The sequence below is a fragment of the Amycolatopsis sp. NPDC004079 genome (assembly GCF_040610415.1).
GTDB classification, from domain to species: Bacteria; Actinomycetota; Actinomycetes; order Mycobacteriales; family Pseudonocardiaceae; genus Amycolatopsis; species Amycolatopsis halotolerans.
Genome location: NZ_JBEXMH010000008.1, coordinates 170,261 through 227,931, shown reverse-complemented (window position 1 = coordinate 227,931; position 57,671 = coordinate 170,261). Strand labels below are relative to the sequence as shown.

Annotated in this window: 49 protein-coding genes (2 of these 49 running past the window's edge); 23 read left to right on the top strand and 26 right to left on the bottom strand. The window is 69.1% G+C overall.

Annotated features, from left to right (window positions below; genetic code table 11):
* From ABZX37_RS12110 to ABZX37_RS12055, 12 genes are all read left to right on the top strand, one after another.
* Window positions 1-759: the 3' portion of an LLM class F420-dependent oxidoreductase gene (locus ABZX37_RS12110; RefSeq protein ID WP_354738657.1), read on the top strand. 111 nt of this gene lie to the left of the window's left edge; only the last 759 of its 870 coding nucleotides appear in the window; the start codon falls outside the window, past its left edge; it ends in the stop codon at window positions 757-759.
* A complete protein-coding gene (locus ABZX37_RS12105) occupies window positions 756-1,628 on the top strand; it encodes an LLM class F420-dependent oxidoreductase (RefSeq protein WP_354738655.1) in 873 nt (290 codons plus the stop codon). The genes ABZX37_RS12110 and ABZX37_RS12105 overlap by 4 nt, the downstream gene beginning before the upstream one ends.
* Before the next feature lie 200 nt (window positions 1,629-1,828).
* Window positions 1,829-3,067, top strand: coding sequence for a class I SAM-dependent methyltransferase (locus ABZX37_RS12100; protein WP_354738653.1), 1,239 nt, complete (start codon window positions 1,829-1,831; stop codon window positions 3,065-3,067).
* Entirely contained in the window at window positions 3,064-3,852 is a 789-nt protein-coding gene (locus ABZX37_RS12095; RefSeq protein WP_354738651.1) for a glucose-1-phosphate cytidylyltransferase, read from the top strand. The genes ABZX37_RS12100 and ABZX37_RS12095 overlap by 4 nt, the downstream gene beginning before the upstream one ends.
* A complete protein-coding gene (locus ABZX37_RS12090; RefSeq protein ID WP_354738649.1) occupies window positions 3,849-4,493 on the top strand; it encodes a PIG-L deacetylase family protein in 645 nt (214 codons plus the stop codon). Before ABZX37_RS12095 ends, ABZX37_RS12090 begins: the two co-directional genes overlap by 4 nt.
* A gap of 4 nt (window positions 4,494-4,497) precedes the next feature.
* A complete protein-coding gene (locus ABZX37_RS12085) occupies window positions 4,498-5,520 on the top strand; it encodes an NAD(P)-dependent oxidoreductase (RefSeq protein ID WP_354738647.1) in 1,023 nt (340 codons plus the stop codon).
* The gene (locus tag ABZX37_RS12080) at window positions 5,520-6,785 is read left to right on the top strand and encodes a DUF4910 domain-containing protein (protein WP_354738645.1); all 1,266 of its coding nucleotides are present in this window, start codon (window positions 5,520-5,522) and stop codon (window positions 6,783-6,785) included. Before ABZX37_RS12085 ends, ABZX37_RS12080 begins: the two co-directional genes overlap by 1 nt.
* Window positions 6,786-6,825: 40 nt before the next feature.
* Complete coding sequence (locus ABZX37_RS12075) at window positions 6,826-8,118, top strand: hypothetical protein (protein ID WP_354738684.1); 1,293 nt, start codon at window positions 6,826-6,828, stop codon at window positions 8,116-8,118.
* Window positions 8,115-9,068, top strand: a complete 954-nt coding sequence (locus tag ABZX37_RS12070; RefSeq protein WP_354738643.1) for a glycosyltransferase — start codon at window positions 8,115-8,117, stop codon at window positions 9,066-9,068. The genes ABZX37_RS12075 and ABZX37_RS12070 overlap by 4 nt, the downstream gene beginning before the upstream one ends.
* Entirely contained in the window at window positions 9,065-10,246 is a 1,182-nt protein-coding gene (locus tag ABZX37_RS12065; protein ID WP_354738641.1) for a polysaccharide pyruvyl transferase family protein, read from the top strand. The genes ABZX37_RS12070 and ABZX37_RS12065 overlap by 4 nt, the downstream gene beginning before the upstream one ends.
* Window positions 10,243-10,782: a dTDP-4-dehydrorhamnose 3,5-epimerase family protein gene (locus ABZX37_RS12060; RefSeq protein ID WP_354738639.1), complete on the top strand. Its 540-nt coding sequence runs from the start codon at window positions 10,243-10,245 to the stop codon at window positions 10,780-10,782. The genes ABZX37_RS12065 and ABZX37_RS12060 overlap by 4 nt, the downstream gene beginning before the upstream one ends.
* A 6-nt stretch (window positions 10,783-10,788) precedes the next feature.
* The gene (locus ABZX37_RS12055) at window positions 10,789-12,099 is read left to right on the top strand and encodes a glutamate-1-semialdehyde 2,1-aminomutase (protein ID WP_354738637.1); all 1,311 of its coding nucleotides are present in this window, start codon (window positions 10,789-10,791) and stop codon (window positions 12,097-12,099) included.
* On the opposite strand, the gene ABZX37_RS12050 is transcribed toward ABZX37_RS12055, so the two are convergent.
* The gene (locus ABZX37_RS12050) at window positions 12,096-15,287 is read right to left on the bottom strand and encodes a BTAD domain-containing putative transcriptional regulator (protein WP_354738635.1); all 3,192 of its coding nucleotides are present in this window, start codon (window positions 15,285-15,287) and stop codon (window positions 12,096-12,098) included. The two genes, ABZX37_RS12055 and ABZX37_RS12050, sit on opposite strands and share 4 nt — an antisense overlap.
* A 117-nt stretch (window positions 15,288-15,404) precedes the next feature.
* On the opposite strand from ABZX37_RS12050, the gene ABZX37_RS12045 reads away from it, so the two are divergent.
* On the top strand, window positions 15,405-16,874 hold the full coding sequence (locus tag ABZX37_RS12045) for an FAD-dependent monooxygenase (protein WP_354738633.1): 1,470 nt from the start codon (window positions 15,405-15,407) through the stop codon (window positions 16,872-16,874).
* A gap of 28 nt (window positions 16,875-16,902) precedes the next feature.
* Complete coding sequence (locus tag ABZX37_RS12040) at window positions 16,903-18,069, top strand: SGNH/GDSL hydrolase family protein (RefSeq protein WP_354738631.1); 1,167 nt, start codon at window positions 16,903-16,905, stop codon at window positions 18,067-18,069.
* 346 nt (window positions 18,070-18,415) lie between these two features.
* On the opposite strand, the gene ABZX37_RS12035 is transcribed toward ABZX37_RS12040, so the two are convergent.
* From ABZX37_RS12035 to ABZX37_RS11970, 14 genes are all read right to left on the bottom strand, one after another.
* Window positions 18,416-19,057 carry a phosphatase PAP2 family protein gene (locus ABZX37_RS12035; RefSeq protein ID WP_354738629.1) on the bottom strand — a complete coding sequence of 214 codons (642 nt, stop codon included), beginning with the start codon at window positions 19,055-19,057 and terminating at the stop codon, window positions 18,416-18,418.
* A gap of 8 nt (window positions 19,058-19,065) precedes the next feature.
* Window positions 19,066-20,235 carry a glycosyltransferase family 4 protein gene (locus ABZX37_RS12030; RefSeq protein WP_354738627.1) on the bottom strand — a complete coding sequence of 390 codons (1,170 nt, stop codon included), beginning with the start codon at window positions 20,233-20,235 and terminating at the stop codon, window positions 19,066-19,068.
* The gene (locus ABZX37_RS12025) at window positions 20,232-21,431 is read right to left on the bottom strand and encodes an O-antigen ligase domain-containing protein (RefSeq protein ID WP_354738683.1); all 1,200 of its coding nucleotides are present in this window, start codon (window positions 21,429-21,431) and stop codon (window positions 20,232-20,234) included. Before ABZX37_RS12025 ends, ABZX37_RS12030 begins: the two co-directional genes overlap by 4 nt.
* 10 nt (window positions 21,432-21,441) lie before the next feature.
* On the bottom strand, window positions 21,442-22,950 hold the full coding sequence (locus tag ABZX37_RS12020; protein ID WP_354738625.1) for a right-handed parallel beta-helix repeat-containing protein: 1,509 nt from the start codon (window positions 22,948-22,950) through the stop codon (window positions 21,442-21,444).
* 17 nt (window positions 22,951-22,967) lie between these two features.
* Window positions 22,968-24,848, bottom strand: a complete 1,881-nt coding sequence (locus ABZX37_RS12015) for a heparinase II/III family protein (protein WP_354738623.1) — start codon at window positions 24,846-24,848, stop codon at window positions 22,968-22,970.
* Window positions 24,848-27,013: a bi-domain-containing oxidoreductase gene (locus tag ABZX37_RS12010; RefSeq protein ID WP_354738621.1), complete on the bottom strand. Its 2,166-nt coding sequence runs from the start codon at window positions 27,011-27,013 to the stop codon at window positions 24,848-24,850. Before ABZX37_RS12010 ends, ABZX37_RS12015 begins: the two co-directional genes overlap by 1 nt.
* Entirely contained in the window at window positions 27,010-28,914 is a 1,905-nt protein-coding gene (gene asnB, locus ABZX37_RS12005) for an asparagine synthase (glutamine-hydrolyzing) (RefSeq protein WP_354738619.1), read from the bottom strand. The genes ABZX37_RS12010 and asnB overlap by 4 nt, the downstream gene beginning before the upstream one ends.
* 13 nt (window positions 28,915-28,927) lie before the next feature.
* A complete protein-coding gene (locus tag ABZX37_RS12000; RefSeq protein WP_354738617.1) occupies window positions 28,928-30,520 on the bottom strand; it encodes a Wzz/FepE/Etk N-terminal domain-containing protein in 1,593 nt (530 codons plus the stop codon).
* Window positions 30,517-31,821, bottom strand: a complete 1,305-nt coding sequence (locus ABZX37_RS11995; RefSeq protein ID WP_354738615.1) for an exopolysaccharide biosynthesis protein — start codon at window positions 31,819-31,821, stop codon at window positions 30,517-30,519. Before ABZX37_RS11995 ends, ABZX37_RS12000 begins: the two co-directional genes overlap by 4 nt.
* A 146-nt stretch (window positions 31,822-31,967) precedes the next feature.
* The gene (locus ABZX37_RS11990) at window positions 31,968-33,089 is read right to left on the bottom strand and encodes a glycosyltransferase family 4 protein (RefSeq protein WP_354738681.1); all 1,122 of its coding nucleotides are present in this window, start codon (window positions 33,087-33,089) and stop codon (window positions 31,968-31,970) included.
* A gap of 82 nt (window positions 33,090-33,171) precedes the next feature.
* The gene (locus tag ABZX37_RS11985; RefSeq protein WP_354738613.1) at window positions 33,172-34,506 is read right to left on the bottom strand and encodes a nucleotide sugar dehydrogenase; all 1,335 of its coding nucleotides are present in this window, start codon (window positions 34,504-34,506) and stop codon (window positions 33,172-33,174) included.
* A gap of 221 nt (window positions 34,507-34,727) precedes the next feature.
* Window positions 34,728-35,426, bottom strand: coding sequence for a glycoside hydrolase family 75 protein (locus ABZX37_RS11980; RefSeq protein ID WP_354738611.1), 699 nt, complete (start codon window positions 35,424-35,426; stop codon window positions 34,728-34,730).
* Between the two features lie 413 nt (window positions 35,427-35,839).
* A complete protein-coding gene (locus ABZX37_RS11975; RefSeq protein ID WP_354738609.1) occupies window positions 35,840-36,472 on the bottom strand; it encodes a polysaccharide deacetylase family protein in 633 nt (210 codons plus the stop codon).
* Window positions 36,473-36,649: 177 nt separating this feature from the next.
* On the bottom strand, window positions 36,650-37,114 hold the full coding sequence (locus tag ABZX37_RS11970; RefSeq protein WP_354738607.1) for a CGNR zinc finger domain-containing protein: 465 nt from the start codon (window positions 37,112-37,114) through the stop codon (window positions 36,650-36,652).
* A 97-nt stretch (window positions 37,115-37,211) separates the two neighbouring features.
* Here ABZX37_RS11970 and ABZX37_RS11965 point away from each other — a divergent pair, with 97 nt between their 5' ends.
* Both ABZX37_RS11965 and ABZX37_RS11960 read left to right on the top strand, forming a co-directional pair.
* A complete protein-coding gene (locus ABZX37_RS11965; RefSeq protein WP_354738605.1) occupies window positions 37,212-38,072 on the top strand; it encodes an alpha/beta hydrolase in 861 nt (286 codons plus the stop codon).
* A gap of 58 nt (window positions 38,073-38,130) precedes the next feature.
* Window positions 38,131-39,150, top strand: coding sequence for a hypothetical protein (locus ABZX37_RS11960; protein WP_354738603.1), 1,020 nt, complete (start codon window positions 38,131-38,133; stop codon window positions 39,148-39,150).
* Between the two features lies 1 nt (window position 39,151).
* Here ABZX37_RS11960 and ddaH read toward each other — a convergent pair whose 3' ends face one another.
* Window positions 39,152-39,997, bottom strand: coding sequence for a dimethylargininase (ddaH, locus tag ABZX37_RS11955; protein WP_354738602.1), 846 nt, complete (start codon window positions 39,995-39,997; stop codon window positions 39,152-39,154).
* 74 nt (window positions 39,998-40,071) lie between these two features.
* On the opposite strand from ddaH, the gene ABZX37_RS11950 reads away from it, so the two are divergent.
* From ABZX37_RS11950 to ABZX37_RS11935, 4 genes are all read left to right on the top strand, one after another.
* Window positions 40,072-40,515: an Lrp/AsnC family transcriptional regulator gene (locus ABZX37_RS11950; protein WP_037712217.1), complete on the top strand. Its 444-nt coding sequence runs from the start codon at window positions 40,072-40,074 to the stop codon at window positions 40,513-40,515.
* A 51-nt stretch (window positions 40,516-40,566) separates the two neighbouring features.
* A complete protein-coding gene (locus ABZX37_RS11945; protein WP_354738600.1) occupies window positions 40,567-41,328 on the top strand; it encodes an enoyl-CoA hydratase in 762 nt (253 codons plus the stop codon).
* Between the two features lie 279 nt (window positions 41,329-41,607).
* A complete protein-coding gene (locus tag ABZX37_RS11940; RefSeq protein ID WP_354738596.1) occupies window positions 41,608-43,536 on the top strand; it encodes a 2-oxoacid:acceptor oxidoreductase subunit alpha in 1,929 nt (642 codons plus the stop codon).
* Window positions 43,533-44,597, top strand: coding sequence for a 2-oxoacid:ferredoxin oxidoreductase subunit beta (locus ABZX37_RS11935; RefSeq protein WP_354738595.1), 1,065 nt, complete (start codon window positions 43,533-43,535; stop codon window positions 44,595-44,597). The genes ABZX37_RS11940 and ABZX37_RS11935 overlap by 4 nt, the downstream gene beginning before the upstream one ends.
* 66 nt (window positions 44,598-44,663) lie before the next feature.
* On the opposite strand, the gene ABZX37_RS11930 is transcribed toward ABZX37_RS11935, so the two are convergent.
* Entirely contained in the window at window positions 44,664-46,055 is a 1,392-nt protein-coding gene (locus tag ABZX37_RS11930; protein ID WP_354738593.1) for a hypothetical protein, read from the bottom strand.
* A gap of 12 nt (window positions 46,056-46,067) precedes the next feature.
* Window positions 46,068-47,105: a polyprenyl synthetase family protein gene (locus ABZX37_RS11925; RefSeq protein ID WP_354738591.1), complete on the bottom strand. Its 1,038-nt coding sequence runs from the start codon at window positions 47,103-47,105 to the stop codon at window positions 46,068-46,070.
* 259 nt (window positions 47,106-47,364) lie between these two features.
* On the opposite strand from ABZX37_RS11925, the gene ABZX37_RS11920 reads away from it, so the two are divergent.
* A complete protein-coding gene (locus ABZX37_RS11920) occupies window positions 47,365-48,015 on the top strand; it encodes a hypothetical protein (RefSeq protein WP_354738589.1) in 651 nt (216 codons plus the stop codon).
* A 409-nt stretch (window positions 48,016-48,424) separates the two neighbouring features.
* Here ABZX37_RS11920 and ABZX37_RS11915 read toward each other — a convergent pair whose 3' ends face one another.
* Window positions 48,425-49,948, bottom strand: a complete 1,524-nt coding sequence (locus ABZX37_RS11915; RefSeq protein ID WP_354738587.1) for a PucR family transcriptional regulator — start codon at window positions 49,946-49,948, stop codon at window positions 48,425-48,427.
* Between the two features lie 181 nt (window positions 49,949-50,129).
* Between ABZX37_RS11915 and ABZX37_RS11910 the strand changes: the two genes are divergently transcribed.
* Both ABZX37_RS11910 and ABZX37_RS11905 read left to right on the top strand, forming a co-directional pair.
* Window positions 50,130-51,083, top strand: a complete 954-nt coding sequence (locus ABZX37_RS11910; protein WP_354738585.1) for a carboxyltransferase domain-containing protein — start codon at window positions 50,130-50,132, stop codon at window positions 51,081-51,083.
* Window positions 51,080-52,060: an allophanate hydrolase gene (locus ABZX37_RS11905; protein WP_354738583.1), complete on the top strand. Its 981-nt coding sequence runs from the start codon at window positions 51,080-51,082 to the stop codon at window positions 52,058-52,060. The genes ABZX37_RS11910 and ABZX37_RS11905 overlap by 4 nt, the downstream gene beginning before the upstream one ends.
* A gap of 11 nt (window positions 52,061-52,071) precedes the next feature.
* Here the strand turns inward: ABZX37_RS11905 and ABZX37_RS11900 are convergent, their stop codons facing one another.
* The 7 genes from ABZX37_RS11900 to ABZX37_RS11870 all read right to left on the bottom strand — a co-directional run.
* On the bottom strand, window positions 52,072-53,412 hold the full coding sequence (locus ABZX37_RS11900) for an MFS transporter (protein WP_354738581.1): 1,341 nt from the start codon (window positions 53,410-53,412) through the stop codon (window positions 52,072-52,074).
* Window positions 53,413-53,520: 108 nt separating this feature from the next.
* Window positions 53,521-54,051, bottom strand: a complete 531-nt coding sequence (locus ABZX37_RS11895; protein ID WP_354738579.1) for a flavin reductase family protein — start codon at window positions 54,049-54,051, stop codon at window positions 53,521-53,523.
* 74 nt (window positions 54,052-54,125) lie between these two features.
* Entirely contained in the window at window positions 54,126-54,470 is a 345-nt protein-coding gene (locus ABZX37_RS11890; protein ID WP_037814846.1) for a cupin domain-containing protein, read from the bottom strand.
* Window positions 54,467-55,927, bottom strand: coding sequence for a 4-hydroxyphenylacetate 3-hydroxylase N-terminal domain-containing protein (locus ABZX37_RS11885; RefSeq protein WP_354738577.1), 1,461 nt, complete (start codon window positions 55,925-55,927; stop codon window positions 54,467-54,469). The genes ABZX37_RS11890 and ABZX37_RS11885 overlap by 4 nt, the downstream gene beginning before the upstream one ends.
* Window positions 55,927-56,586, bottom strand: coding sequence for a DUF2848 family protein (locus ABZX37_RS11880; protein WP_354738575.1), 660 nt, complete (start codon window positions 56,584-56,586; stop codon window positions 55,927-55,929). Before ABZX37_RS11880 ends, ABZX37_RS11885 begins: the two co-directional genes overlap by 1 nt.
* The gene (locus ABZX37_RS11875; RefSeq protein WP_354738573.1) at window positions 56,583-57,395 is read right to left on the bottom strand and encodes a carbon-nitrogen family hydrolase; all 813 of its coding nucleotides are present in this window, start codon (window positions 57,393-57,395) and stop codon (window positions 56,583-56,585) included. The genes ABZX37_RS11880 and ABZX37_RS11875 overlap by 4 nt, the downstream gene beginning before the upstream one ends.
* Window positions 57,392-57,671: the 3' portion of a GntR family transcriptional regulator gene (locus ABZX37_RS11870; protein WP_354738571.1), read on the bottom strand. It continues 380 nt past the right edge of the window; only the last 280 of its 660 coding nucleotides appear in the window; its start codon lies off the right edge, out of view — the gene reads right to left on this strand; its stop codon occupies window positions 57,392-57,394. The genes ABZX37_RS11875 and ABZX37_RS11870 overlap by 4 nt, the downstream gene beginning before the upstream one ends.

Here is a 57,671-nt window from a genome sequence, read left to right as displayed (position 1 = left end):
CTCGCGGTGATGGACCACTTCTTCCAGATTCCCAGCGTCGGCCCGAGCGATCGCCCGATGCTTGAGGCCTACACCACGCTCGGCTATTTCGCCGCGCACACCCAGCGCGCGAAATTGTTCACCTACGTCACTGGCGCGATTTACCGGCATCCCGGCCTGCTCGCGAAGGCGGTCACCACGCTCGACGTGCTGTCCGGCGGACGGGCCATGCTCGGCATCGGGGCCGGGTGGAACGAGGAGGAAGCCCGCGGGCTCGGTTTTCCGTTTCCGTCCAGAACGGAGCGGTTCGAGCTGCTCGAGGAGAACCTGCGGTATGTCCGGCAGATGTGGGACGAGGAAGACAAACCGTTCTCCGGCAAGCACTTCACCGCCGAACGACTGCTCAACAGCCCGCAGCCGCTGCCGCCGCCGCCGATCATGGTCGGCGGCGGCGGCGAGAAGAAGACTCTTCGGCTCGTCGCGAAGTACGGCGACTTCTGCAATATCGGCAACGGCCCGGATCTCGGACACAAGCTCGACGTGCTCAAGCGGCACTGCGAAACCGAGGGCCGCGACTACGCCGAGATCACCAAGACGGTTTACCACTACCTGGACATCGGCCCGTCCGGGGAGAAAACCGGCGAATTTCTCGCCGAGGCACGACGGCTGTACCGACTCGGCATCCAGGCCGTGATCGGCCCGCTGCCTGGCGGACTCGACCGGAAAAAGATCGAGATTTTCGCGCAAGACATCATTCCGGCGGTTAAGGAGTTGGCATGAAACTCGGGTTGCATCTCGCTCAGCAGACCTGGCCGAACGGCCCGGCGGCGCTCGGCGCGGACCTGGCGCGGGTGGCCCGGACCGCGGACGAGGCCGGGTTCGAATACCTGTCGGTGATGGACCATTTCTTCCAGATTTCCAGCTACGGCCCGCCCGAGCACGAGATGCTGGAAGCCTGGACCACGCTCGGCTTCCTCGCCGCGCACACCGAACGGGTCAAACTGCTCACGCTCGTCACCGGCGTCATTTACCGGCACCCGGGCCTGCTCGCGAAAGCGGCGACGACGCTCGACGTGCTGTCCGGCGGGCGGGCGATCCTCGGCATCGGAGCGGGCTGGAACGAGGAGGAGTCCCGCGCGCTCGGGTTCCGGTTCCCGCCGATGAAGGAGCGCTTCGAACAGCTCGAGGACGCGCTCCGGTACGTCCACCAGATGTGGGCCGAAGGCGACGAACCCTTTACCGGCACGCACGTCAGCGCCGAACGGCTGCTGAACAGCCCGCAGCCGATCCAGCGGCCGCATCCGCCGATCTTGATCGGGGGCAGCGGCGAAAAGAAGACCCTGCGGTTCGTCGCGCAATACGGCGACATCTGCAATTTGATGCCCAACTCAGACCTTCCGCGCAAACTGGAGGTCCTGAAGCAGCACTGCGAAGACGTCGGCCGCGACTACGCCGAGATCACGAAAACCGCTTCGCTGCGCCTCGATACCGGTGAAAACGGTGAGAAAACCGGGCAACTGCTGGATGAACTGGGCCGGCTGTCGGAACTCGGGTTCAGCGTCGCGACCGGCTGGGCGCACGGCGTTCCGGACCCGGCGGTGCTCGAACGGTTCGCCACCGAAGTGATCCCGGCGGCGGAAAAGCTGTGACCCGCTGACGAACGGGTGACGGCTGCGCCATCCGGTGCCAGCCGGTCACCCGTTCGTCACAGCACCTAGCGGCATTTCGCCGCTGTCATTGTCTCGGTTCCGAATCGACTCCGGTGAGCTTCCCGGCGCGCTGTAACGACGGCCGGGCGCGGATCGACCTGCCCTACGCAGATCGCGTCGCTACCGGAGGAGCCTGGTACATGACCACATGTCGACTCTGCGGTTCGGAAAGAACCGCCAGCGTGGTCGACCTCGGCGCGACCCCGCCGTGCGAGCGGTTCCTGACCGCCGCGCAGCTGGCCGAACCCGAACCGACTTTCCCGCTGCATCTCGAAGTGTGCACGGAATGCTGGCTCGCGCAGCTCCCGCCGCTGCTCGACCCGGCCGACACTTTCACTGATTACGCGTATTTCTCGTCTTTTTCCACCTCGTGGGTCGAGCACGCGAAACGGTTCACCGACACCGCGGTCGAGCGGCTCGGGCTGACCGACCGGTCTTTCGTCGTCGAGGTCGCCAGCAACGACGGATACCTCCTGAGGCACGTCGTGGAACGCGGAATCCGTTGTCTCGGCGTGGAACCTTCGGTAAACGTCGGGCAGGCCGCGCGCGAGGCGGGGGTGCCGACGCACACCGCGTTCCTCTCCGAGGACACCGGCCGCGAGGTGCGCGCCGAACACGGCCCGGCCGACCTTGTCGTGGCGAACAACGTCTACGCCCACATTCCGGACATCCGCGGGTTCACCCACGGGCTGCGCGCGCTCGTCGCGAACGACGGCTGGGTGTCGATCGAGGTGCAGCATCTGCTCACGCTGATCGAGAAGAACCAGTACGACACGATCTACCACGAGCATTTCCAGTACTACACGGTCGAATCGGCGAGGCAGGCGCTGGCGACCGGCGGCCTGACCCTGGTCGACGTCGAACTCCTGCCGACGCACGGCGGGTCGATCCGGCTCTGGGCGCGCCCGGATGAAGCGGCCGGGGAGCCGAGCGCCCGGATGACCGACGTGCTGGCCCGGGAGAAGGCGGCCGGGCTGCACGAGCTGTCCGGGTACACCGAATTCGCCGACCGGGTCACGCGCGTCCGGCTCGAATTGCTCGAATTTCTTCTTGCCGCCCGGAAAGCCGGGAAGACGGTCGTCGGGTACGGCGCGCCGGGCAAGGGCAACACCCTGCTGAACCACTGCGGCATCCGGCCGGACCTGCTGGCCTACACGGTGGACCGCAATCCGTACAAGCACGGCCGGTTCACGCCGGGCACCCGGATCCCGGTCGTGGAACCGGACCGGATCGCGGCCGACCGGCCGGACTACGTGCTCGTCCTGCCCTGGAACCTGCGGAATGAGCTGACCGAGCAGCTGTCCCACGTCGGCGCGTGGGGCGGCAAGCTCGTCTTCCCGATTCCGCGCCTGGAAATCGTCGAGGTGGGAGTGAAGTGAAGGTCGTTCTGTTCTGCGGCGGTTACGGCATGCGGATGCGCAGCAGCGAGGCGTCCGACGTGCCCAAGCCGATGGCGATGGTCGGTCCCCGGCCGCTGATCTGGCACGTGATGCGCTACTACGCGCATTTCGGGCACACCGAGTTCGTGCTGTGCCTCGGCTACGGCGCGCACCACATCAAGGACTTCTTCCTGCACTACGAGGAAACGACGTCCAACGATTTCGTGCTGCGCGGCGGGAAGCCGGAACTGCTGTCCACCGACATCGCCGACTGGACGATCTCCTTCGTGCAGACCGGCATCGAATCGCCGATCGGCGAGCGCCTCCGCCGGGTGCGCGACCACCTCGACGGCGACGAGATGTTCCTCGCCAACTACGCCGACGTCCTCACCGACGCGCCGCTGGACAACATCGTCGAGCGCTTCCGGAACACCGACGCGGGCGCTTCGATGCTCGTCGTGCCGCCGCAGTCGTCGTTCCACTGCGTCGAGATGGACGAGGGCGGCCGGATCGGCGCGATCACGCCGGTCAGCGAACTCCCGCTGTGGGAGAACGGCGGCTATTTCGTTCTGCGGCAGGACATTTTCGACCACATCCCGGAGAACGGCGACCTGGTCGCCGACGGCTGCGGCGAACTCGCCAAGCGCGGCCGGCTGCTCGCCTACCCCTATCGCGGGTTCTGGAAGCCGACCGACACGGTCAAGGAACGCTACGCACTCGACGCCGCTTACACGCACGGCGACCGGCCGTGGGCGTTGTGGGAACGCGAAAAGGTGCACGCGTGATCCGCCTCGGCGCCGAGGTGAAGAGCATCGTCGTGCTCGGCGCGCATTGCGACGACATCGCCATCGGAGCGGGCGGCACGCTCCTCGAGATCTGCGAACAGCGTCCCGGTCTTCAGGTCGACGCGCTGGTGCTGTCCGGCGGCGGCACCGACCGGGAGACCGAGGAACGGGCCGCGCTGGCCGCGTTCTGCCCGGGCGCCGAGTTGAACGTCACGGTGCTCAAGCTGCCCGACGGTCGCCTCCCGTCGCATTGGGAGGAAGCCAAGAACGCGCTGGAAGACCTCCGCCGCCGCACCGATCCGGACGTCGTGTTCGCGCCCCGCACCATCGACGCGCACCAGGACCACCGCGGGCTCGCGCAGCTCGTGCCCACGGTGTTCCGCGGCCATCTGACGCTGGGCTACGAGATCGTCAAATGGGACGGGGACCTCGGACGGCTGCCCGCCTACGCGCCGTTGTCCGACGACGTGATGCAGCGCAAGATCGAACTGCTGCACGAGCATTACGGCTCCCAGCAGCACCGGCCGTGGTACGACCGCGAAGCCTTCCTTGGCCTCGCGCGGATCCGTGGAATCGAATGCCAAGAACGCTATGCCGAGGCGTTCGAGGCGAACAAACTCGTCATCGACCTAAGGGGCTGAAGGCATGCGCGTGCTGCTCACGGGGCACACGGGATATCTGGGCACGGTGATGGCGCCGGTGCTCGCCGCGGCGGGACACGAGGTCATCGGCCTCGACTCGGGCTTGTTCGCCGCTTGTGTGCTCGGCCCGGCCCCGAGCGACCCGGTGGGGCTGGCCGTCGACCTGCGGGACGTGAAAGCCCAGCACCTGCAGGGTTTCGACGCGGTGATCCACCTCGCCGCGCTGTCCAACGACCCGCTCGGCTCGCTCGCGCCCGAACTGACCTACGACATCAACCACCACGCGTCGGTCAAGCTCGCGAAACTCGCGAAGGAGGCCGGGGTTTCCCGGTTCCTCTACGCCTCGACCTGCTCCGTCTACGGCGCTTCCGGCGGCAGCGGTCTCGTCGACGAGGACGCGCCGCTGCGGCCGGTCACGCCGTACGCGGAGTCGAAGGTCCGCGTGGAGGCCGAGGTTTCCGAACTGGCCGACGACGACTTCACCCCGGTGTACATGCGCAATGCCACCGCGTTCGGCTTCTCGCCGCGGCTGCGCGCCGACATCGTGCTGAACAACCTGGTCGGCCACGCTTACCTGTCCGGCGAGGTCCTCGTGCTCTCCGACGGGACGCCGTGGCGGCCGCTGGTGCACGCCGACGACATCGCCCACGCCTTCACCGCCGCCCTCGAAGCGCCGCGCGAAGCCGTGCACAACAAGGCGTTCAACATCGGTACCGAGCGCAACAACGTGACGGTCGCCGAGATCGCCGAAGAGGTCGTCGCGGTGGTTCCCGGTTCGAAGCTGCGGATCACCGGCGAGGCCGGGGCCGACCCGCGTTCATACCGCGTCGATTTCTCCCGGTTCCGCGAGGCGGTCCCGTCCTTCGACTGCAAGTGGGGCGTGAAAGACGGTGCGCTGCAACTGTTCGACGCCTACCGCCGCAACAGCCTCACCCAGGAACAGTTCCAGCACCGCTTCACCCGGCTGAACTGGTTGAGCGACCGGCAGGCCGCCGGAGCGGTCGACGCCACCCTGCGGCACGCCTGATGCGCACGGGGCCCGAGATGCACGCTCTGGTGGAACGGTTGTACCCGTTCTGCCGGAGCATCACCGGCGACGGCGTACGGCAGACCCTTGCCGTCATCGGCGAGCACCTCCCGCTCGACCGGTACGAGGTGCCGAGCGGCACCGAGGTGCTGGACTGGACCGTGCCGGCGGAGTGGAACATCCGCGACGCGTTCGTCGCGGATTCCTCCGGGCGGCGGGTGATCGACTTCCGGAAGTCGAACCTGCACGTGGTCGGCTACAGCGTCCCGGTCGACCGGGTCGTCAGCCTGACCGAACTGCGCACGCACCTGCACACGCTGCCGGAGCAGCCGTCGTTGATCCCGTACCGCACCAGTTACTACTCCCCCACCTGGGGTTTCTGTCTCGCGCAGGACGTGCTCGACACGCTGCCGGACGGCGACTACCACGTCAAAATCGACTCGACGCTCGCCGACGGACACCTCACCTACGCCGAGCACGTCGTGCCGGGCGAGGTGTCCGACGAGGTGCTCGTCTCGTGCCACCTCTGCCATCCGTCGCTGGCCAACGACAACCTCGCCGGCATCGCGGTGGCCGTCGCGCTCGCGCAGGCGCTGGCCGGGGAAAAGCCGTACTACACCTACCGGTTCCTGTTCATGCCCGGCACGATCGGCGCGATCACCTGGCTGGCGCGCAATTCCGAGCGCATCGACCAGGTCAAGCACGGCGTCGTGCTGGCCTGCGCCGGGGACCGCGGTTCGCTGACGTACAAGCGCAGCCGACGCGGGGACGCCGACATCGACCGCGTCTTCGCGCACATCCTCAAGGACAAACCGCACGAGATCCGCGATTTCTCCCCGTACGGCTACGACGAGCGCCAGTTCTGCTCCCCCGGCTTCAACCTCGGCGTCGGCTCTCTCACGCGCACGCCGTACGCGGGATACCCGGAGTACCACACCTCGGCGGACAACCCGTCCTTCGTCGACCCGGACTCGATGGCCGACACCCTCGACACGCTGCGGACGGCGTTCTCCGTGCTGGACCGCAACCGGCGCTACGTGAACCTCAGCCCGTACGGCGAACCGCAACTCGGCAAGCGCGGGCTGTATGACTCGCTCGGCGGGCGCAGCGACGCGAAGCAAGCCCAGCTGGCCATGCTGTGGGTGCTCAGCCTCTCCGACGGCGACCACAGCCTCCTCGACATCGCCGAACGGGCGGACCTGCCGTTCGGCGCCGTAGCCGCGGCGGCTGATGCCCTTCAGGCCGCCGGACTGCTGAAGGAGTGAGGCCGTGCCGTCGATCCTGCGTTCGCGAGCCGTCCGCGCGATGGCGGGACGGCTCAGCTGGGGCCTTGGCGACCAGGCCGTTTCGAGCCTGACCAACTTCGTGGTCGGGCTGTACGTCGCGCGCTCGCTCGGCGCGACGGCGTTCGGCCTGTTCAGCATCGCGTGGGTGACGTACGGCGTCATGCTCAACATCTCGCGCGGGATCGCCACCGACCCGCTGATGGTGCGCTTCTCCGGGGTCGCCAGGGCGAGCTGGCGGACCGCGGTGGGCCAGGCGGTCGGGACGGCGCTGGTGGTCGGGGTCGCTTCCGGGCTGGTCAGTGTCCTTTTTGGACTCCTGGTCGGCGGTTCGCTCGGGGCCGCGTTCGTCGCGCTCGGGGTGGTGCTGCCGTTCCTGCTCGTGCAGGACGCCTGGCGGTTCGGGTTCTTCGCGCAGGGCACCGGGCACAAGGCGTTCCTCAACGACGGGATCCAGGCCGTCGCGTTGTTCCCGGCGCTGGTTCTCGCCGCGCGCTATGACACCGTGGTCGCGTTCCTGCTGGCCTGGGGCTGTTCCGCCGGGGTCGCGGCCGCGTTCGGCTGGGTCCAGACGAGCGTCCTGCCAAGGCTCGACGGGGTGCGCGCGTGGCTGCGGGACCATCGCGACCTGGGCGTGCGCTACCTCGTGGAGAACGTCAGCAACAGCGGTTCGTCGCAGCTGCGGGCGTACGGACTGGGCGCGATTTCCGGGCTGGCCGCGGTCGGCACGGTGCGCGGCGCGGAACAGCTGCTCGGGCCGTTTCTCGCGCTGCTCATGGGACTTTCCCTCGTCACTGTCGCCGAGGGAGCGCGGGTGCTCCGGCAGTCGCCGCATCGGTTGTGGCACTTCTGCGTGGTGCTCGGTGCGGCACAGGCGGCAGCTGCCCTGATCTGGGGACTCGGACTGTGGTTCTTCGTTCCCGAAGACGCCGGCCGGTTCGTGCTCGGTTCGCTGTGGGACAGCTCGTCGCTGCTGGTCCCGGCGGTCACGATGGCGGTCGTCGGCGCGAGCTTCACCACCGGCGCGACGGCCGGGCTCCGCGCGCTCGGGATGGCGCGGCGAAGCTTGCGGTCCCAGCTGATCGCGTCCGCGTGCTACGTCGTGTTCGGGCTGATCGGGGCCGCGCTCGGCGGTGCGGCCGGCTCGGAGTGGGGCGTCGCGGCCGCCACGCTCACCGGTTCGGCCGTGTGGTGGTGGCAGCTGCGCAGCGCGCTCCGCGACCACTTCGCGGCGGTGCCCGAGTTTCCCGTCGCGTCAGGTTCGTTCAGCCAAGCAGAACTCCATTCGGCTTCCGAGGAGATGAAACCGGCATGAGCACGGCGCCCCGGCTGACCATCGGTCTGCCCGTCTACAACGGAGAGGAATTCCTCGGCGAAGCACTCGACGCGCTGCTCGGGCAGACCTACGAGGACTTCGAACTGATCATCTCCGACAACGCGTCCGAAGACGGCACGGAAGAGATCGTCCGGAAGTACGCGCAGGAGGACTCGCGGATCCGGTATCTGCGCCAGCAGCGCAACATCGGCGCGACCCCGAACCACAACGTCCTGCTCGACCAGGCGCGCGGCGAGCTGTTCAAGTGGGCGTCGCACGACGACCTCTACGGCCGGGAACTGCTGGCGAAGTGCGTCGAAGCGCTCGACGCGCGGCCGGAGATGATCGTCGCGCACTCGCACCAGGCGATCATCGACGAGAACGGCGCGGTGACGGTGCCGCTGGACTACCGGCACAAGACGGATGCGCCGCGACCGTCGGTGCGGTTCAAGAGCCTGCTGTTCGAGCCCGGCGGCGACGATTTCTACGGCGTGATGCGCACGGAGGTGCTGCGTCGCGTCACCCCGATGGGCAGCTACCACCACGCCGACCGCACCTATGTGGCCGAACTTGCGCTGCACGGGCCGTTCTACCAAGTGCCTGAGCTGCTGTACTTCCGGCGCGATCACCCCGACCGAGCGGAGCGGGCGAACCCGAGCAAGCGCTCCCGGTGCGCGAACCTCGATCCGAAGCGCGGCAACGCGATCTTGAACCCGACCGCGCGGCTGCTCGCCGAGTACGTCTGGGGTTTCGTGCACGGGATCCGCTCCGCGCCGCTGTCGTCCGGCGAACGCCGCGCCTGCTACCTCGCGCTGGTGAAGTGGTTCACCAGCCGGGCCCGGCCCGGCGGAGGCGGGGAACGCGTCGAGGACCGGGCCCCGGTGCACGCGGCCGAGCTCAACCTCACTGTCGACCGCGTGGTCGCCGGGCGCGAACGGCGGGTGCCGTGACCGTTCGGGTCGGAGTCTTCGGACTGCTCGGTTCTGGCAACCTCGGCAATGACGGCTCGCTGGAGGCGGTACTGCGCTTCCTGCGGGCTGAACATCCGTACGCGAAGGTGTCCGCGTTCTGTGGTGGGGCGGACACCATTCGCGCGCGGTACGGGATCCCCGCGGCCCGGTTGAACTGGTACAGCGGCGAATACCGGCACGCGTCCGGGCCGCGGTCGATCGCGGCCAAAGCCCTCGGGAAGATCATCGACGTTTTCCGCACGGCCTGGTGGGTCCGGCGGCAGAACGTGGTGATCGTTCCCGGCATGGGCGTGCTGGAGGCGACGCTTCCGTTGCGGCCGTGGGGATTCCCGTACGCGCTGTTCCTGCTTTCGCTGTGCGGGCAGCTGGGACGGACGAAGGTCGCGCTGGTCAGCGTGGGCGCCGATCGGATTCGGGTGCCGGCCACGCGGTTTCTGGTGCGGTACGCGACGCAGCTCGCGACGTATCGGTCCTTCCGCGATGACCTGTCGCGCTCGGCGATGGCTGACATGGGCGTACCGGTCACGAATGATCGCGTCTATCCCGATCTCGCCTTCGCCTTGCCGACTCCCGCCGCGATCGAGAACCCGCGGGCAGTTGGCATCGGGGTGATGGCGTACTACGGCGGCAACGACGATCGTGCGCGCGGTGACGAGATTTACCGGGCATACGTGGACGCGATGACAGAGTTCGTGCGGTATCTGGTCCGCCAGGAGCGTCCGGTCCGGCTCTTCATCGGGGATCGGATGGACCTCGAAGTGGTGGACGAGATCGTCGAAACGGTCGACTCGCCGCTGCTCTCCGCGGCCGTCCCCGGCACCCTCGACGAGCTGATGTGCTCGATGGCCGAAGTGGGCACAGTCGTAGCCACTCGGTACCACAATGTGTTGTGCGCGTTGAAGGTCGGGCGGCCGACGGTCGCGATCGGATACGCGAAGAAGAACGACGTGCTGATGGCCGAAATGGGGCTCGGCGAGTTTTGCCAGGAGGCCCGCGCGGTCGACGTGCCGCGGCTGATCAAGCAGTTCGAGGAATTGCAGCGGCGGGCTCCGGAGCTCAAGGCGGAACTCGCCGCCCGCAACGAAGAATGCACCCAGCAGTTGAAGGACCAGTTCACCCTGTTGTCGAGGTCGCTCATTCCCGCGGAGGTGTCGTGAAAGCCGTTCCCGTGCCGTCGATTTCCGGCGTGTGGCTGTTCCGGCCGACGCCGCACCGAGACGACCGCGGCTTCTTCTCGCGGACCTTCGACGCGGAGGTCGCGCGGTCGGCCGGCATCGATCCGGACGGATTCGCTCAGGACAGCGTGTCCCGCTCGGTGCGCGGCGTGGTGCGCGGGATGCACCTGCGCTCCGGGGCGGGCGAGGCGAAACTGGTGCGCTGTTCGTTCGGCGAGGTGTTCGACGTCGTGGTCGACCTGCGACCGGGCTCGCCGACTTTCCGTTCCAGGGAAACGTTTCACCTCTCCGGCGACACCCAGGAGAGCATCTACATCCCGGCCGGATGCGCACACGGTTTCCAGGCGCTGAGCGACGTCGCCGACGTGTCGTACCGGATCGACCGCGCGCACGACCCGTCCGAGGACGTCGCCATCGCGCACGACGACCCGGAGCTCGCCATCCCGTGGCCGCTGCCCGCGGCTTTGCTGTCCGAACGCGACGCGTCGGCCCCTTCCCTGGCCGATGCCTTGAGGTGACCCGTCATGGACCTGCCACTCTCCCGAATCGCGAACGAACGCCTGCACCGCGCTATCCCCGGCGGTGCGCACACCTACGCCAAAGGCGAGGACCAATACCCCGAACATCTCGCGCCGGTCATCTCGCACGGGCGCGGCGCGTACGTCTGGGACGTCGACGGCAACCGCTATCTCGAGTACGGCTCCGGCCTGCGCGCGGTCAGCCTCGGCCACGCCCATCCACGCGTGACCGCGGCCGTGCGCGACGTGCTGGAACGGGGCAACAACTTCGTCCGGCCGTCCATTGTGGAGCTTGAAGCGGCGGAACAGTTCCTGGCGACGGTGCCGACCGCGGACATGGTCAAGTTCGCGAAAAACGGCTCCGACGCGACCACCGCCGCCGTCCGGCTCGCCCGCGCCGCCACCGGACGGCCGCTGGTCGCCCAATGCGCTGACCACGCGTTCTTCTCCACCGACGACTGGTTCATCGGCACCACCCCCATGTCGGCCGGGATTCCCGCCGCGACGATGGCGATGACCGTGGCCTTCCCGTACGGCGACCTCCCCGCGACCGAGCAGATGCTGCGCCAGTTCCGCGGGCAGGTGGCGTGCCTGATCCTGGAGCCCACCAAGGGCGTGGACCCGCCGGAGGGCTATCTCGCCGGGCTGCTCGACCTCGCGCATCAGCACGGCGCGCTGGTGATCTTCGACGAGATGATCACCGGATTCCGGTACTCCGAGCACGGTGCACAGGGCCTGTACGGCGTGACGCCGGATCTCTCGACGTTCGGCAAAGCGCTCGGCAACGGCTTCGCGGTCGCGGCGCTGGCGGGTCGACGGGATTTGATGGAGCTAGGCGGTCTGCGCGATTCGCGGGATCGGGTGTTCCTGCTGTCGACGACGCACGGCGCGGAGACCCCGTCGCTCGCCGCCGCGATGGCGGTGATGGAGGCCTACGCGGCGGAGGACGTGACGGCCCGGCTGCACACGCTCGGCGCTCGGCTGGCGGCTGGCGTGACTGACGTGGCGGCTGCGCACGGGGTCGGCGGGCAGGTAGTGGTGCGGGGGCGGGACAGCAACCTGGTGTTCGCGACTCTCGACGCGGACGGTCAGCCGTCGCAGGAGTACCGGACGCTGTTCATGCGGTGCCTGCTGGAGAACGGGGTGCTGGCTCCGTCCTTTGTGGTCAGTGCGGCGATGACGGAGGAGGACATCGACCGGACTGTGGAGGTGGTCGCTTCGGCGTGCGTGGTGTACCGGAAGGCGCTAGAGGCTGGGGATCCCACGCCGTGGCTGGGCGGGCGGTCGATCAAGCCGGTGTTTCGCCGGAAAGCCTAACCCTCCCGGTCCAAGTCCCGCAGCAGCGCTGGGTCGGCCGAGAGCAGGGCTGACGGGGCGGTCAGCTGCCAGCCGCGCTCGTACGCGGCAGCGAAACCTTCGTCGCCTAGTTCGGCGCGGCCGCGGGCGCTCAGCGCGCGGATCTGCAGATCGGTCCGGTCGTGCGCACCGCGCAGCCTGGCCGCCGCGCCGAGCAGGGCGGCGGCGTCCCGGTGGTGCCCGTACAGCGCGGCGACACCGGCTACCGCCACTGCCACCATCGCCAGGATCGGCATGTCCGAGCTGTCCACCGCGGCGACGTACGCCCGGCTCAGCGCCGCTTCGGCGCCCGGTCCGTCGCCGGTCTCGAGGCAGAGCGCACCGCGCGCCACGGAGATCAGGGCCTGATTGTGTCCGCTGGCCCCGAACCGCGGGTGTTCCGACAGTCCGGCCTCGGCCGAATCGATCAGCTCGCGGGCCCGGTCCAGATCGCCGATCAGCACCCACAGCCGGGCTTCCAGCGCGTCGGTCAGGATCGCCAGCTCGGGAGAGGACACGCGCTCCCGGTTGGCGGCGATCATCCCCGCCGCGCGCGCGGTCTCGCCGCGCCGCACGTGCAGGTCGATCGAGCGCAGGTTGAGGAAGACCTCGTCGCTGAGGCTGAGCGAGCCGAACTCGCGGGCCAGCGTCCTGGCCTGGGCCAGATCGGCCAGCCCGCCGCCGAGATCGCCGTCGTACTGCCGCAGCAGCGCGCGCAGCGGCAGCGCGGTGGCGAGGCCCCAGCGGTCGCCGGCCCGGCCGAAGATCTCCAGCGCGGCGGCGACGTCGCCGCGGACCTGGTCGAAGCGACCCGCGTTCTCGGCGAACTGGGCCCGGAACAGGTGCGCCAGCCCGGACAGCCATTCGTCCGGTCCGTCGATGAACCGCTGGACGGTCTCCGGCGACGCGCTCGTCTCCGGGATGGTGGCCAGTCGGAGCGCGACCAGCGCGCCGCCGAAGGACGGCAGCTCCGGCTGGCCGGCAAGCGCCCGCAGTTGCTCGCGCCAGTCGGCGGGCGGGGCATACGCGGCGAACCGGTTGACCAGCAGCACCTGCTCGGCGACGGCGCGCCGCACGCTCGCCCGCGCGCCCGGCGTCGAAACCGCCTCGCCGAGCCAATGAACCGCGTCGGTGTGGCCGCCGAGCATCTGCCAGTACCAGGTCAGGTTCACCGCGAGCCCGATCGCGCCGTCGGCGTCGCCGGTGTCGCAGAGGTGGCGCAGGGCGGCGAGCACGTTGTCGTACTCGGCGCGGAACACCCGCAGCGCGTCCAGCTGCCGAGAGCCGCGCAGCAGCGGGTCGTTCTCGGCGACCAGACCGGTGAAGTACTCGGCGGCGAGATCCCGCACGCTGGTCCGGAGTTCTTGTGCGGCAAGGCTTTCCAGCCCGTACTCGCGGATCGTCTCCAGCATCCGGTACCGGCCGGTGTCCGGGACGAGCCGCAGCAGCGACCGGTCGGCCAGGTCCGCGAGCAGGTACGGGATCTCGCCTGACGGCAGCGCGGCGTCCGCGCAGACCGCGGCGGCCGACTCCCGGGTGACTCCGCCGGGCAAGACCGAGATCCGTTCCGCGACCGTGCGCTCGTCCGGGCTGAGCAGCTCCCAGCTCCACGCGATGACCGCGCGCAGCGTGCGGTGCCGGGGGAAAGCGGTGCGGCTGCCGGTGGCGAGCAGCCGGAACCGGTCGGACAGACCGGCCGCCAGGTCAGGCAGGGCGAGCGTGCGCAGGCGGGCCGCGGCCAGTTCCAGCGCCAACGGCAAGCCGTCCAGGCCGCGGACCACCGTCGTGACGTCGGCGAGATTCGCTTCGTCAACGACGAAACCGGGACGCACGGCCGCGGCCCGCTCGGCGAACAGGCGCACCGCTGCGGTCCGCCGGGCGCGTTCGACCTCCGCGTCCGGCTCGGGCAGGGCGAGCGGGCCGAGCGGCACCAGCGCTTCGCCGTCGACGGCCAGCGGTTCCCGGCTGGTGGCCAGCACCCGAAGCCCGGCGCACCGGGACAGCAGCGCCTCCACCAGATGGGCCACGGCGTCGACGAGGTGCTCGCAATTGTCCATCAGCAGCAACCGTTCCCGGCCGCCGAGCTGGTCCGCGAGCACATCCAGCTCGGTACCCTCGACCCGCGTCCTCGCCTCGAACAGCGCACCGCCGCGCATCCTGATCCCGGCCAGCACGGCCGCGCCGACCTCGGCCGGTTCGGAGACCGAAGCGAGGTCGATCAGCCACGCGCCGCCCGGGTATTCGCGGCGGCGGGCGGCTTCCAGCGCGAGCCGGGTCTTGCCGGCTCCGCCGGGGCCGAGCACGGTGACCAGCCTGCCGGCGGCGAGCAGTTCGCCGATCCGGGCGAGGTCGTCGTCCCGTCCGACGAAGCTGGTCAGTGCCGCCGGGAGGTTGCCCGGGCTTTTCGCGGGAAGCGCCGCGACCGAGTTGCGCAGCAGGCGCAGATGCCGCTCGCGCAGCGCGGTGCCCGGGTCGGCGCCGAGGGTCTCGGCCAACGCCTCGCGGATCTGTTCGTAGCGAGCGAGCGCGTCGGCCTGGCGGCCCTGTGCGGCGAGCGCGTCCATCAGCAGCGCTGCCGCCCGCTCGTGGACCGGGTGCTCAGCGAGCAAGCGGGACAGCCGGGCGGCAGCCGCCTCGACGCGGCCCAGCGACAGTTCGGCGTCGGCGAGATCGGCCACGGCTTCGACGGAGACCTGCGCGAGCCGGGTCGCGGCGGCCACCGACACCGCGGCGACTGCTGCTGGCTCGGTGTGGGGCTGGTCGCCCCACACCGCCACGGCCTCGCCGAGCACCTCCGCGGCTGCGGACAGATCGCCGGACCGCAGGTGGTCCCGGCCAGCGGCGATCAAGTGTTCGAACCGCAACGCGTCCACGTCCGCCGGAGCCACGTCCAGCCGGTAGCCGCCAGCGGCCGGTACGACGACGTCCGCCGAACCGAGTACCCGACGCAGCCGCGAGACGAGAGCCTGCAGGGCATGCGCGGGATCAGCGGGCAGGTCGTCCGCCCAGATCGCGTCGACCAGGACGGCGGGCTCCACCGTGCGCCCGCCGGCGAGCGCCAGCCGCGTGGTCAAGGCCTGCAGACGCGCGCCGGGGACGGACAGGACGGCATCGCCGCGAGACACCTGCACGATGCCGAGCAGCGTCACGCGAAGCGGGACAGCAGCCACCCTTCGATCTTCGCGTGCCCGCCCGATGGCCGCCTGAACCGGGGTGTGCGCGCCGTGTGCGCCTCGTGTGAGCGGTGGCGGGCAATCTCGGGCTCACCACAGAAGAAGGGGGTTGTCATGCACGACGTAGTGATCGCGGGGGCCGGGCCGGTCGGCCTGTTCCTCGCCGGTGAACTGGCTCTCGCCGGCTGTTCGGTGCTGGTGCTCGAAAAGGAGGCGGACCCGCATTCCCCGTGGCGGAAGATGCCGCTCGGGATGCGGGGGCTGTCGGGCGGGTCGGCCGAGGCGTTCTACCGCCGCGGAATGCTGCGTTCGCTGCTGGCCGAGTCCGGCGCGGCCCCCGCCGAGGAAGAACAGGTGCGCCCGAGCTGGGTCGGCCATTTCGCCGGCACTTCCCTCGACCCGGCCGACGTAGACCTCTCCGCCCTGCCCTATCGGCTGCCCAGCCCCGCCCTCGACGGCATCATGACCAGCCTCGAAGCGGTCGAGACGGTGCTGGCCGAACGGGCGGTCAAGCACGGTGCCGAGATCCGCCGCGGCGTCCAGATCAGCGGTCTCGTCCAGGACGACGAGGGGGTGGTCGTCCAGGCCGGCGAGCACGAGTACCCAGCTCGCTGGCTCGTCGGCTGCGACGGTGGACGCAGCACGGTGCGCCGGCTCGCGGGCTTCGCCTTCGTCGGCACTGAACCGCAGCTCACCGGGTACGTCGCGCTGGCGACGTTCGCCGATCCCGACAAGCTGACTCCAGGCTTCAATCTGACCTCGGCGGGCATGTACCTCACGATGCCCACGCCCGGCCACTTCGGCGTGCTGGACTTCGACGGCGGCGCGTACGACCGTTCCCAGCCGCTGACCCGCGAGCACCTCCAAACGGTGCTGCGCCGGGTTTCCGGCACCGACGTCACACTCGACGAAGTGCACCGCGCCTCCAGCTTCACCGACCGGGCGCTGCAGACGACCGAATACCGGCGCGGCCGGGTCCTGCTCGCCGGCGACGCCGCGCACATCCACTCGCCGCTGGGCGGGCAGGGGCTCAACCTCGGCATCGGCGACGCCATGAACCTGGGCTGGAAGCTCGCGGCGACCGTGCGCGGGGACGCGGCCGACGGCCTGCTCGACACCTACGCCACAGAACGCCATCCGACCGGCGCGCGGGTGCTCGACTGGTCGCGAGCCCAGGTGGCGGTCATGCGCCCGGACCCGCACTCCCGGGCGATCCAGGCCGTGACGCGCGACCTGATGACAACCCGGGCCGGCACCACCTACGTCTTCGAGCGTGCCTCCGGACTGTCGCTCCGCTACGACCTCGGCGACGAGCATCCGCTGGTCGGCCACAACGCGCCGGACTTCCGCCTCGCCGACGGCAGCCGCCTCGGCGAACTGCTGCGGGACGGCCAAGGCGTCGCCCTCGACTTCAGCGCGGACGAACGACTGCGTGCCGTGGCAGCGCGGTACCGGGTCCGGTACCAGGCCGCCCCGGCCCGCGACGACCTCGGCTACGACGCCGTGCTCGTCCGGCCGGACGGCATCGTCGCCTGGGCGAGCGGCCACGGCTCGTTCGAAAACGCCCTCGCCCGCTGGTTCTGACCCACTGTCCATTGTGGAGGTTCACCTCATGGGAAACCACTGGATCGCTGCCTGGGGAACCGCGCAGCAACTGGCACCGGCGGCCGAGCTTGGCGGCGGGCCGGAAATGCCGGACGAAGCGCCGCCGGACTTCACCAGCACCCCGGAAACGCTGAGCGCCCAGACCGTGCGCATGGTGGCTCGTTCCACGGTCGGCGGCACCGCCGTGCGCGTCGCGCTTTCGAACTCCTTCAGCCACGCACCGGTCCGCGTCGGCTCCGCCTTCCTCGACGGCACCCGGCTGACCTTCGGCGACCGGCCCGAAGTGGTGCTGCCGACGGGCGCGCAGACCTACAGCGACCCGATCGAGTACACCGTCTCCGCACAGACCGACCTGACCGTCTCGCTGTATCTCCCCGACGAGAGGGTCACCCCGACAATCCACGACGTCGGCCTCCGCACGGCGTGGCTCGCCCCGGGCGATCAAACCGCCGAGCCGAACCTGCGGGACGCCACCGAGTTCCAGTCCTACCTGTGGCTCACCGGCATCGACGTGCTCGCGCCGGCCAACGCCGCCACTGTCGTCGCCTTCGGCGACTCCGTGGTGGACGGTATGGAGACCACGCCCGGAGCCGACGCGTCCTGGCCTTCAGTGCTCGCCCGCCGACTCGCTGCCGAGCCTGGCTTTCCGCCCCGTGCAGTGGTCAACATGGGTATCTCCGGCAACCGCGTCCTGCGCGAGACCGACGGCATGGGCGCCAGCGCGCTGGCTCGCTTCGACCGTGACGTGCTGGCCCGCCCCGGTGCCGGCTGGATCATCCTGGCCGAGGGCGTCAACGACCTGTTTTTCGGCTCCATGCCGGGAATGCCGGAGAGCGAACGGGCCACCGCGGCGGATCTCGTCGGCGGTTACCGCCTGCTGATCACCCGAGCCCACGCGCACGGCCTGCGCATCGTCGGCTGCACGCTGCCGCCGATCGGTGGCACTCCGGTGTTCACGCCGGAGTTCGAGGACGCCCGTCAGCAGGTGAACCGCTGGATCCGCGACAGCGGCGAGTTCGACGCGGTCACCGACCTGGACGCGGCGCTGCGCGACCCGGCCGAGCCGACGAGGACGCGCCCTGAACTGGTCTCCGCCGACGGCGTCCATCCGAACGACGCCGGGCAAGCGGTGCTCGCCGAGGCCTTCGACCTGGAGCTGTTCCGGCACGCCTGACTGTCCGTGAGGGGAACCCTGAGGGACTCTGATTCCCTCAGCCAGGAACTTAAGGCTGTGATACGGGCGCGCTGCTGGTGTGTTTCCGCAGCTCAGCCGTCTCGGTCCGGTTGGGCGCACGTCGCTGTGGGATGCGGGCCCGGGGGCGGAAGCCGGGTTGTGGTCCGTGAAGGGCTCCTTGAGGGAATCAGATTCCTTCAAGGAGCCCTTCATGGACTTCAAGACGCGGCCACATGCCGACAAATCGGGCATATAGGTGCTATTGGCGTCCTTTGTGGACGGTCAGCAGGCCGACGTCGCGCGGCTTAAGTTCCTGGCATTGAATCTGATTCCCTCAGGGTTCCCCTCACGGACGGTCGGCGATCCGGTCGATCCAGTACCCCGTGACCGGCACGATCGCCAGCGCGGCAGCGAAGCCGCCGATCGTGTCGGTTGGGTAGTGCGCGCCGAGGCCGACCTCGGCCCAGGCCATCAGGAAGCCAGCCACCAACGCGAGACCCAGCAGCCACGCCACCGCGGCGAACCGGCTTAAGCGACCCGCCAAGACGTAAGCGCCGGTCAGCGCCAAGGCCGTAGCGAAGGCGGTGTGGCCGCTGGGGAACGACAGGTAACTGCCATGAATAGTCCGGCCAGTCAGCGGTTTCAACACCGAAGTCACCCCGACAGTGAGACTGCAGCCGACAACCGCCAGCACAGCCGTACGCGGGCGGTGGGTCAGCAGGCAGCCGCCGATTATCAGGAGCAGGATCAGCACCGCCCCCAGTGGTTCGCCGCAGAAGTCGATCGCGGTCGCGAAGTACCACCACGGGTCGGGCACGAGGTCCGGGCCGGGCAGGAGCGGGGCGTCGAACGCGCTCGGCACCGAGTGTCCGGCGAAACGGACGCCCAGCGCGATCAACGCCACGAGCCCGAGCACGGCCAGGACCAGCGACGGCGTGCGCAGAACCAGCGGAAGCGCCAGGGGCGAGGTCTTCAGTCGGTCGCGCACACCGTCCTTCATACCGCTGAAATCGCTTCCTCGTAGCCTTCGAGCAGCCGTTTCAGCCCGACTTCCGGGGTGAAGTCCGCGTCGTACCGCTGCCGTGCCGCCTCGCCCATCTTCCGGTTCAGCTCCACGTCGGCCACCTCGCGCAAAGACGAGGCCAGCGCCGCCGCGTCGCCAGGAGTGTGCAGCAGGCCGGTGCCGCCGTCGGTGATCAACTCTTCGAAGGCGCCGTGCGCGGGCGCGATCGTCGGCACCCCGGCGGCCATCGCCTCCACCACCACGAGGCCGAACGCCTCAAGCCACGTCGAAGGCACCACAACCGCCGCCGCGCGGGCGATCAGTTCCTGGCACGAAGCCCGGTCCTGGAGCCCGACGTACGACACGTTGTCCCGCCCAGCAGCCCAAGCCGCGACGTCGTCGGACAGCGGCCCGGTCCCGGCGATCAGCAACGGCAGCTTGCCGGAGTACTGCTCCCAGGCCGCTTTGAGCAGCGGGATGCCTTTCTCCTCGGTGAGCCGTCCCAGGAACAGAAGATGCTCGCCTTCGCCGATGCGCCGTCGCCCCTGGTCGGGGACGAAGTTGTGCTTCACGGTCATCCGCGCGGCAGGCATCCCCGCGTTCACGAGAAGGCGGCGCTGGGCGTCGGAAATGCAGAAGAACCTCGTCACGCCGGTCCGCCAGCGATCACGGTTAACCAGCAGGTTCACCGCCATCGGCACGGTTGCCGCAGCTGAGTCGCGGTAACAGCCGTGCCGGACCGCAGGGACTGGCAGGCCGCCGACGCAGTCCGTGCAGATCCGGCCGTCGCGGTAGAGGGTGCCGGGCGGGCAGACGAGGCCGTAGTTGTGCAGCGTCGCGACCACCGGCACGCGCGCGTCGGCGCACGCGGCCAGCACCGACGGGGACAGCAGCGGGAACGTGTTGTGGACGTGCACGACGTCCGGCCGCTCGACCTCCAGGCGTGCCCGCAGCTCTGTCCGCGACGCGCGGTTCCACGGCACTTGCAACGGCACCAACGCCTTGCGCGCCAACGGCATCGAGGCGATGTCGTCGCTGTGCCGCTCGAACCGCCGCACGTCGATCCCGGCCGAGGACAGCAGCGCGACCTCGGCGTCGACCACGTTGTTCTCGCCGCTCGGCTGCTCCGACCGATAGCGGTTGTGCACCACCAGAACCTTCACGCCAGCCTCTCCCTCGCTGGAGCCTCGCCCGCGGCCAGCAACGACGCGGCCACCGCCAGATGCAGCAGATACGGCGACGCGTCGCCGAGCCCGGCTTCGGTGTAGGACGCGGAAATCACGTAAGCGATCAGGAAAATCGCTGACGCCCGAGCCACCGACGGCGGCCGCAGCACCGCGATCGCGACCAGCACGAGCAGCATCGCGGCGACGATCACGATCCCGACGAAGCCCTCCTCGTGGTAGATCGCGAGCCAACTGTTGTCGATCGGCAGGCCGTCGTAGGACTTGTCGGTGAGGCCGACGCCGAAGATGTACTCGAACCCGGTTCGCGGCGCGGAAAGCAGCGCGTCCCACACCTTCGCGCGGCCGGTCAGGCTGGAGAAATCGTCGGTGCTCTGGCCCCGCAGGAACCACGCCTGCAGCAGGCCGCCCAGCACCACCGCGGCGAAACCGGCCACGAGCACGATCCAGGCGAACACCTTCCGCGCCCGCGCGCTGACCAGCCCCAGCGACAGCAGCGCGACGATCAGCCCGGCGACGAGCCCGAGGGTCGCGGTGCGGGTGTGCGTGAGCAGCAGCAGCCCGAGCGACGGCACGACGACGAGCAACGCGCTCTTGGCGTCCGTCTTCTTGCCGAGCCACATCAGCACCGCGAGCCCGGCGATGACCGCCGCGTACTGCCCGACCTGCGGCGGCGTCAGCGGCCACACCGCGCCGGAAAGCCGGCCGCCGTAGATGTCCGGCATCGCCTTGCCCGGCGCGATCGCCAGGCCGAGCACGACCGAGGCCAGCACCGCGCCGAACATCCGGATGTGCGCCCGCACGAACGCGAACGACCCGTCCCACCAGCCGCTGAGCAGCCAGAGCGTCGCGACGAACACCGTGAACCGGAAGCACCGGAACAGCGAGCCGTAGCCGGATTCCAGGTGCACGCTGGCCACGATGCTCGTGAGCAGCAGGAAGGTCAGGAGCAGCAGGTACGCGCTCGGCCGGATCCTGATCCGCAGGTTCAGCATCAGCGCGAGCAGGAACGCGGTCATCAGCGCGCCCATGGTGACCAGCTGGATCACCGTGCGCGGCAACGGGATCACCGTCTGCGCGCCGGTCGAGCCGAGGGTGTTGAGGATGAGCAACGCCCAGGCCGCGCTCACCGCTTTCGGCACCGATTTCGTTTCGGCGGGCAGCGCGACGGTCAGTTCGGCCACGTCAGCCCCCGTTCGGCTTGTAGCTCGAATTCGCGTCCTGGTGATACGGCGCGCTCTGCCATTCGCCGATGCCGACGATGTTGCTCATTTCCCTGGCGACGAACGTCCACGGTCCGGCGTACGCGTTGTCGTGCCAGGAATTGTCCTGCTGGAACGTGATCGACTGCTGGATCACCGCGCCCTGGTACGGCGACCAATTCGGGTAGCTGCCGAAATTCGCGAACACCCCGGTCCGGGCGCACACTTCCTCGCAGCCGAGCGCCTTCGAGTTGAGGGTGAACTGGTTGTGCTGCACCACGACCCGCTGAGTCTTCCACCGGCAGTCGCTGTACAGCGGTTTCTTCGCGATCGCCGGTGCGGAACAGGTCGCGACGTTCGGCACGAGTTTCGTGCACGAGCCGCTGGAGGTGTTCGCCGGGCTGTTGCAGAACCGGTCGGCGTTCTCCCACAGGATGATGCCGTTCCAGTTGTCCTGCAGCACATTTCCGGAGATCTCGAGATTGCTCGTCCGGGCCTTCAACCGCGGTTCGCCGCCGGACTCGGAAATGTAGATCGTCGCGGCCGGGAACGGGTCGCCGCGGTCGGCGTGCGCGCGGCCGTCGAGCAGGTTGTTGCGGCGGATCGTGTTGTCGCGGATGATCGCGTTGTAGCTGGTTTCGTAAATGATCGCGGCGCTGTCGTTGTTCTCGATCAGGTTGCCCTCGATCAGGAAGTCGTTGTTGTTCGTGTCGGCCCACAGCCCGGTGCCGCGGTTGTCGTGCACCCAGTTGCCGACGACGTCCGCGCCGTCCACCTCCCAGAACTTCATGCCGCCGGTGCAGCCGCACTCCGGGACCTTGGACTCCCAGTTCCCGGTGTTGTTGCCGGTGATCTCGGTGCCCCGCAGCACGAGCCCGGTCACCACGGCGCTGCCGGAGTAGGCGTTCAGGCCGTACTGGCCGTTGCGCCGCAGGCAGCTGTCGAGGATCTGCTGCTTCGGCCCGGCCATCAGCCCGGCCCCGTCGTTGTCCTGCACGGTCAGGTGCTGGATGACCCACCCGGGAGCTGAATCGTGGTTGACCACGCCTTCGTCGCGCGGCGCGGTGAAGCCCCGCACGGTGAACGATTCGAGCCGGACGTCCTTGGCCGGGCCGGCGAAGGCGTACCGGTTCTTCTTGCGCCCGTCGAACACCGCGCCGGGAGCGCCGAGGTAGACGTCGCCGTCCTTGGGCTGCACCTGGGCGTACTCGTCATCGCTGAGCCGGTGCGTGCCGGGGGCGAGCCAGAACGTGGTGCCCGCCGGGGAGTTCTTCGTCTTGGTCGACAAGTCGTCCACCACGGCCGGATCCACCGGGACGGCCCCGGCGGGCGCGGTCGCCGGACCTGGCGGCGCGTGGTCGCAGACCGCGGCGACCGGGCCCTGCGGCGTGGTCGATCCGGCGACCGGAGCGGACGCGGCTCCGGACGAACTGCACGAAGCCAGCGCGAGCGGGAGCAGCGCTCCCAGCAGCGGCACCAAAATCCTTCGCACGGTGGATCCTCTCGGCATCAGGGCAGACGGAGCACGGTGGTCAGCGGCCCGGTGACAGGACCGGAGCCGATCAGCGTCGTGGCGGGTTCGCGGCGGCCGAAGCCGGGCGAGTACCAGCCCAGCGGCGGATTCGTCTCGCCTCGGTGCGCGGTCCAGGCGAGCTGCGACGGAAGCTCCAGCGTCGCGGTACGACCGGGCCAGGTGAGCTGCGCGGTGTTTCCGTCCAGCTCGACGGCCAGCAGCGGGCCGAGGTGGAAGGCGAGTTTGGCGGAACCGCCGCCGGTCACCTCGTCGACCACGGTCAGCGTCCGGCCGGACAGTTCGACGGTGCGGCGGTGCAGCGCCGGGGCGTAACCGTCGTGTTCGGCCTGCCATTGGGCGGGCGTCGCGGCGAGGGTGCGCGAGTTGGCGTGCCGCGTCCACAGGAACGGGCCGCCGGAAGTCGATTGGTCGAGACCGCCGAGCTGCAGCGTGTTGTGGCCGAGTGTGGAGCGGAAGTACGCGCGCCACTCGGGTTCGCCGTGGTAGCAGTACGTTCCCGGGTCGGCGAGGATGTCGACGCCGTCGTGCCGGACCTCGATGGACAACGCGTCGGCGTGCGCGTGCGCGGCGATGGCGAGGAAGCCGTGCGGGCCGCTGTCGCAACGGCACCAGATCTCCGGGCCGTTGTCGCTGCGCAGGATGGTCATGCCCGCGTCGGAGAAGACCGGGCGCTCGCGGGAGTTGTCGAGTTGCGGCACTCGGGAGCGCAGCGCTGCGAACAACGCGGTGCGCACGTCGTCGTCGGGCAGCTTCGGCCACCATTCCGCTCGGCCGAACAGTGCGTCGCCGGTGGCCAGCAGCGAATGCCAGCGGTCCGTCTCCAGTCCGTCCACGATCAGGCCGTATCCGTCGTCGGCGTCGCCTTGGCGCGGCGGACGCCCGGCACAGTCCACAATGGCCGCGAGGGCGTCGCACATCGCCCGCAGTTCCAGCCAGGTCGAGCGCGGCAGCCGCGGTCCGGCTTCCAGCGCGGCGGCGAGGCCCAGCTCCAGCACGAGACCGTGGTACTCCGTGGCCAGCTCTCGGTTCAGGCCGGAGGTGAAGGTGTTGGCTCGCAGGTGAAAGTCCAGCGAGCGGATCGCGTCCGACCGCCAGCTGGCGGACTCCGGGAACCAGTCGAACGCACACGACGCCGCCAGCTGTCCGGCCGCCTCCGCGAGGACGTGGTTGTTGGCTGACGTGCCCCGGCTCGGGAACGCCGCGAGCCACCGCTGGTGATGCCAGATCTGCCGCAGCGCCTCGGGATTGTCCTCGAACAGCCCGGGCACGCCGGGCCAGCCGTCCAGCAACCGCCGCACCCACACCCACGACAGCAGCCGGATCCCCAGCTCGATCCCGCTCAGCCAGTGCACGCCGCGCATCGGCGGGTTGGCCGCCCACCACGACTTCAGGTGGTCGGCGACACGGTGCGCGTAACGGTCGTCGCCGGTCACCCGGTACGCCGCGGCCAGCACGGTCAGGTGTTGATGCCGCGAGGGTTCCCAGATCTGCTTGATGTCGCCGATCGCGTTCTCGTCGCGGTACGGGATCTCGAAGGAGTACCGGTCCCCCGGTGCGCGACGGCCGGTCTTCGGGTCGAACGCCCAATCCGGCGCGACGAGGTCGTCCCGTGCAACGCCGAAATACTCGGCGTGCCCGTCGATCAGCCGATCCGCCGCCGCGACCAGCCTTTCCCGGCCAGTCGCGGGCACCTCCGGCTCGGCAGGCCAGGCCGCGAACGTCCGGGTCGGTGACCAGGTCGGCTGCCGCTGGGATTCGCCGCGCCACCGCTGCTTGCGCACGACGTCGCCGACCCGGCCGACGATCTCCGCCGGTCCCATCGCGGACAGCCGGCGCAGGTACCAGGACGGGTCCATCACTGCTCCAACCGCACCGGCGCGCCGGTTTCGAGGCTGCGGTGCACGGCCAGCGTCGCCAGGGTCGTGGACACGAGCGAGTCGAGGCTGATCGGCATGGCGACGCCGGTCTTCAACGCGGTGATGAACGCGTCGAGTTCGGCCTGCTGGCCCTTGTCGCGTGCCTTCGGCAGCCGCGAACTGGTCCAGCGCTTGCGCCCGAACACCGAGGCGCGGACGAAATCGTCGAATTTCAGCACTTTCCCGTCGGCGAGCACCTCAAGCGTTTCCTTGGGAAACGCGGTGCTGCCGCTGGTGATGTAGCTGATCGTCGCGGTCGAACCGTCGGCGTAGCGCAGCAACACCTGCAGGTCGTGGTTGCCGGGAGTGCCGGTGGCGTAGACCGAAACCGGGTCGCTGCCGAGGAACCAGCTGACCGTGTCGATGAAGTGCCCGCCCTCGCCGACGAACCGGCTGCCCTCGGAACCAGCCTGGTTGTACCAGCTGTTCGCGTCGAGGCGGCCCGCGTTGACCAGGTACCGCACCGAAGCCGGGCCGACGCGCGGGCCGAACTGGTTCTTCGCCTCGACCAGCAGCGGCGCGAACCGCCGGTTGAACCCGACCTGCAGCCGGTTGTTGCCCGATTCCGCCACCGCGTCCACGACGCCGCGCAATTCCTTCTCCGACAACGCGAGCGGCTTCTCCACGAAGACCGCCTTGCCCGCCAGGAGCGCCCGCCGCGTCAGCTCGGCGTGCGAGCTGTGCCGGGTCACCACGAAGACCGTGCTGACCTGGTCGTCCTCCAGCAGTGCGTCCACGTCGGTGCTGGCTGCGACGAAACCGAACTTGCGCTTCGCGTTGGCCCCGGAAAGCGCCGACGTGGTGACGACGTCGGTGAGCAGCACGCGTTCGTCCCCGGCGAGGTGCGGCAGGATCATCGACGACGCGTAGTTGCCCGCGCCGATGAACCCGATCCGCAGCCACTGCAACGGATCCGTCCGTTTATCGACGATCGGAGCCGCCGGAACTGCGGACACCACGCTCTCGTCCTCGGCGGGCGGCGCGTCCGGGTAGCGGAACAGCACCGCGACGGCCTTCAGCTCGCCCTCGTTGAGCGCCCGGTAGGTCTCGACCGCTTTCGCGAAGTCCGCGGTGTGGCTGATCAGCGGCGTCACGTCGAGCTTGCCCCGCGCGGCCAGGTCGAGGAAGCACTCAAGGTTGCGTCGTTCCGTCCAGCGCACGTAGCCGATCGGGTAGTCGCGGCCCTCCAGCTCGTAGGACGGGTCGTACCGGCCGGGCCCGTACGACCGGGAGAACCGGACGTCGAGTTCCTTTTCGTAGTAAGCGTTCCACGGCAGGTTCAGCGAGATCTTGCCGATGTCCACCACCCGGCCGCGGTCGCGCGCGAGTCGCGCGGCCAGCTCCACCGGATCGTTCGACGCCCCGCCCGCGGCGAGATACACCTGGTCCACGCCGTGCCCGCCGGACAGCTCGGCCACCGCCTGGTCGATCTCGCCGGACGCCGGGTGCCCGCAGGCGAGCGCGCCCAGTTCCCGCGCGAGTTCGCAGCGCTGCGCGTCCGGGTCCACGCCGACGACGCGCGCACCGCTCGCTACCAGCAGTTGCACGACCAGCTGGCCAATCAGTCCGAGCCCGACCACCAGCGTGAGGTCGCCGAGCTGCGGTTCGCCCCGCCGGACGCCCTGCATCGCGATCGCGCCGACGGTCGCGAACGCCGCCTGCCGCGGCGAAAGTCCGGCCGGCACCTTCGCGTACAGGTTCTTCGGCACCCAGTTCAGCTCGCTGTGCAGCGCGTGCTCGTTCCCTGCGCATGCCACGACATCGCCGACCACCACGTCGTCGATGCCCTCGCCGACCTGCTCGACCACGCCGCACAGCGAATAGCCCAGCGGCGTATAGGAATCGAGCTTCCCGGACACCTTCCTATACGTCGCGGCGAGCCCATTCGTCGCGACGCTCTGCATGACCTTCGCGACCTGGTCCGGTCGCGACCGGGCCTTGCCCAGCAGCGACATCCCCGCCTCGGACACCTTCATCATCTCGGTGCCGGTCGAGATCAGCGAGTACTGGCTGCGGACCAGCACGCCGCCCGGTTTGCACGCCGGCACCGGGACGTCGAGCAGGGCCAGCTCGCCGCTCTTGTAGTTCTGCACTACCTGTTTCACTGGACTCCTAGCCGCTCGCCGCGGAGGGCCCCGCGGTACCAGTACTCGAGGGTCAGCACGTGCCAAAGATGTTTCGCGCGGTCCTCGCGCCCGGCGGCGTCCTCGGCCACCAGCTTGCGGAGGGCATCGCGCTGCAGGAAACCGGACTCGACGAGGACGCCGTCCTCGATGACCTCCCGCACCAGCGGCGCGAGGTCCCGGCTCATCCACGCCCGCAGCGGCGCGCTGAACAAGCCCTTCGGCCGGTACACGATTTCGTCGGGCAGGATCGCCGTGGCCGCTTTCTTCAACGCCACCTTGCCTTGGCGTCCGACGATCTTCTCCCGGCCGGGCACCCGGAACGCGGCCCGGACCACTTCAACGTCCACAAAGGGCGTTCGCACCTCGGTGGAAGCGGCCATGGTGGACCGGTCGGTGTAGGTGAGGTTCAAGCCGGGCAAGAACATCCGCGCGTCGGCCAGGCACATCCGGTTGACCTGGTCGGTCAGCTTCGTGTCGTAGTAGATGTCGGCGTGCTCGGTGAGCACATCGTCCACTTCGGACTGGAGATCCGGCGAGACCAGGTCGAGCAGCTCGGCCCGGTCGTACATGGTGTAGCTGCGCCGGAACGCCGTTTCCTCCGGAAGGTCCGCAAAGGACAGAAAGCGCTTCGCGAACCGCACCGACCGGTAGCCGCGCGTGGACGACGCGACCGGCAGCCGGTCGACCGCCGCCCCGATCGCCCGGCGCGCCACGCCCGGCACCCGCCGGTACCGCAACGCCAGCAGGTTCGCCAAATGCTTGCGGTACCCGGCGAACAGCTCGTCCGCGCCCATCCCGGACAGCAGCACCTTCACCCCGGCCTCGCGCGCGGCCGAGCAGATCAGGTACGAGTTGATCGCCGCCGGGTCGCCGATCGGTTCGTCCAGGTGGTGCGTCATCCGCGGCAGCAGGTCCTGGACGTCCGGCGCGATCTCGATCTCGTGCAGGTCCACGCCGAACTGCCGGGCGACGATCCGGGCGTAACGCAGGTCGTCCGGCATCGCCTCGAATTTCGCGTCCTCGGGACGGAAACCGATCGTGTAAGCCGAAATCCCCGGCTGCTCGCGCGCGGCCAGCGCGGTGAGGTAGCTGGAGTCGAGACCGCCGGAGAGGAAAGTCGCCACCGGGACGTCGGACAGCAGGTGCTTGCGAGTGGAATCCTCGACGACCGCGTGCAGGTCGACCTCGCCGCGATACGCCGCGCCTTCCTCGGCGACCTCACGCAGCGACCAGTAAGCGCCCGTGTCCGTACTGCCGTCCGGCCGGAACCGCAGCCAGGTACCCGGCGACAATTTCTCTGCTTCTCGGTATGCGCACCGACTGTCCGGGACCCAGTAGTACAGCAGCGACGCGATCATCGCGGCCTGGTCCACGTTCAAGGTGTCGCCGAGTTCGCGAGCCAGCGCCTTCAGCTCCGACGCGAACACAACCCCGCCTCCGCGACGCACGAAGAACAGCGGCTTGATCCCCAGCTGGTCTCGCACCAGCACCAGCTCACCGGTGCGTTCGTCGTACACCGCGAAGGCGAACATCCCGCGCAGCCGCGGCAGGCAGTCCGTTCCCCACTCCCGCCAGGCCCGGAGCAGTACCTCGGTGTCGGAGGTGCCGCGGAACCGGACCCCGGCGGCTTCGAGTTCGGCCCGCAGCTCCGGCGCGTTGTACAGCTCGCCGTTGTAGGTCAGGGCGAGGCCCTCGGCCGTCATCGGCTGCGCGCCGGTTTCCGAAAGGTCCACGATGGACAACCGACGGTGTCCTAAGTGGACCTCCCGGTGGTCGTAGCGGCCGTCGCCGTCCGGCCCCCGGTGTGCGAGGCACTGGGTGAGCCGGTCGGTGAGCGGGCCGCCGTCCGGCCAGCTGTACACGCCCGCGATGCCGCACATGCGCTTCGTCCCCCTAGCTTTCCTGTACGGGTTTGAGCCGCCTCGTAGGTGCGTCCGGGTCCACCGGCAACGCTGGCCGGGTCCGGTCGATCGGCCGGAGCCTGCGCTCGGTGTCCCGCTTTGTCGGCCATTCGATCGGCTTGGTCTCCTCGCGCAATGCCAGCTCGACCGCGTCTTCCTGTTTCTTCGCGACCACCGCCGCCCGCCCGCGCAATGCCGTGTGCAGCCCGTCCCAGAGCGTGCCGTCGGTGCGGTCCTTCGGATCCGGATCGACCAGCACCACGCCGAGGATCGGCACGCCGCAGTCGGCGAGCTGCCGCGCGACGGTGTGCAGCCACTGCGTGTTCGCGAACCCGGCGCGCACCACCAGCACCGCCTCCGCGCCGAGCGCCGACAGGTCGGTCCACGCCGTGCCCGGAGCGGCCGTGCCGACCCCGACCCGACGCACCGCGCGCGCCACCGCCGGGTCGCCAGCCTCGACGACCTGGACGTTTCCCTCCACCGGCAGCCGCGACACTTCCTTGCCCGGCAGGTCGTCCACGAGCACCACCGGCCCGTCCTCGGCCAGCGAGCGGCCGAGTTCCACTGCCAGCTCCGCCGCGGTCGAAGCCGCGCCGATCTCCAGCAGCGACAACGAAGCCCGGTCCTCCCGCGCAGCCCGCGCCAGCGTGAGCGCGACCCGACTGGACTCGGTGACCGCCTTCGAGCGTCGCCACAGCTTCGCCGGGCCGATCGGCTTCACGCCGACCTGCGCGATCACCGACGCCCCGAGGTGCTGAGAAATTTCGCGACGCAAGACCGGCCGGTCCCGGACCAATGCGGACACCGCGGCGAAAGCGAGCCCGAGCGCGAGACCCAAGGCCAGCCCGACGCCGCCGTCCGTGCCATAGGTCTTCAGCTTCGACACCGGCTGGACCGCCGGCGCGTCCACGATCTGCGTCCCGGCGATGACCTCCGGCGACCCGATCCCGGCCTGCTGCGCCTGGTTCTGCAGATCGGCGATCTTCGACACCAGGCTCGCCCGCTGCGTATAGAGCTGCTCCAGCGCACCCGCGTTGGAGTTACGCCCTCTCGCGACCTCGGTCGCGGCCTGATTGTCGATGTCGGCCAATTGCGCCTGCGCCTGATCCCGCTGCTGCAGCAACGCTTTCGAGCGGCCGGTCGCGGCGGCTTGGGTGCGGGCCGTGTGGTCCGCGATGAACGCGTCCGCGAGCGCCTTCGCCTTCGCGACCGCGTCGTCCTTGCTCTTGCCCTTGACCGTCACCTGCATGACGTTGTTGGTGAGGCCGAGCCCGGCGTAGTCCTTCAGGAAATCCGAGGGCGATTCGGGGTTGTTGATCCGTTTCAGCGCGGCTGCCGCCATGTTCGCCGTCGAGAGCACGGCGACGTCGGTGCGCATGAGGGTGCCGCTGTCGGTCGGCGAGTCGCTGGGGTGGATCACGATGATTTTCGTGACCGCGGTGGGCGGCGCGGGCAGCAGGATCGCCACCGCACAGCCGAGAATCAGTCCGGCCAGCGCGGTCGTCAGCCAGAACCGCCGCTTGCGCCGCAGCGCGACCACCAGCCGCTGGAGATCCACCAGCGGCTGGGCCTGCCCGGCGCTCATCGCGCACCAGCCAGTTCATCGGTCCGCGGCTTGGCGACCGGCTTCTGCTTCGGTCCGCCCGCGACGTGCACTTCCCGTGCCAGCACGGCACCGAGAACCTCGTGCCCCGAGTCCGCGCAGGCCTCCGCGATCGAAACCAATTCCCACGCGTTGCGCGAGCCGAGCGAGAGCACCACGAGCACCCCTGCCGTTCCGTCCGGCACGATCGGCTGTGCCCCGGGCACCACCTCGATTTCGGTCACCGTCGCCTCGACGCGGATGCGGTCGCCGCGAGCCGTGCCGACGAACTGCTCCGCGACGTTCCGCGCCGAGGCGTCCCCGCGCGGAACAAGAATCAGCAGCCGCAACACTCCGTCGCGATCCGCACCCAGCCGCGCGAGCACGCGGCGGTACCGCACCTCCCGTGCCGTGTCGTCGGCCGACGACGGCACCTCGGGCAGATTCCACGGCCGTTCGTTCCCGACCGCCTTCCGCCACCACTTCGCCGGTGCGTCCGAAACCGCCGGGGTGTCGATGCTCGCCAGCACCGGAGCGCCCAGCGCCGCGCCGATTTCGCCTTCGCCGCGCGGCCTCCGGTCGGTCCTCGCCCCGAACAGGTAGGCCAGGATCCCGAGCACGAAGAACAACACCGCACCGCCGACCGTCAACTGCGGGAACGTCGGCGCGGACGGCGAGGACGGCCGTTCGGACGGGCCGAGCACGACCATGTTGCCCGCGCCGGTCGCCGCGTCCGCCGCGTTCAGGTTGTTGACCGCCTGCTCCAGCGCCGTCCGCAACCCCTGCAGCGTCGTGCGTGCTTGCACACCCTCGACGGTGTCGCCGTTCGCCACCGACTTCGACAGGTCGAGGATCCGCTGGTTGGTCTGCGCGACCTGCTGCCGCAGCGATTCCTTCTGCTGTTGCGCGAGTTGCGCGGCCTGATCCGCGGAATTTCCGAGCAATTGCGTCGAATACTTCACGAACTCTTTGGCGACCTGGTCGGCCAGTTGCTGTGCGTGCTCCGGGCTGTCGCCTTTCGCGGTGAGCGTCACGACATTGCCCTGCGCGACCGACGGCGTGACCGATTTTTGCAAGTCAGTCCCGCGAGTCCCGAGCCCCAGCGCCGCGGACGCCCGGTCGAGCACCACCGAACTGGTCGCCACCTGTGCCTGGGTCAGCAGTTCGTCCGGCTGCCGCGGTCCCTGCAGCAACACGCTGGCCTGCGCCTCGTACCCCGGCGAAAGCACCGCGGAAGCCCCGGCCCCGACACCCGCGCCGATGACCGCGAGCAGAAGCAACGCTCGCCACCGTCGGCGCACCACCTTCCCCACAACAGAAAGGCGTACTGTTTCGTCACTCAAAACCAGGTCTCCCCTCACGGGCCGACGCACGGGTCATTGACCCCGTCGCGGCACCGCGCCGGTTGGTTACACCATCCGGCCGAACCTTGTTCGAAACGCGACCCGGCTCAACCCAGCGCACGCTCGTACGCCTTGATCAACGCTGCCTGGGAATTGCCCCAGGCGAGCGGTCCGCGCACGCGCTGCTTGCCGAGTTGTCCCATCCGTTCCCGCTGCTCCGGGTCGTCCAAGAGCACAGCGACGAGCTTCGCGAACTCCGCGATGTCGTTGGCCGGGGCGTAAAGCGCCGCCTCGCCCGCCGACACCCGCGCCTCGCGCAACTCGAACGACACCATCGGTTTGCCCATGGCCATGTACTCCATGACCTTGTTCATCGTCGACACGTCGTTGAGCGGGTTGAGCGGATCCGGCGAAAGGCACACGTCGGCCGCGGACAAATACCGCAGCAGATCCTCGTCGGACACCCGGCCGGTGAATTCCACCTGTCCGGACAATCCGAGCTGATGCGACAACGCGACCATCTCGTCGAACGTGTCGCCCGCGCCGACGAACACCGCGTGCCAGTCGTCGCGGCCCACCTCGTCGCGCAGCGACGCGAGCGCGCGCAGGGCGTAGTCCACGCCGTCCTGCGGGCCCATCACACCGAGGTAGCAGAGCAGATTCGGCTTGCCGCGCTTGAGTTCCGGCTCCACCGGCACCTCGTGGAACCGCTCCACGACCGGCGCGCTGCGGACCACGAACACGTCCTCGGGCGCCTTGCCGCCGCGGATCCGCGCGACCTGCCGGTAGCTCTCGTTGGTGGACAGCACGACGTCCGCCGCGCGATAGGTGGAACGTTCCAACGCACAAACGCCGCGGTAAAGGAAATCCTGCCCGCGGTCGAATCGGGACAAATACAGTTCCGGCACCAGGTCGTGCTGATCGAAAATGAACTTCGCGCCGCGTCTTCGCAGCATCCGGGCGACGAGGAACAGCAGATCCGGCGGGTTGCAGGCGTGCACGACGTCGACCCGGCCGATCTTGCGCGCGAGCCGGAACGTGTGCCACAGCGCGGATCCGTACTCGCGCGCGTACCCGGCGGGCCCGCCGGTCGCCGCCTGCAGCGGATACCGGTGGATGTGCACGCCGTCGAGCACGACTTCGGCCTCAGTGTCCCGTTTCGTGCCCTGCGGGCAGATCACGTGCACCGTCATCCCGGCGTCGCGCAGCGTCTGGCATTCCTGCCACACGCGCCGGTCAAACGGCACCGACAGATTCTCGACGAGAATCAGCGCGACCCGGTTCCGCAGGATTTCGTTCTCGGAAAAGCCTTCACCAGGCAAGGCCGACGTACCCCTCTTCCGCCCGGCGCGCGGCGGCGTCCGGGACGCGGACCAGATCGACCAGCACCGGCCCGCTGCCGTGCGGCAGCGCGGCCAGCACCTCCGGGTCCGAGGTGCCGATCAAGCACACCTCGGCGTGGTCGAGCACCTCCTGCACCGACCCGGCGAGCAGCTGCCCGAGGTGCGGCAGCCTGCTTTCGATGTACTCGCGGTTGGCCCCCATCAGCCGCGAGAGGCTGACGTTGGCGTCGTGGATCTTGAGGTCGTATCCCTTGCCGAGCAAGCGTTCCGCGAGTTCGACCAGCGGGCTCTCGCGCAGGTCGTCGGTGCCCGGTTTGAAGGAAAGCCCGAACAGCCCGATCTTGCGTTTCCCGGTCCGCGCGACCAACTCGAACGCCCGGTGGAGATGTTCGGCGTTCGACGGCAGCACGTGCGCGAGCAACGGCACCGAGACGTCCGCCTGCCGCGCGGCGTAGACCAGCCCGCGCAGATCCTTCGGCAGGCAGGAGCCGCCGAAGGCGAAGCCGGGCCGCAGGTACGCCGGGCTGATGTTGAGCTTGCGGTCGGCCAGGAACACGTCCATCACCTGATGCGAATCGAGCCCGAGCGCACGGCAGATCGCGCCGAGTTCGTTCGCGAAACCGATCTTCACGCCGTGGAAAGCGTTGTCCGCGTACTTCGTCATCTCCGCGACCGGGATCGGCACGCGGAACACGTCGCCGGGCAGCCCCTCGTACAGCTTCGCCACGACGTCGCCGCTGCCCGGATCGAACTCGCCGATCACCGTTTTCGGCGGCTGGAAGAAGTCGCGGACACTGGTGCCCTCGCGCAGGAATTCCGGGTTCACCGCGACGCCGAAGTCGACCCCCGCGGTACCGCCGCTGCGCTTTTCCAGGATCGGCACGAGCAACCCGAGACAGGTGCCCGGCAGCATCGTGCTCCGGAACACCACCGTGTGCCGATTCTCGTTGTTCCCTAAGGCTTTTCGTTCTTTCAACGCATCGCCGATCTGCTCGGCGACGCGTTGCAGGTACTCCGTGGAAAGACTCCCGTTGGGCGCGGACGGCGTGCCGACGCACACCAGGGAAACGTCCGTCGCGAGGATCGCCTCGGCCACCTCGGTCGTCGCCCGCAATGCCCCGGAGGCGACCACTTCCGCGGTCAATTCCCCGATCCGTTCCTCGACCACCGGCGCCTTGCCGGCCGTCACCAAGTCCACCTTCGCCGGATTGACGTCCACTCCGACGACCTCGTGCCCTTGTCCCGCCAGGCAAGCCGCGGACACGCACCCGACGTATCCCAGCCCGAAGACGCTGATCTTCACAACGAAACCTCCGCCCGACCGCATCGCTGCTCATTGGTCGGAGCGCGGACGGGCTTCGTTACCGGTTCCGCATAACAAGGCGGGAACCCGTGTCCTCGCACGGATTCCCGCCTTGCGCCGCCCACCGGACCGGCGGTTACCCCATCCGGCCGCATCGCCCGGGGAATTTGCCCACCGTTGTCCGGAAAGGGCAGTGAATGCCTTCCGAAGCTTCGGAAAATTCAGTTTCCGCCCACGAACGCCGACGCCAGCTTTTCCCCGGTGCTCGTGGCCGCACCGTGATCCTCGATCGGGTTCACCGCCGAGTTCTTGAAGCAGACATAGGTCACGCCGGAGTCGACACCGCCGTTCTTCGGGTCCGGATTGATGCCGAGATCCTTGGCCGTCGCATACGACGCCTCGCCGATGATCTTGTTCGGCCCGGTGTCGCCGATGACCGCGTACTCGACCTTGCCGTTGTAAATCACCGCACAGGAACCACCGCCGCGGAGGCCGGAGTTTTCGTAGTTCCAGATGCTGCTCGAAGACGGGACCACGATGTAGGGCAGTTTGGCGGCGTTGAGCGGCTTGCCGTCGGATTGCGGGAAGGCGGTGTCGGGGAGGAAGCAGCAGTCGGTGTTCTCGTTGCACTCGGTGGTGCGCTGGCCGTCGCAGTCGATGTCCATGTCGGCTTTCCAGAAGACCGCTTTGCCCGCGTCGCACACCGGGACGGTCGCACTGCCGGAGTCTTCGTCGGTTTTGTACTTGCCGTTGGAGATCTGCTTGCAGGAGGCGACCTTGGCGAGGATCTGGTCCGCAGTCGGGCCCGCCTGAACTCTTTCCGCGGCGGGGTTCGAAGCCGGGGTCGCCGCGGAGGCGAGCGCGGCGGGCAGGACAGCGGCGGCTATCGCCAGAATCGCGAGCAGGACGAGTTTCCGCATCGACGCTCCCTGTTTATTAGGAAACTTTCCTTACGGCGGCGCGCGCTCAGGATGCCGCCGAACGGATGCGGTCACAACCCGCCAAAAGGGGGTGTTTTTTCCCGCCGAACCGAGCAGCCCATGAAGGGAACCCGTCAGGGGTCGAGGTCCAATGCCGGTACTTAAGCCACGCAGCCCATGCCCGCCGACCGTCCACAAAGGACGTCAGAACCGCCGGAATGCCTGATTTGTCGTCAGGTGACCGTGCCTGGAAGCCCGTCCCGTTCCGCCGCCCACGCTGGCCTGACAAGAGCCGCGCCCGGCCCCCTTCGGCTTGGGCGAACGGGTCTCAACCGCACTTGCAGCGCCGCCTTGAAGTCCCCGGCAGTGGAACCCAAGTACGTGAAGGAGCCCTTCACGGACCGGACCGCGAGTTACCGGCCCGGGCGAGATGCCCAGCGGGTCGGGAATCGGCGCGGGCGGCGGCTCACTGCCTCGGCCCAGCGCGAGCTCAGGTCCGACCGGATCTCCGTCCGCGACCGCACCAGCGCCGCCCCGCGCACCCCGCCGACATTCGCGTACACCCGGGTCGCCCCGGCCTCGCGCAGATGCGTCAGCACTCGCCGGTCAAAGCGCCCCTCCGGCAGCGAAAACCGCCGCACCGGGGTGCCGCTCAGCTGCTCCAGCAACCGCGGTGCCTCGTCCAGCTCCCGGCGCACCGCGAACGAACCGTCGAGCCGCCGCCAGTCCAGCCGGTCCCAGCCGTGCGATCCGACGTGCATCCCCGCGTCCACCAGTTGCCGCAGCCCGTCGCGATCGACGTACCCGCGCTCGCCGACCCGGCCCGCCAACGGGAAGAACTCGGCATAAAGCCCGCGCTCGACCAGCCGCGGCAACGCGATCTCGACGTCCGAGGAGTTCCCGTCGTCGAAAGTGAGCTGTGCGCCCGTCCCCGAGACGACGTCCAGGAGCGCGTCGAACTGCTCCACGGTGATCCACCGCTCGTCCTCTCCCGGGTCGAGGGCTCGCAGGGGTTTGCCAATGCCGTGCACCGCAAAGGTGATCATCGCGCCTCCCGTCCGACGTACCGTACCCGATTAATCGGATTCGCAAACGGAGTAGTTACCGGCGCCGATCCCATGGTCAACAACACACTTCCGGCGTGTAGAAAACACTCCCGCAGGAAAATCGGAATACGTCCACACTTGTAGACAACCTGAATCTTCACACGTTTGGGTGAAGGTTCAATGATTACGCTGATAGTGCCGCCGGGCCTTCTCCCGGTTCCCGCAAGCCGCCATCGAGCACCAGCGCGCCCGGTTCGCCCGGCTGCGGTCGAGCAGGAACAACTGGCACTCGTCATTGGCGCAGGCCCGCAGCCGTCCGGGAAGATCCTTTTCGAGCGCCGCCCAGTCCAGAACCGCCCCAACCGCCAACCGGGCGTGCGGCGGCGTCTCGACCTCCCAGTTGAGGCCGTCCGCGGAAACCTCCGGCACCTGACGCACCCCGTCGAGCAGCGGACGCAACGCGACCGGCGAACTGTCCCCGCGCACGACGTCGCGCAGGAGATCCCGCGCCTGCCGCAACAGCTGCAGCTCCGCGGCACTCCCGTCGCCGCCGCGCTCCCGCGCCCACTGCCGGTCGAGCGCGTCCCGTTCCTCGCCGTCGATCAGCGGCCTGCTGTTGAGCAGGTCGAGCAGCGCGTCCATCGAAGCTCTCCTAACCAGACTGAACCCTTTGACAGGTTAGCTCGACCGTGCTTCCATGGCGGGACCTAACCAGATTAAAACTTCAAAGGGGTTAGTCATGATCCAGCACCGGACGACCGCCGTCGACGGCCAGCAGCTCTTCTACCGCGAGGCCGGACCGGCCGACGCGCCCGCGATCGTCCTGCTGCACGGGTATCCGACCAGCTCGTTCATGTTCCGGAACCTCATCCCGCTGCTGGCCGACCGCTACCGCGTGATCGCGCCGGACCACCTCGGCTTCGGCCACTCCGCCGCCCCCGCGGCCGACGAGTTCGACTACACCTTCGACGCCCTCGCCGACCTCACCTCCGGCCTCCTCGACCAGCTGGGCCTGGACCGCTACGCGGTTTACGTCCAGGACTACGGCGCCCCGATCGCCTGGCGGCTCGCGCTCAAGCACCCCGACCGGATCTCCGCGATCGTCACGCAGAACGGCAACGGGTACGAGGAAGGCTTCGTCGACTCGTTCTGGACCGGCCTCTGGGCCTACGGCGCGAACCCCGGCCCGGACACCGAACCGGCCGTCCGCACCGCGCTGAGCTACGACGCCATCCGCTGGCAGTACCTGCACGGCGTCCCCGACCCGAGCCAGGTCAGCCCGGACACCTGGGAACACGACCACGCCCGGGTTTCCCGCCCCGGCAACGACGAAATCCAGCTCGCGCTCTTCCGCGACTACCAGCACAACCGCCCGCTTTACCCGCAGCTGCACGAATTCCTGCGGACCTACGACGTCCCCGTGCTCGCCGTCTGGGGTCGCAACGACGAGATCTTCGGCCCGGCCGGCGCGGAAGCCTTCGCCCGCGACGCCAAGGACACCGAGGTGCACCTGATCGACGGCGGCCACTTCCTGCTGGAAAGCCACCTAGACGTCGTCGCGGGCTACCTGCGCGGCTTCCTCGGCCGGGTCCTGAAGTAGCGCGGGTCCGGCAAAACTACCGACCCGAAACCGCCTGTCCTGCGCGGAAAATCGGCCAGTGCCCCGCTTTGCGAAACCGCAGTTGTCTCCCCGGCCGATCGCCGCGGCCGTCGTGTTCGTCGTCTTCGCCACCGCCCTCGTCATCCACCTGACGACCCGCTCGGACGACGACCCGGTAGCCGCACCCGCGACGAGCAGCCCGGCCAGCGCCACCACCAGCTCCAGCCCGCCGAGCAGCACCGCCCCCTCGGCCCCGCTCGACCCGGCGGGCTACCAGAAGCTCCTCACCGCGATCGGCGCGTCGATCACCCCGGCCGTTCAGCAGCTCGGGCAGGCGACCACCCCCGCGGAGGTGAACAACGCGAGCTCGAGTCTCGGCAGCGCGGTCAGCAGCGCCATCCAGCAGCTCGACTCCGCCCTTCCCCCGGACGCGATCCGCGGCACCAACCGCGCGCTGCTGTCCGACTTCACCGTGCTCTACAACAGCTCCGTTCCGAAGATCGGGAGCAGCGCGCTGACGGACAAGCTGTGCGGCGGAGTCTCAGCCGTCGCGGAGCTGAGCAACGACCAAGGCATCGCCGGACTGCGCGACACCCTCTCGAAACTGGCCACCGCAGACCCGGCCCACCCGTATCACCTCGGCCCGCTCTTCCCCGACGCCCACCCGGAACCAAACCGCAGCGCGGAAAACGGCGCGGTCCTCGCCGGCGCGGGCGGCGGCAAGAACAGCGTCAGCATCAAGAACGTCTCCGGCACCGACCAGGCCGTGACGTTCGCCGACCTCTCCCACCCGGTGTTCACCGTGTACGTGAAGGCAGGAGCCACCACCTCCGCGAGCGGCATCGCGGACGGCCACTACACCGTCTACAGCACCGGCGGCACCGACTGGGACGTCAGCCGCGGCCGATTCACCCGCGACTGCTCGTTCTCGAAGTTCGGGGTACCCGCGGCCATGAAGGACAACGGGTACACCCACACCAACATCGACCTCACCGTGCGCAAGATCGACCCGCGCGCACTGCCGTCCGGACCGTTCCCGGAGCAGTCCTCGATCGAGCCGCTGGAGTACCCGCACTGACCTACTTGCGGATCTCCAACGTGCAGCACTTCGGCCCGCCGCCAGCCTTCCGCAGCTCCGAGATATCCACATACACCGGCTCGTAACCCCGCTCAACGAGCCGAGCACCAAGGTCCGTCGCCTCGACCGGCAACACCACGTTGCGCCCGTCGGACACCCCGTTCAACCCAAAGCACTCGGCATCAGCCGCAGTAGCAAGGACAGCGTCCGGGAACATCCGCCGCAACACGCGCTGCGAACCCGGCGAGAACGCGTCCGGGTAGTAGACGATCTGCGCGGTCGCCGTGTCCGTCGCCTCGGCCAGCACGAACAGCGCGGTGTCCAGGTGGTAGTAACGCGGGTCGATCAGCTGCAGCGACACGACCGGGACGCCGAGCACCTCCTGCGCCTCGGCGTGCGCGGCCGGGTCGGTGCGGAAGCCGGTGCCGGCCAGCAGCAGCCGTCCGGTCCAGGCGAAATCGCCCTCGGCCTCGTTGATCTTCTCCGGCATGGTCAGGTCGCGGTAGCCGTGTTCGAGGAACCAGCGGCGGAAGTGCTCCGCCTCGGCGGCGCGCTGCGGGGCGCGGAACCGTGAGCCGAGCACGCGCCCGTCCACGACGGTGCCCGAGTTGGCCGCGAACACCATGTCCGGGAGGCCGGGTTGCGGATCGATTTCCTCGACGGTGTGGCCGAGGCGGCGATAGGTGTCGCGCAGCTCGGTCCATTGCGTGACGGCGACGTCCGCGCTGACCGGCTTGGAGGGGTCCATCCAGGGGTTGATCGCGTAGTCGACGGCGAAATAGCGCGGCGGGCACATCAGGTAACGGCGGGGCGTGGGCACCCGCGGCGGCACAGCCTCTCCCTGCATACAACCAGGCTAAGGTGGACCTAATCTCGCAATCAATCGCTGTTCACTGCGCACCTGCGTGCTAAACATTGCGTGTGAACACCATCGACCAGCGAATCGTTTCCTGCCTGGTGGCCAACGCCCGCTCCAGCTACGCGGAGATCGGCAAGGTGGTCGGGCTGTCCGCCCCGGCGGTGAAGCGGCGCGTGGACCGGCTGCTGGAAACGGGCGTGCTGCGCGGCTTCACCGCGGTCGTCGACCCGGAGGCGCTCGGCTGGGGCACCGAGGCGTTCGTCGAGGTGCACTGCCAGGGCAACGTCACGCCCGGCCGGATCCGGGCCCGGCTCGAACCGTTGACCGAGGTCGTCGCCGCGTACACCGTGTCCGGCGCGGCGGACGCGATCGTGCACCTGCGCGCCGCCGACATCCACCACCTGGAGACCGCGCTGGAACGGCTGCGCGGGCTGGAGATCATCGACCGGACAGTGTCGACGGTCGTGCTGTCCCGGCTGCTGGAGCGCCCGCCGACGCCCTCCTGAGTGACGGTTCCAACCGGCAGCGGCACACCCGCGCCTGCGATGCTGAGCGCCATGACCGACCGCATTCACAGCGAGCACGACCAGGGCGTCGCGCTGCTCACCGTCGACGCTCCGAAGAGCCGCAACGCGCTCACCCTCGACCTCTCCGCCGAGCTGGCCGCGGCGGTCGCGCGCGCCGAAGCCGACGAGAGCGTGCACGCCGTGATTGTTACTGGCGCACCGCCAGCGTTCTGCGCGGGCGCGGACCTCACCGCGCTCGGCAAGGCCGACGCCGAAGGGCTGCGCTCAGTGTACGCGGGATTCCTCGCTGTCGCCGGATGCAGTCTGCCGACGATCGCCGCGGTCGGCGGGGCCGCCGTCGGCGCTGGTCTGAACCTCGCGCTGGCCGCCGACGTCCGTCTCGTGGGACCGCACGCCAAGTTCATCCCGCGGTTCCTCGAACTGGGCCTGCACCCCGGCGGCGGCATGACCTGGATGTCGCAACGGATCCTCGGTCCGCAGCAGGCGTCCGCGATGGCGTTGTTCGGCGAAACCCTTACCGCGGAATCCGCGGTGCGGGCCGGGTTCGCACTGCGCTTTGTGGACGGCGACCACGACGCATTGGTCCAGGCCGCGCGCGACCTCGCCGCCCCGACGGTCGCCGCGCCGCGCGAGGTCGTGCTGTCCACCAAGCGGACTATGCGGCAGACGAGCGGCCTGACCGAACACGCCGCGGCGGTCGACGCCGAACTCGTTCCACAACTGGAATCGCTGGCCGCACCGGCATTCGCCGAGCGATTGGCGGCGATGAAGGCCCGCATCAGCGGACGCTGACCGGCACCGCGCACAAATTCCCACATTCCGGGAACCCTCAACCTGGAGCAAACTGCTGGTCAGTGCCGCGCGGGCGGCAAGAGACGCGCGTCACTCCGGACGACGGCCTGATTCGCCCTACGATCGAGGACACCCCGGTGGGCCTGGGTACCCCACACTTGACCGCACTCCGACCGCGGCCTGACGTGTGGCGAGTAACCTCGGAAACAGGCCTCGGCGGGCTCCCCGGGGAGCCGACCCTGGCCCGCAGCACGCCGGGAGAGAGGGATTCCCTGACCCATGAGCACCAGTGCGAACGGCAGCGCGGCCGGGAACGGGCAAGGCGCGCTGACCGCGTCCCGCTCCACCGAGGTGAACAAGCTGGACCGGGTGGTCATCCGGTTTGCCGGCGACTCGGGCGACGGGATGCAGCTGACCGGCGACCGGTTCACCTCGGAGGCGGCGGCGTTCGGGAACGACCTGTCGACCATGCCGAACTTCCCGGCCGAGATCCGGGCACCACAGGGCACCATCCCCGGCGTCTCGTCCTTCCAGGTGCACTTCGCCGACTACGACATCCTCACGCCGGGCGACCGGCCGGACGTCCTCGTCGCGATGAACCCCGCCGCGCTCAAGGCGAACGTGCGCGACGTCCCGCACGGCGGGACGATCATCCTCAACACCGACGAGTTCTCCAAGCGGAACCTCGTCAAGGTCGGTTACGAAACCGACCCGCTCGACGACGATTCGCTGTCGCCGTTCCAGGTGCACCGGGTCGCCATGTCGACCCTGACCCAGGGCGCGCTCGCCGACACCGGACTCGGCAAGAAGGACGCCGAACGCTGCAAGAACATGTTCGCGCTCGGCCTGCTGTCGTGGATGTACCACCGGCCGACCGAGGGCACCGAGCGGTTCCTGCGCGAGAAGTTCGCCAAGAAGCCGGACATCGCCGAGGCGAACATCCTTGCCTTCCGGGCAGGCTGGAACTACGGCGAGACCACCGAATCGTTCGCGACCACCTTCGAGGTCGCGCCCGCGAAGCTGGACAAGGGCACCTACCGGCAGATCACCGGGAACACCGCGCTGGCGTACGGGATCGTGGCCGCCGGACAGCAGTCCGGGCTGCAGATCCTGCTCGGCACGTATCCGATCACCCCGGCCTCGGACGTGCTGCACGAGCTGTCCAAGCACAAGAACTACGGCATCATCACCTTCCAGGCGGAAGACGAGATCGCCGGCATCGGAGCCGCGCTCGGCGCGTCCTACGGCGGGGCGCTGGGCATCACGTCCACGTCCGGTCCCGGCGTCGCGCTGAAGTCGGAGACCATCGGCCTCGGCGTGATGACCGAACTGCCGCTGGTGATCATCGACGTGCAGCGCGGCGGGCCGTCCACCGGCCTGCCGACCAAGACCGAGCAGGCCGACCTGCTGCAGGCGATGTACGGCCGCAACGGCGAATCGCCGGTGCCGATCGTCGCGCCGCTCTCGCCCGCCGACTGCTTCGACGCGGCGATCGAGGCCACCCGGATCGCGCTGAAGTACCGCACCCCGGTGCTGCTGCTGTCCGACGGCGCGATCGCCAACGGTTCCGAGCCGTGGCTGGTCCCGAACGTCGACGACCTGCCGGACCTGCGCGTGGAATTCGCCTCGGAACCCAACTCCGACAACGGATCCGGCGAGTTCTGGCCGTACGTGCGCGACCCGGAGACGCTCGCGCGGGCGTGGGCGATCCCGGGCACTCCCGGGCTGCAGCACCGCATCGGCGGGCTGGAGAAGGCCGACGGCACCGGCCACATCTCCTACGACCCGGACAACCACGACAAGATGGTGCGGCTGCGCCAGGCGAAGATCGACGGCATCGACGTGCCGGACCTGGAGGTCGACGACCCGTCCGGCGAGGCGCGCGTGCTGGCGCTGGGCTGGGGTTCGTCCTACGGCCCGATCGGCGCGGCCTGCCGCCGCGTGCGCAAGCTCGGGATGCCGATCGCGCAGGCGCATCTGCGGCACCTGAACCCGTTGCCGCACAACCTCGGCGAGGTGCTCGCGCGCTACGACCGGGTCGTGGTCCCGGAGATGAACCTCGGCCAGCTCGCGCTGCTGCTGCGGGCGAAGTTCCTGGTGGACGTGCATTCCTACACCAAGGTCGCCGGCCTGCCGTTCAAGGCCGAGGAGCTGCAGAACGTGTTCTCCGACATCATCGCCAACCTCGTTCCGGAGGGCGTCAAGTGACCGCCATCGATCTCGGGCTGCCGCAATTGGGCGGCATCGACCTGGTGCCGACCACCGACGAACCGCAGAAGGCCAAGGACTACAAGTCCGACCAGGAAGTGCGCTGGTGCCCCGGCTGCGGCGACTACGTGGTGCTCAACGCCGTGCAGTCCTTCCTGCCGACGCTCGGGCTCAAGCGCGAGAACATCGTCTTCATCTCGGGCATCGGCTGCTCGTCGCGGTTCCCGTACTACCTCAACACCTACGGCATGCACTCGATCCACGGCCGCGCGCCGTCGATCGCGACCGGGCTCGCCACGACGCGCCCGGACCTGTCGGTGTGGGTCGTGACCGGCGACGGCGACGCGCTGTCCATCGGCGGCAACCACCTGATCCATGCGTTGCGGCGCAATGTGAACATCAAGATCCTGCTGTTCAACAACCGGGTCTACGGGCTGACCAAGGGCCAGTACTCGCCGACGTCCGACCAGGGCATGGTCACGAAGTCGACGCCGATGGGTTCGCTGGACACGCCGTTCAACCCGCTGTCGCTGGCCATCGGCGCGGAGGCGTCGTTCGTCGGCCGCGCGATGGATTCCGACCGCAAGGGCTTGACCGAAGTCCTTGAGGCGGCGGCGAAACACCGCGGTTCGGCGCTGGTGGAGATCTACCAGAACTGCCCGATCTTCAACGACGGCGCGTTCGATGTGTTGAAGGACAAGGACGAAGCCGCTTCCCGGCTGATCCCGCTCCGCGCGGGCGAACCGATCCGCTTCGGCGCGGAAGGCGAATACGGCGTCCGCCGCGGCGACTGGGGCGGTTTGGACGTCGGCAAGGTCGCGGAAATCGGCGAGGAAAACTTGGTGGTGCACGACCCGTCCATCGCGGACACGTCGTACGCCTTCGCGCTTTCCCGCCTCGGCGACCAGAACCTGAACCACGTCCCGACGGGCATCCTGCGCCAGGTCGAACGGCCCACGTACGACGACGCGGCGCGGGCCCAGGTCGAGCAGGCGCGTGAGGCGCGAAAGCCAGACCTGCAGGGTTTGTTGCGGGGCAAGGACACCTGGACCGTCGTTTAGGCTTTAGTCCACTTACGACAGAGGCCGCCACCCCCGAGGGGGTGGCGGCCTCTGTCGCATGTGGACTCAGTGCAAGGGCCGGAACCCGACCCGCTCAGCATCAGCCGCGCTGCGGAACCACACCTCGGCGACCATCTTCGGGAACTGCGGCGAATCCTCGCCGCAATACCGCAACGCCGTCACGCTCGCCTTCACCGTGAAACCGTCCGCCGGGCGCCCGCCACCCGGACGCGGCATCGCCGAACCCGGACCAAAAGGCCCCGGCGGCACCGCGTCATCGGCGGTCTGGCGAGCAGGCGGCGGCTCCGGAGCAGCCATCGCGGCCTGATTCGGCTGCACCGACGGCTCGAACAGCGAACCGCTGTGCCCACCGGCGAGATCCGGCTCGCGGCGCTCCACCGGGCGCATCGACGGCTGGATCGGCTGCGGCGCGTCGAAACCGCCGCGCGGCGATTCGCGGCGCTGCCGTTTCGGCAAGCCCTGGCTTCCCGCGGCGTCCGCAGTGTCCTCAATGGACTCCGCGGCGGGCTCGGGGTTCGGGACCAGGTGATCAGTCGTCGAGTCTTCTTCGAGGTGACCGACGGCCGACTCGACCGGCTCGGCGGGTTCCTCGAACGCCGACCGCTGCGGCGCGTCCGTCTGGTTGAACCAGTCCGGCTCCGGCTCGGCCGCACGGCCTGGCCCGGGGCGGAACAGCGAGACCGGTTCGGGCTCCGGAGCGGTGCTGTCCAACGGAGTCGGGTCGAGCCGTCGCTCCAAAGAGGACAGTCCGTCGGCCGGTTCGGCCAGGTAGTGGCTCTGCTCCTGCTCGGCGGGACTGTCCGCTTCGGAGTAGTCCGCCGCCGGGACGTCGACCGGCTCCGGGATGCGGTGGTATCCGCTGTCGTGCTCGTCCGCCGGTTCCGCGATGCGGTGGTAGCCGCTGTCGTGGTCCTCGGCCGGTTCGGCGATGCGGTGCGAACCGGTGTCGACCGGCTGCAGGTACTCGGTGGCCGCGGCGCGATAGGCCGAACCGGAGTCTTCCGGAGCGCTCTCGGCCGGTGCGCTGTCGAAAAGACCGTTCGCCGCTTGGTGTTCGCGGGCCTCGGCCTGAGCGAACGCCTCGTCGACGTCGTCCTCAGGAGACTCCGCAATGTCCACAGAGGCCACCGGTTCCGGAGCCGTGCGGTATTCCGCGTCGTACTCGGCTTCCGGCTCGAAAGCGCTCGTCGCCTGGATGACTTCCGTCGGAGCGTGCTCGCGGCGGTCTCTGGTCCAGTCCTCCGCGGGCGGCAGCACCGCGGTGCGCGCGGGCGTGCTGGCCGCGGCGCGTGCCGTGTCGGCGTGCGCGCTCGCCAGTTCCGCTTCCAGTTCGCGTACCCGCTTGCGCGCCGGACGCGCCAGCACCAGCCAGGCGATGACCGCGCCGACGATGAAGGCCAGCAGGCTCCAGAGCCACACCTGCCCGAAAATGGACATTTCTCGCCCCTTTTAGAACGTTCGCGCGACCAGGTAGTCGGCGACCGACTCGCAAGCGTCGCGCGCAGGGGAAGCGGGCAGCGAGGCGAGCTCGGCACGTGCTCGGGAAGCGTAGTCGGAAAGGGTTGCCCGCGCGCGTTCGAGGCCGCTGGAACGGCGCAGCAGCTCGAGCGCCTCGGCCACCAGGTCGTCGTCGGTGATCGGGCCGGCGAGCAGCTCGACGAGCCGCGGGTCGGTGCCCGGATCGGCCAGCGCGTACAGCATCGGCAGCGTACGAACGCCTTCCCGCAGGTCAGTGCCCTGCGCCTTGCCGAGTTCGACCGAGGGCGACGCGATGTCGATGACGTCGTCGGAGATCTGGAAGGCCGCCCCGATGATGTCGCCGAAGCGGCGCAGCGCCTGGATGTGCTCCTCGGCCGCGCCGGACATCATGCCGCCGAAGCGTCCCGACGTCGCGATCAGCGAACCGGTCTTCTGCGCGATCACGGTGAGGTAGTGCTCGACCGGATCGTCGCCAGGTCCAGGCCCGACGGTCTCGCGCATCTGGCCGCTGACCAGCTCGCCGAACGTCTCGGCGATGATCCGCGCGGCGTCCGTGCCGAGGTCGGCGACGAGCCGCGAAGCGTGGGCGAAGAGGTAGTCGCCGGTGAGAATGGCGACGGTGTTGTCCCAGCGCGAGTTGACGCTCTCCGCGCCGCGCCGCATGGTCGCCTCGTCCATCACGTCGTCGTGATACAGCGTCGCCAGGTGCACCAGCTCGACCGCGGCAGCCGCGATCAGCACCTGCTCGCCCTGCTTCGGCCCGAACTGCGCGGACAGCAGCGTGAACAACGGACGAAAACGTTTGCCCCCCGCCTCGACCAGGTGCAACGCCGCGTCGTGCACGGCGGGCACGTCGCTCTTCACGACGTCCCGCAGCATCGTCTCGACGTCCGCCAGCCCGCCCGCGATCGCGCGCAGCAAGGGCTCGTCCTGGATCTGCAGCCCGACGGTCGCGCGCAGGTCCTCGACAGCGCCATCCCGGGCCGCCCCCGGAGGTGGTGAAGACACAGACACGTCGGCTCCGCTCTCTCGTGGCGCTCGTCGCCAGTCGGTTACCCCCTTCAGGGTAGTGGTTGCCCCGCGGCCTGCCTTTACCCGCTGTCCTGCGGAAACGGTGACGAACGCGACACTGCCGCCCCAGTCGCGCGCCAGGCCACGAACGGGTTGATCCGCGATCCCGGACGGGTGATCGCCGCCCGAGGACGCAACGGGCGATTCGGACCTGCGGATAGACCTTTGAGCAGCATCAGCAGCGAGGAGACGAGACATGATCATCAAGCGCACCGCACTGGCCACCGCGGCACTGGCCGCCACCGGTTTGCTCGCCGCTGCCGGCCCCGCCGCCGCGGACAGCCCCGCCGGAGTCGCCGACACCGGCAACGCGAACTTCGCCAAGGCCGGAACCACGATCTCCATCCCGACGCAGGCCCCGTGCGCCGTAGAAGGCCCGACCAGCGGCTCCGCGACCGCAGTGTCCAAACCCGGCGTCACGTTCGGCGGCGGCACGTCGAGCTGCACCACCGAGGTCGTCGACCCCGCGAACGACGTCACCACCACAACCTCGACCGCCACCGGCAACAACTTCGAACTGTCGGCCCTGGTGAGCACGGGCGGCAAACGCATCCGCATCTCGTCGTACACGGTGACCTGCAAGGCAACCCAGAGCGGCACGAACGCGAACTGGACCCTGAGCGGCCTCACCGGAATCAGCGGCCTGCCGTCCCCCATCCCCGCGAACTACACCAAGCCGCTGACGAAGAGCGATGGAACCGTACTGGCGAATGCGGTCTTCAACATCCAAACGCTCCCCGGCGACGGAAGCATGACCCTGACCATGCTGCGCATCGACTTCGCCCCCGCCTCCGGCGCTTCGGGATCGGTCACCGTAGGCCACACCGCCTGCGCCCCCACCCCCTGAAGTCCGTGAGGGGAACCCTCATTGACTCTGATTCCCTCAGGGTTCCCCTCACGACCCTCGACGGTCCGTGAAGCCCGCCCGCTCACCGCCCGCCGCGACGCGCCCCAATGTGGCATTGGGTGCATGCGACGCACCGAACGCCACATTGGGTGCATCTGACGCACCCAATGCCACATTGGGGCGCAAGCCCCCACCCCCACCGAACCGCAGCCGCTGCACCCAACCCATCGAGGCACCCACACCTCCCCACCCCCGATACGAAGCCAAAAACACGGCGCGGGGGTGCTTGTCAAGGCATCTTTCCCGCCTTGACAAGCACCCCCGCGCCGTAGTCACACTAAAAAATCGGGGTGCCAAGCCTCACCGCCCGAGCGCAATGCCGCCGCCAGGCGACGAGCCGCCCGAGAACTCACAACTGATCATCCAACTGCAAAGCGATCCACAACTCAGCCCGGACAGCCGGATCGTCCACCTCCCTCCCCAACGCCTCCGCGACCTTCCCCATCCGATACCGCAACGTATGCCGATGAATCCCCAGCGCCGTGGCCGAAGCATCCGACTGCCCGTTATGCGCCAAGAACGTCCGCAACGTATGCCGCAAATCGATCTTCGCGGCCCCGGTCTTATCGGTGACCGGCTCCAGCAACGCCCGAGCCCACCCCCGCACCTCGTCGTTGTCGAGAAACCGCATCAGCCCGCTGGTAGCCACATCCCCGGCACAAGTAAGCACCCCGGCACCCCCGCGCGAACTGGTGAAAACCGACCGCACCTGCTCCCAAGCCTCGGCAAGCCGCTCAGGAGGAGTCGGGTCGCTCACCGCCCCGCGAGCCAACGGGATCCGCCGCAACAAGGCTTCCAACGTCCGCGTGTCCCCCTCGGCGGGCGGCGTCAGCACCACCACCCGCCCCCGCTCCCACTCAGCGACCAGCGCCCGCAAACTCCGCAACCCGTGGTCCCCCTCGGCATGCTCGAGCAATTCCCGCTCATGCCCGGACGGAACCCCCAAAATCGCGACCCGGAGATCCCCCTCCGGAAAGTCGGTATCCAACGCCTCCCCAATAGCCGTGGCCAGTTCCACATCCCCCGCCACCGCGGCCTTGAACACCGCCAGCCGATGCTGCCGCTCGCTGTCCAGCACCCCCCGAGCGCTGTGCAACTCAGCGCACAACAACGACACCGCGGTAGTAACGATCGCCTGCTCAGCAGTAGTAAGCGGAGTAGACCGCCCCACCACCAAAAACCCCTGCACCCGCCCCCGCACCGCGAGCGGCAGCACCACCACGGACTCCCCCGCGATAGTCATGCTGAGACTCGCCGAATTAGCCCGGTCCCGCAGCCGAGGCAACTCGATCCGCACCCGGGCCACATGCATCCGCGCCGCGGGCACCCCGGCCCGAAACCCGCCGGCGGCGTCCAGCAACAGCGTCCACCCGCGCACCGCCTTGGCCAGCCGCTCCGCGATCGCCCGAGCCGAGTACGGCGACAGCGACGCCCGAGTCAAATCCCGCTGCGCCGAAACCGCGTAGTTCAACTCCCGCTGCCGCTCGTCGGACAGATGCCCAGCGACAAGCCGGCTCAACGCGGCAAACCGAGTCGTCGCAGGCACCGCCAACACCGGCAACCCAGCCTCGCTCGCCGCCTCGACCAGTGCCCCAGGCACATTCTGATAGAACGAACTGGCCCCGAACCCCAGCGCCACCGCACCACCCGCGACAAGCCGGTCCACATACTCCCGACTGGCCGCCTCGCCCAGCGCGAGCCGGGACCCGGTGGTGAGCACGAGCTCGCCGCCCTCGAGATACGGCGACGGATCCGGCAGCTCGCTGATCAACGCCCACGTGACCGCCCGGTCGAGCGCACCAGGCGCGCCCTCGGCGGCGAGTTCGAGACCGTGTTCGCCGCGTTCGAGCAGCATCTGGACGGTAAGCGGCATGGTGTCTCCCGGGGACGGATCGGGCGGCCGGAAGTGTAACCGGCGGTCCGCCCGGCCGCCGGGCGATCGCCACCCGGACGAACCAACGTTCTGGACAAAACCCGGTGCTGGTGGGTAGAAACCGTCCCGATCGGACTTCCCCGCCCGCGGATGTCCGGCGGCACAACGGAAAGAGATCTCGATGCCCGCACCCGCCCCGGCCCGGCCGGACGTCACGTACCGGACCGCGGGCGATCGCGCGCTGCTCGTCGAGTACGGACCGCCGCTGCCGGTCGACCTCGGCCTCAACTTCTTCGCGCACGCCTCCGCGCGGCACCTGGAGGAGAATCCCGTGCGCGGCGTGCTGGAAGTCGCGCCGGGACTGCGTTCGCTGCTCGTGCACTACGACCCGGAAACGATCCGGCACGACGCCGTGATCGCCGCCATGGACCGGCTGCACCGCGAGATCCCCGAGCCCGGCTCGCTCGTCCTGCCGAGCCGCCGCGTGAAACTCCCGATCGCGTTCGACGATTCGACGTCGCGGGAAGCCGTGGAGCGCTACCAGATCACCACGCGCCCGGACGCGCCGAACGTCCTCGACGGCAACAACGTCGACTACCTCGTGCGCTCCAATGGCCTGCCGAACCGCGAGGCGCTGTATTCGCGGATCCTGGAATCCGAGTGGTGGAACGCGTTCACCGGTTTCTACCCCGGCCTGCCTTCGCTGCTCCCCCTCGACCCGCGTTCCGAACTGGTCGCCCCGAAATACAACCCCGCGCGCTCCTGGACCCCCGAAGGCGCCGTCGCTTTCGGCGGCCCGTGCCTGGTCGTCCACCCGATCGAATCGCCCGGCTCGTACCAGCTTTTCGGCCGGACGCTGCCGATCTGCGACCTCGTCCGCCGCCCGCGCGCGCACCGGGCGGACCCGATCCTGATCCACCCCGGCGACCGGATTTCCTTCTATCGCGTCGAAGAGGCGGAACTGATCGAATTGCGCAGGCAGGTTTTCGAGGGCCGCTACGACTACGACATCGAACCCGGCCGCTACGCGGTCGCCGACCACCTCGCCGTCCAAGCCGATCCGGCCATCGCCGCCGAGGCGGCCAAACGACGTGCGGACCGCGTCGCCGCGCAGGAACTGGTGAAAATCCCGTGACTCAGACGGCGGCATTGGAAGTGCTGGAACCCGGCCTGCAAACCACCGTGCAGGACTATCCGGGCCGACGAGGCAGGCAGTCATTGGGCTTCTTCCCTTCCGGCCCCGTCGATTCGCTCGCCTTCCGCCTCGCGAATCTCCTAGTGGGCAACCGTCCTGGCGCGGCCGCCCTGGAAATCCCGCTGGGCCGTTTCCAAGCAGGCGTCCTCGCCCCTGGCCGGATCGCCGTCACCGGACCGGAAACCTGCGTCACGGTGAACGGATCCCCCGTCCCGCAATGGGAATCGGTCCCCGTGGAAACCGGCGACGTCCTGTCCTGCGAGGTGTTGCGCGGCCCCGGGCACCGGCTGTATCTCGCACTGTCCGGCGGCATCGCCGTGCCCGAGGTATTCGGCTCCCGCTCCACCTTTCTCCTGGCGGGCATCGGCGGTCTCGACGGCCGGGCCCTGGAACGCGCGGACATCCTCGACACTTTCCCGTCCGCTCCTTCCCGCCCGCGCCGCCTCCCGGTCTCCCTGCGCCCGACGTACCCGACCGCCTGGGAGATCGAAATCCTCCGCGGCCCACACGCCGATCCGGATTTCCTGACCGCGGAGGACTTCGCCGACTTCCTGGCCGCGTCGTGGCGCTGCGACTTGAGCTCGGACCGGGTGGGCATCCGGTTCAACCCGCACCGCTTCCGCTGGGCCCGTCCGTCCGGCGACGTGGCGGGCGGGCACCCGTCGAACCTCCTGGACTCCAGCTACCCGCCCGGCGGCATCCTGGCCTACGGCGACGTGCTCACCGTGCTGGGGCCGGACAGCAATACCTCGGGCGGGTTCGCGGTGATCGCCACCGTCGCGTCGGCCTCGCTGTGGAAGGTCGGGCAGCTTCGGCCTGGCCGGGATACGGTGACGTTCCGGGAGATCGATCTCGACCAGGCCGCGGCGCTCACTGCGCACGTGAATCAGTTGCTGGATGTCAAGGCGCTGTCTTGAGTCTCGTCCGCTCATTCAACGGGCGCCCGAACTTCCTCCTTCGCTTTCCCCGCCACCGAACCAAGATCGACCGACTTCGTCTCCTTCGCGATCAGCGAGGCGACGAGCGAAATCAACCCCATCACCGCCAGATAAACCCCGATCGCATACCCGGTGCCGAACTTGGCGTACAACCCGATCGCGATGATCGGCGCGAGCGAGCCCGCCAGCACCGACGCCAGGTTGTAGGCCAGCGAAACCCCGGAGTACCGCACCTCAGTCGGGAACAACTCCGCGAAGAACGCCCCGATCACGGAGCTGTACGCGGCGAAGATCAACAACCCGCCAGCCACCGCGACTGTGATCAGCCCAGGACTCCGTGTGTCGACCAGCGCGAAGAACACGAACGCCCAGACGATCGTCGCCACCGAAGCCACCACGTAGATCGGCCGTCGTCCGATCCGGTCGGCCAGCAGGGCGAACAGCGGGATCGTCACCACCGCGCACGCCTGTCCGACCAGCACCGCCGTCAACCCGACCGAACTGTCCATTTTGAGCACAGTCGTGACGTAAGTGATGACGAACAACGAGAACAGATAGAACCCGGCATTCTCCCCGAAACGCGTCGCCGCAGCGAGAAGCACACTGCGCCAATGCTCGCGGATCACGACACCAGCAGGCAGCCCCTTGGGCTTCGGAGCGTCCTTGAACAAAGGCGTCTCCGCGACATAAAGCCGCAGCCACAACCCGATCAAAACCAGCACCGCGGACAACCCGAACGCGATCCGCCAGCCCCACGACAGGAACTCAGCCGACGGCATCACCCCGCCGAGCACCGCCAGCACACCGGCAGCGAGCAGATTTCCCAGTGGCGGCCCGACATTCGGCCACGAAGACCAGAAAGCCCGACGCGCGCTGTCGCCATGCTCGGACACCAGCAGCACCGCTCCGCCCCATTCGCCGCCGAGCGCAAACCCTTGCACCAGGCGGCAAACGACGAGCAGCAGCGGCGCAAGCACGCCGACGGAAGCGTAAGTGGGCAGCAAAGCGATCAAAAACGTCGAAGCACCCATCAGCAGCAGACTGGCGATAAGCGTCGACCGTCGTCCCTTGCGATCGCCGAGATGACCGAGCACCACCGCACCCAGCGGCCGGGCGAGGAAGCCGACCGCGTAAGTGGCGAAGGCGAGAACCGTGCCGACCAAGGGGTCGTGCGAAGGGAAATACAGTTTGTTGAAGACCAAAGTGGACGCGGTGCCGTACAGAAAGAAGTCGTACCATTCGACGGCGGTGCCGGCGAGACTCGACGCCGCCACCACCCCCAGCCGCGTGTGCGGGCGTTTTCTGTTACGTTCGCGAGAGGTATCGGCCATTTCGGCTCCTGTGGTCGGAGGGTCCGTGACGCGGATGAAGTGCTGATGCCGGAAGCCTCGGTGGCTGTTGGCGCAGCCACCGAGGCGTGTTCCCCCCTGGGAACTGCCTCAGAAGAACCAGTGCACGGGCTCGTTGGCCCGGTCGGCGAGGTCCGCGAACCGTCCGCCGTGGAACGCCAGCGGTTCGCCGTCGCGCTCGCACACGCTGCGCACGTGCCCGAACACGACCACGTGGTCGCCGGCGACCAGATGCCGCTCGACGTCGCATTCGAGGTGCGCGAAGGCGTCCGGGATCACCGGCACGCGGTGGCGGCCCTCGGTCACCTCCAGCCCGGCGAAGTGGTCCTCGCCGCGACGCGCGAAGCGGAGCGCGAGCTGTTCCTGCCGCGCGGACAGGATGTTGACCGCGAACCGGCCCGCCTCGACGACCGCGTCGGTGCTGCGCGCGCCGGTCGTCAGGCACACCAGCAGCAGCGGCGGGTCGAGCGACACCGACGTCAGCGAGTTGACGGTCATCCCGTGCGGCACCCCCGCCGCCCGGGTGGTGACCACCGCGACGCCGGTGGCGAAACGCCCCATCGTGCGGCGCATCGTCATCGGGTCGACCTCGGCCGAGGAAGTCGACGAAGTGGTGAGCATGGGCGTTCTCCTTGCGCAGGGGGCTCGTGAGCGGCTGTGCCGGTCAGCGCCGGCACAGCCACTCACGAGCGGGTTCAGGCGGGGTAGCGGACCTCGAACGTGACGACCCCCTCGTCGGTCCGCCACGGGCCGTGCGGCATGCCCGGCGGACGGCAGGCGTACATCCCCGCGGTGAACGTCCGGCCGAGCGTGAGGTCGGTGAACGAGCCTTCGAGAATGTAGACCTCCTCCCAGAAATCGTGTTTCTGCACGCCCATCGGCGTCGAATCGGCACCTGGTTCGTAGCGCAGGATCCGCGTGGCGACGCCGGTTTCCGGGTCCTTGGCGAGGATCCGCTCGGTGATCTTCGGGTCGTCGCCGGGGCACACCGTGAATGCGACGTCGGTCACCGGGAAGAATTCGTGTTCCGGTTTGTTCATCGGGTGATCGCTCCGTCGAGGTCGTAGCTGGAGAGGAAGGCGTCGATGTCGCTGAGCGCGCCGTCGAAGCCGTAATTGCGGTAGGCGTAGCCCTTCACCACGAACGGTGCGCCGGCGTAGAACATCTCGTACTGGTGGTGGCGTCCGGCGAATTCGCTGCCGACGACGTCCCAGGCGAGCTTGAACAGCTTCACCCGCTCCTCCGCGGGCGCGGACGGGCTGTGAATGTATTTGTCGATATCGGCGCGGGTCTCCGGGTTCGTCAGGTCCGCGACGCTGGAGGGCACCTGCAGCACCCCGCCGCCGACCAGGTCGCGCAGGATCGCCAGCAGCCGCGGGTACAGCTCGGCCTGCAGCCCCATCGCGCCGTACACCGCGCGGGAGCCGGGCCGCCACATGCCGTTGCCGTCCGGTTCCGCGGTGTATTCCGCGGCCAGGACCGCCGACTCCACAATGGACGCGAGGCTCGCCAGCTCGCCGAGTTTTTCGACCACACCGGGGAACTTGTCGACTCCGTTGACCGCCGCGACCTTGCGCGCGAGCCCGGCGATGAACTGCGTCTTCACCATGAACCGGATCTGCGCCTGCCAGTTGCCGAACACGTGCGCGCCGGTGTCGAAGAACTGCCGCCGCAATCCGGCGACATCGCGGTAGACGAACACCCGGTCCCACGGAATGAAGACGTCGTCGAAAACCACCAGCGCATCGGTTTCGTCATAGCGCGAGGTGAGCGGGTAGTCGTATTCACTCGTGGCCGCCGGCGCATAAGGACGGCGGCAGTAGAGCTTAAGCCCTTCTGCGTCAACGGGAACCGCGAAGCCGAGCGCGAAGTCAGCGTCCTCCGGGCCGAGCGGCTTGATGCAGGACACGAAGATCTCGTCGGCCACCGCACCGCCGGTCGCGAGCATCTGCGCGCCGCGGATCACGATGCCGTCCTCGCGCTCCTCCGCGACGCCCGCCTGGATCAGGTCGCCTTCCCAGGCGTGCGCGGTGGTCGCTCGCGAAACCTGCGGCGGAATGATCGCGTAGGAGACGTACAGATTCTCCTCCAGCACCCGCTTGTGGTACGCGGCGATGTTGGCGGAAAAGTCCCGCTCGCCCTGCGAAAACGCCTCCGGGTGCGCGGAAAACGCCGCGACGAACGCGCCGACGTGGTCCGGGCTGCGGCCGACCCAGCCGTGGGTGTGCCGCGCCCAGGTGGTCGCCGCTTCGCGGTACGCCTTCAGGTCTTCGCGGCTGCGCGGCGGCGTGAAGAGCCGGTTCACGCCTGCCCCGGTCGTCTCGTCGGTGACCGAGATGCCGGACTCCGGGTCGGCCGCGAGGTCGAACAGTTCCGCGATGGTCTTCGCGATCGGCGCGAACGCCGGGTGGTGGGCCACGTCCTCGACCGGCGCGCCGTCGAGGTAGATCCGCCGGGGGCCTTTCAGTGCGGCCAGATAGTCGGCTCCGCTGCGCATCACTCGCTCCTCTGTTTCGTTTCGTACGCGTGGGTCAGGGTCGGACCGCCGGGCAGTTCCAGGTGGACGCGCCAGTACGCGCCATAGGTGAACTCGCCGCCGAGCAGCGGCAACGTGCCGCAGTACAGCGCGAAATCGCCCTCGACCGGACCGAGCCGGTCGAGCAGATCCGCCGGGTGCCGCAGCGCGGCCAGTTCCCCCTTCTGATACGGGCAACCGTCCACACTGGAGTCCGCGACCACGTGGTCCCAGTCCGGAACGGACACTTCGGATCCGAGTTCGGCGACCACTTCCCCGAGCGGTTTCGGACAGGCCGCTTTGGACAGTGCGACCCCGTCCCGCTCCAGGTCGCGGTCAGTGTGATCGGACCCGACCCCGAGGAAGTACCTTCCCTGATGCCGGATCAGCACCGGCTCGACCTCGCCGGACGTCCCCGGCGCGCGCACGCCGACCACCGGCTCGGTCGTCAGCAATTCCGGGTCCAGATGGTAGAACGCGGGCACCGATTCCGGCCGCGGCACGCCGATCGCCGCCAGTTCGGCGATGTGCTCCTCGACCGCGGCCTCGTCGCTCCCGGTGTACCCGGCCACCACCAGCCGCGCCGGAGCGAACGCCAGTTCCTCCCCGGTTCCCGCGACGTGCAGGGCAATCGTGGTCATACTCCCGCTCCCGTGAAGTCTGCTGTGGACACCGGCCACCGCCGATCGGCCAGCACCGGGAACTCCGCCCGCACCGTGTCCACAATGGATTGATCGATTTCGCAGCGCAGCACTTCCTCTCCGCTGCCCGCCTCCGCCAGTACCGTGCCCCACGGATCGACGATCCGGCTGGTACCGGCCAGTTCGACGCCGCCGCGCTGCGTGCCGGCCGCGTTCACCGCGATCACCACGACCTGCTCTTCCACCGCACGGCACGAGGTGAACATCCGCCAGTGCTCGCACCGCGCCGCCGGCCACGCGGCCGGAACGACGACCGTCTTCGCGCCGCGGTCCACGAGGCCGCGCCACAGCTCGGGAAACCGCAGGTCGTAACAGGTCGTCGCGCCGATCGGCCCGAGTTCCGTTTCCGCGACGCTGAGGCTGTCCCCCGGAGTGAGCAATTCCGCCTCGCGCGAGGCGTACCCGAAAACGTGCACCTTGCGATAGGTATGCGCGATCGTGCCGTCCGGCGCGAGCAACACCGCGGTATTGAACAGCCGTCCCGCCGCGTCCCGCTCCACCAGGCTGCCGAGATGCACGTACGCACCCAGGCCGCGCGCCCATTCGCGCCCCGCCGCCACCGTCGGCCCGTCGAGGGTTTCCGCCTCGTCCGGATACGCGTCGAACGAGAAATACCCGGCAGCCCACAACTCCGGCAGCACGACCAGCTCGGCCCCGCGCGCCGACTCCACCAGCTGCCCGGCCCGCACCCGGCGGTCCGCGGCTGTCTCGTCCGGCGGGCTGGCCAGCTGCACCAGCGCGACCTTCACAGCCGCTCCCCGACCCGCAACGCCGTCATCGTGCTGGACAAATGCTTCGCCAGCGCTTCTCCCGCCGCCGACGGCTCGCCGCCACGCAACGCTTCGACGATCGCCGCGTGCTCAGCCAGCACTGTTTCGGCGCGGGTTTCACTGCCCGCGACCGCGCGCAACCCCATCCGGACCTGCCGGTCCCGCAACGATTCGTAGAACTCGGCCAGCACCGGATTCCCCGCCCGCCGCACGATCGCCCGGTGGAACGCGCGGTCGAACTCGATGAACCGCACC

Excerpts from the sequence above, each read along its gene's own strand:
- ABZX37_RS11940 (WP_354738596.1), top strand. The coding sequence starts at position 41,608 with ATGAGCACCAGTGCGAACGGCAGCGCGGCCGGGAACGGGCAAGGCGCG.
- ABZX37_RS11965 (WP_354738605.1), top strand. The coding sequence starts at position 37,212 with ATGATCCAGCACCGGACGACCGCCGTCGACGGCCAGCAGCTCTTCTAC.
- ABZX37_RS12040 (WP_354738631.1), top strand. The coding sequence starts at position 16,903 with ATGGGAAACCACTGGATCGCTGCCTGGGGAACCGCGCAGCAACTGGCA.
- ddaH (WP_354738602.1), bottom strand. The coding sequence starts at position 39,997 with ATGCAGGGAGAGGCTGTGCCGCCGCGGGTGCCCACGCCCCGCCGTTAC.
- ABZX37_RS11970 (WP_354738607.1), bottom strand. The coding sequence starts at position 37,114 with ATGGACGCGCTGCTCGACCTGCTCAACAGCAGGCCGCTGATCGACGGC.
- ABZX37_RS12100 (WP_354738653.1), top strand. The coding sequence starts at position 1,829 with ATGACCACATGTCGACTCTGCGGTTCGGAAAGAACCGCCAGCGTGGTC.
- ABZX37_RS11920 (WP_354738589.1), top strand. The coding sequence starts at position 47,365 with ATGATCATCAAGCGCACCGCACTGGCCACCGCGGCACTGGCCGCCACC.
- ABZX37_RS11945 (WP_354738600.1), top strand. The coding sequence starts at position 40,567 with ATGACCGACCGCATTCACAGCGAGCACGACCAGGGCGTCGCGCTGCTC.
- ABZX37_RS12075 (WP_354738684.1), top strand. The coding sequence starts at position 6,826 with ATGGCGGGACGGCTCAGCTGGGGCCTTGGCGACCAGGCCGTTTCGAGC.
- ABZX37_RS11880 (WP_354738575.1), bottom strand. The coding sequence starts at position 56,586 with ATGACCACGATTGCCCTGCACGTCGCGGGAACCGGGGAGGAACTGGCG.
- ABZX37_RS12045 (WP_354738633.1), top strand. The coding sequence starts at position 15,405 with ATGCACGACGTAGTGATCGCGGGGGCCGGGCCGGTCGGCCTGTTCCTC.
- ABZX37_RS11915 (WP_354738587.1), bottom strand. The coding sequence starts at position 49,948 with ATGCCGCTTACCGTCCAGATGCTGCTCGAACGCGGCGAACACGGTCTC.
- ABZX37_RS12055 (WP_354738637.1), top strand. The coding sequence starts at position 10,789 with ATGGACCTGCCACTCTCCCGAATCGCGAACGAACGCCTGCACCGCGCT.
- ABZX37_RS11930 (WP_354738593.1), bottom strand. The coding sequence starts at position 46,055 with ATGTCCATTTTCGGGCAGGTGTGGCTCTGGAGCCTGCTGGCCTTCATC.
- ABZX37_RS11980 (WP_354738611.1), bottom strand. The coding sequence starts at position 35,426 with ATGCGGAAACTCGTCCTGCTCGCGATTCTGGCGATAGCCGCCGCTGTC.
- ABZX37_RS11975 (WP_354738609.1), bottom strand. The coding sequence starts at position 36,472 with ATGATCACCTTTGCGGTGCACGGCATTGGCAAACCCCTGCGAGCCCTC.
- ABZX37_RS12080 (WP_354738645.1), top strand. The coding sequence starts at position 5,520 with ATGCGCACGGGGCCCGAGATGCACGCTCTGGTGGAACGGTTGTACCCG.
- ABZX37_RS12070 (WP_354738643.1), top strand. The coding sequence starts at position 8,115 with ATGAGCACGGCGCCCCGGCTGACCATCGGTCTGCCCGTCTACAACGGA.
- ABZX37_RS11910 (WP_354738585.1), top strand. The coding sequence starts at position 50,130 with ATGCCCGCACCCGCCCCGGCCCGGCCGGACGTCACGTACCGGACCGCG.
- ABZX37_RS11885 (WP_354738577.1), bottom strand. The coding sequence starts at position 55,927 with ATGCGCAGCGGAGCCGACTATCTGGCCGCACTGAAAGGCCCCCGGCGG.
- ABZX37_RS11900 (WP_354738581.1), bottom strand. The coding sequence starts at position 53,412 with ATGGCCGATACCTCTCGCGAACGTAACAGAAAACGCCCGCACACGCGG.
- ABZX37_RS11895 (WP_354738579.1), bottom strand. The coding sequence starts at position 54,051 with ATGCTCACCACTTCGTCGACTTCCTCGGCCGAGGTCGACCCGATGACG.
- ABZX37_RS12000 (WP_354738617.1), bottom strand. The coding sequence starts at position 30,520 with ATGAGCGCCGGGCAGGCCCAGCCGCTGGTGGATCTCCAGCGGCTGGTG.
- ABZX37_RS12015 (WP_354738623.1), bottom strand. The coding sequence starts at position 24,848 with ATGGACCCGTCCTGGTACCTGCGCCGGCTGTCCGCGATGGGACCGGCG.
- ABZX37_RS12105 (WP_354738655.1), top strand. The coding sequence starts at position 756 with ATGAAACTCGGGTTGCATCTCGCTCAGCAGACCTGGCCGAACGGCCCG.
- ABZX37_RS11890 (WP_037814846.1), bottom strand. The coding sequence starts at position 54,470 with ATGAACAAACCGGAACACGAATTCTTCCCGGTGACCGACGTCGCATTC.
- ABZX37_RS12085 (WP_354738647.1), top strand. The coding sequence starts at position 4,498 with ATGCGCGTGCTGCTCACGGGGCACACGGGATATCTGGGCACGGTGATG.
- asnB (WP_354738619.1), bottom strand. The coding sequence starts at position 28,914 with ATGTGCGGCATCGCGGGCGTGTACAGCTGGCCGGACGGCGGCCCGCTC.